The organism is Streptomyces sp. NPDC001902, assembly GCF_042891295.1.
Lineage (GTDB): Bacteria > Actinomycetota > Actinomycetes > Streptomycetales > Streptomycetaceae > Actinacidiphila.
On the sequence record NZ_JBIATA010000005.1, the window covers coordinates 55,463 to 112,738 of the forward strand.

Annotated in this window: 54 protein-coding genes (2 of these 54 only partly in view); 38 read left to right on the forward strand and 16 right to left on the reverse strand. The window is 71.9% G+C overall.

Features of this window, described 5'->3' with window-relative positions; genetic code table 11:
- Both ACFYYN_RS11155 and ACFYYN_RS11160 read right to left on the reverse strand, forming a co-directional pair.
- Positions 1-266, reverse strand: partial view of an AAA family ATPase gene (locus tag ACFYYN_RS11155; protein WP_500545531.1) — the 5' end (the start) only. 712 nt of this gene lie to the left of the window's left edge; only the first 266 of its 978 coding nucleotides appear in the window; its start codon is at positions 264-266; the stop codon falls past the left edge of the window.
- Between the two features lie 108 nt (positions 267-374).
- Positions 375-917 carry a beta-class carbonic anhydrase gene (locus ACFYYN_RS11160; protein WP_499511367.1) on the reverse strand — a complete coding sequence of 181 codons (543 nt, stop codon included), beginning with the start codon at positions 915-917 and terminating at the stop codon, positions 375-377.
- Positions 918-1,111: 194 nt separating this feature from the next.
- Here ACFYYN_RS11160 and mraZ point away from each other — a divergent pair, with 194 nt between their 5' ends.
- From mraZ to ACFYYN_RS11245, 17 genes are all read left to right on the forward strand, one after another.
- The gene (gene mraZ / locus ACFYYN_RS11165) at positions 1,112-1,585 is read left to right on the forward strand and encodes a division/cell wall cluster transcriptional repressor MraZ (RefSeq protein WP_500329851.1); all 474 of its coding nucleotides are present in this window, start codon (positions 1,112-1,114) and stop codon (positions 1,583-1,585) included.
- Positions 1,586-1,741: 156 nt separating this feature from the next.
- Positions 1,742-2,710, forward strand: coding sequence for a 16S rRNA (cytosine(1402)-N(4))-methyltransferase RsmH (gene rsmH / locus ACFYYN_RS11170; protein ID WP_500329850.1), 969 nt, complete (start codon positions 1,742-1,744; stop codon positions 2,708-2,710).
- Positions 2,707-3,150, forward strand: a complete 444-nt coding sequence (gene ftsL / locus ACFYYN_RS11175) for a cell division protein FtsL (RefSeq protein WP_500545533.1) — start codon at positions 2,707-2,709, stop codon at positions 3,148-3,150. Before rsmH ends, ftsL begins: the two co-directional genes overlap by 4 nt.
- 73 nt (positions 3,151-3,223) lie before the next feature.
- A complete protein-coding gene (locus tag ACFYYN_RS11180; protein WP_500545534.1) occupies positions 3,224-5,608 on the forward strand; it encodes a peptidoglycan D,D-transpeptidase FtsI family protein in 2,385 nt (794 codons plus the stop codon).
- Between the two features lie 169 nt (positions 5,609-5,777).
- Positions 5,778-7,373 carry a UDP-N-acetylmuramoyl-L-alanyl-D-glutamate--2,6-diaminopimelate ligase gene (locus ACFYYN_RS11185; protein ID WP_500545535.1) on the forward strand — a complete coding sequence of 532 codons (1,596 nt, stop codon included), beginning with the start codon at positions 5,778-5,780 and terminating at the stop codon, positions 7,371-7,373.
- On the forward strand, positions 7,370-8,794 hold the full coding sequence (locus ACFYYN_RS11190; protein WP_500330486.1) for a UDP-N-acetylmuramoyl-tripeptide--D-alanyl-D-alanine ligase: 1,425 nt from the start codon (positions 7,370-7,372) through the stop codon (positions 8,792-8,794). Before ACFYYN_RS11185 ends, ACFYYN_RS11190 begins: the two co-directional genes overlap by 4 nt.
- A complete protein-coding gene (mraY, locus tag ACFYYN_RS11195) occupies positions 8,794-9,858 on the forward strand; it encodes a phospho-N-acetylmuramoyl-pentapeptide-transferase (protein ID WP_499511361.1) in 1,065 nt (354 codons plus the stop codon). The genes ACFYYN_RS11190 and mraY overlap by 1 nt, the downstream gene beginning before the upstream one ends.
- A gap of 80 nt (positions 9,859-9,938) precedes the next feature.
- The gene (murD, locus tag ACFYYN_RS11200; RefSeq protein ID WP_500545717.1) at positions 9,939-11,348 is read left to right on the forward strand and encodes a UDP-N-acetylmuramoyl-L-alanine--D-glutamate ligase; all 1,410 of its coding nucleotides are present in this window, start codon (positions 9,939-9,941) and stop codon (positions 11,346-11,348) included.
- A gap of 40 nt (positions 11,349-11,388) precedes the next feature.
- Positions 11,389-12,789 carry a putative lipid II flippase FtsW gene (gene ftsW, locus ACFYYN_RS11205; RefSeq protein ID WP_500545537.1) on the forward strand — a complete coding sequence of 467 codons (1,401 nt, stop codon included), beginning with the start codon at positions 11,389-11,391 and terminating at the stop codon, positions 12,787-12,789.
- A 6-nt stretch (positions 12,790-12,795) separates the two neighbouring features.
- The gene (murG, locus tag ACFYYN_RS11210) at positions 12,796-13,887 is read left to right on the forward strand and encodes an undecaprenyldiphospho-muramoylpentapeptide beta-N-acetylglucosaminyltransferase (RefSeq protein WP_500532888.1); all 1,092 of its coding nucleotides are present in this window, start codon (positions 12,796-12,798) and stop codon (positions 13,885-13,887) included.
- A 184-nt stretch (positions 13,888-14,071) separates the two neighbouring features.
- Entirely contained in the window at positions 14,072-14,845 is a 774-nt protein-coding gene (locus ACFYYN_RS11215; protein WP_500545538.1) for a cell division protein FtsQ/DivIB, read from the forward strand.
- Between the two features lie 246 nt (positions 14,846-15,091).
- Complete coding sequence (ftsZ, locus tag ACFYYN_RS11220; protein WP_500545539.1) at positions 15,092-16,312, forward strand: cell division protein FtsZ; 1,221 nt, start codon at positions 15,092-15,094, stop codon at positions 16,310-16,312.
- A 15-nt stretch (positions 16,313-16,327) separates the two neighbouring features.
- Positions 16,328-17,068, forward strand: coding sequence for a peptidoglycan editing factor PgeF (gene pgeF / locus ACFYYN_RS11225; protein WP_500545718.1), 741 nt, complete (start codon positions 16,328-16,330; stop codon positions 17,066-17,068).
- The gene (locus tag ACFYYN_RS11230; RefSeq protein WP_500545541.1) at positions 17,040-17,801 is read left to right on the forward strand and encodes a YggS family pyridoxal phosphate-dependent enzyme; all 762 of its coding nucleotides are present in this window, start codon (positions 17,040-17,042) and stop codon (positions 17,799-17,801) included. The genes pgeF and ACFYYN_RS11230 overlap by 29 nt, the downstream gene beginning before the upstream one ends.
- Before the next feature lie 63 nt (positions 17,802-17,864).
- Positions 17,865-18,446 (forward strand): cell division protein SepF, encoded by a 582-nt coding sequence (locus ACFYYN_RS11235; RefSeq protein ID WP_018557119.1) that lies wholly within the window; start codon positions 17,865-17,867, stop codon positions 18,444-18,446.
- Positions 18,447-18,508: 62 nt separating this feature from the next.
- Entirely contained in the window at positions 18,509-18,799 is a 291-nt protein-coding gene (locus ACFYYN_RS11240) for a YggT family protein (protein WP_018557120.1), read from the forward strand.
- A gap of 46 nt (positions 18,800-18,845) precedes the next feature.
- On the forward strand, positions 18,846-20,069 hold the full coding sequence (locus ACFYYN_RS11245; protein ID WP_500330496.1) for a DivIVA domain-containing protein: 1,224 nt from the start codon (positions 18,846-18,848) through the stop codon (positions 20,067-20,069).
- Between the two features lie 471 nt (positions 20,070-20,540).
- On the opposite strand, the gene ileS is transcribed toward ACFYYN_RS11245, so the two are convergent.
- Both ileS and ACFYYN_RS11255 read right to left on the reverse strand, forming a co-directional pair.
- Positions 20,541-23,669, reverse strand: a complete 3,129-nt coding sequence (gene ileS, locus ACFYYN_RS11250; protein WP_500545542.1) for an isoleucine--tRNA ligase — start codon at positions 23,667-23,669, stop codon at positions 20,541-20,543.
- A 377-nt stretch (positions 23,670-24,046) separates the two neighbouring features.
- Positions 24,047-24,949: a hypothetical protein gene (locus tag ACFYYN_RS11255; RefSeq protein WP_500545543.1), complete on the reverse strand. Its 903-nt coding sequence runs from the start codon at positions 24,947-24,949 to the stop codon at positions 24,047-24,049.
- A 4-nt stretch (positions 24,950-24,953) separates the two neighbouring features.
- Between ACFYYN_RS11255 and ACFYYN_RS11260 the strand changes: the two genes are divergently transcribed.
- The 5 genes from ACFYYN_RS11260 (at position 24,954) to ACFYYN_RS11280 (ending at position 29,184) form a co-directional block, all read left to right on the forward strand.
- Positions 24,954-25,448 carry a TraR/DksA family transcriptional regulator gene (locus tag ACFYYN_RS11260; RefSeq protein ID WP_499511352.1) on the forward strand — a complete coding sequence of 165 codons (495 nt, stop codon included), beginning with the start codon at positions 24,954-24,956 and terminating at the stop codon, positions 25,446-25,448.
- 119 nt (positions 25,449-25,567) lie between these two features.
- Positions 25,568-26,128, forward strand: coding sequence for a signal peptidase II (gene lspA, locus ACFYYN_RS11265; protein WP_500330501.1), 561 nt, complete (start codon positions 25,568-25,570; stop codon positions 26,126-26,128).
- A 58-nt stretch (positions 26,129-26,186) separates the two neighbouring features.
- The gene (locus tag ACFYYN_RS11270; protein WP_499516802.1) at positions 26,187-27,122 is read left to right on the forward strand and encodes an RluA family pseudouridine synthase; all 936 of its coding nucleotides are present in this window, start codon (positions 26,187-26,189) and stop codon (positions 27,120-27,122) included.
- Positions 27,115-27,552 (forward strand): GNAT family N-acetyltransferase, encoded by a 438-nt coding sequence (locus ACFYYN_RS11275; RefSeq protein WP_500545544.1) that lies wholly within the window; start codon positions 27,115-27,117, stop codon positions 27,550-27,552. The genes ACFYYN_RS11270 and ACFYYN_RS11275 overlap by 8 nt, the downstream gene beginning before the upstream one ends.
- A gap of 36 nt (positions 27,553-27,588) precedes the next feature.
- A complete protein-coding gene (locus ACFYYN_RS11280; protein WP_499511349.1) occupies positions 27,589-29,184 on the forward strand; it encodes a cation:proton antiporter in 1,596 nt (531 codons plus the stop codon).
- Between the two features lie 17 nt (positions 29,185-29,201).
- Here ACFYYN_RS11280 and ACFYYN_RS11285 read toward each other — a convergent pair whose 3' ends face one another.
- On the reverse strand, positions 29,202-30,305 hold the full coding sequence (locus tag ACFYYN_RS11285) for a mechanosensitive ion channel family protein (protein WP_500545545.1): 1,104 nt from the start codon (positions 30,303-30,305) through the stop codon (positions 29,202-29,204).
- Positions 30,306-30,384: 79 nt separating this feature from the next.
- Between ACFYYN_RS11285 and ACFYYN_RS11290 the strand changes: the two genes are divergently transcribed.
- Both ACFYYN_RS11290 and ACFYYN_RS11295 read left to right on the forward strand, forming a co-directional pair.
- The gene (locus tag ACFYYN_RS11290) at positions 30,385-31,008 is read left to right on the forward strand and encodes a dienelactone hydrolase family protein (protein WP_500545546.1); all 624 of its coding nucleotides are present in this window, start codon (positions 30,385-30,387) and stop codon (positions 31,006-31,008) included.
- A 51-nt stretch (positions 31,009-31,059) separates the two neighbouring features.
- The gene (locus ACFYYN_RS11295) at positions 31,060-31,548 is read left to right on the forward strand and encodes a hypothetical protein (RefSeq protein ID WP_500330508.1); all 489 of its coding nucleotides are present in this window, start codon (positions 31,060-31,062) and stop codon (positions 31,546-31,548) included.
- Here the strand turns inward: ACFYYN_RS11295 and ACFYYN_RS11300 are convergent.
- On the reverse strand, positions 31,527-31,883 hold the full coding sequence (locus tag ACFYYN_RS11300; RefSeq protein WP_500330509.1) for a hypothetical protein: 357 nt from the start codon (positions 31,881-31,883) through the stop codon (positions 31,527-31,529). The genes ACFYYN_RS11295 and ACFYYN_RS11300 overlap by 22 nt on opposite strands.
- A 65-nt stretch (positions 31,884-31,948) precedes the next feature.
- Positions 31,949-32,599, reverse strand: coding sequence for a hypothetical protein (locus tag ACFYYN_RS11305; RefSeq protein WP_500545547.1), 651 nt, complete (start codon positions 32,597-32,599; stop codon positions 31,949-31,951).
- Between the two features lie 204 nt (positions 32,600-32,803).
- Between ACFYYN_RS11305 and ACFYYN_RS11310 the strand changes: the two genes are divergently transcribed.
- Together ACFYYN_RS11310 and ACFYYN_RS11315 are read left to right on the forward strand one after the other, a co-directional pair.
- Positions 32,804-33,409: a helix-turn-helix domain-containing protein gene (locus tag ACFYYN_RS11310; protein ID WP_500545548.1), complete on the forward strand. Its 606-nt coding sequence runs from the start codon at positions 32,804-32,806 to the stop codon at positions 33,407-33,409.
- An 80-nt stretch (positions 33,410-33,489) separates the two neighbouring features.
- Complete coding sequence (locus ACFYYN_RS11315) at positions 33,490-34,617, forward strand: tetratricopeptide repeat protein (RefSeq protein WP_500545549.1); 1,128 nt, start codon at positions 33,490-33,492, stop codon at positions 34,615-34,617.
- A 4-nt stretch (positions 34,618-34,621) separates the two neighbouring features.
- Here the strand turns inward: ACFYYN_RS11315 and ACFYYN_RS11320 are convergent, their stop codons facing one another.
- The 4 genes from ACFYYN_RS11320 to ACFYYN_RS11335 form a co-directional block, all read right to left on the reverse strand.
- Positions 34,622-35,053 carry an SMI1/KNR4 family protein gene (locus ACFYYN_RS11320; RefSeq protein ID WP_500545550.1) on the reverse strand — a complete coding sequence of 144 codons (432 nt, stop codon included), beginning with the start codon at positions 35,051-35,053 and terminating at the stop codon, positions 34,622-34,624.
- 33 nt (positions 35,054-35,086) lie between these two features.
- Positions 35,087-35,824: a GNAT family N-acetyltransferase gene (locus tag ACFYYN_RS11325; protein WP_500545551.1), complete on the reverse strand. Its 738-nt coding sequence runs from the start codon at positions 35,822-35,824 to the stop codon at positions 35,087-35,089.
- Between the two features lie 1,440 nt (positions 35,825-37,264).
- Complete coding sequence (locus tag ACFYYN_RS11330) at positions 37,265-37,684, reverse strand: DUF5958 family protein (RefSeq protein ID WP_500545552.1); 420 nt, start codon at positions 37,682-37,684, stop codon at positions 37,265-37,267.
- Positions 37,685-37,959: 275 nt separating this feature from the next.
- Positions 37,960-38,496: a VldE C-terminal domain-containing protein gene (locus ACFYYN_RS11335; protein WP_500330520.1), complete on the reverse strand. Its 537-nt coding sequence runs from the start codon at positions 38,494-38,496 to the stop codon at positions 37,960-37,962.
- Positions 38,497-38,655: 159 nt separating this feature from the next.
- On the opposite strand from ACFYYN_RS11335, the gene ACFYYN_RS11340 reads away from it, so the two are divergent.
- The 6 genes from ACFYYN_RS11340 to dnaE all read left to right on the forward strand — a co-directional run bounded on the left by ACFYYN_RS11340 (position 38,656) and on the right by dnaE (position 48,303).
- The gene (locus ACFYYN_RS11340; RefSeq protein WP_500545553.1) at positions 38,656-39,972 is read left to right on the forward strand and encodes a DUF2252 domain-containing protein; all 1,317 of its coding nucleotides are present in this window, start codon (positions 38,656-38,658) and stop codon (positions 39,970-39,972) included.
- Between the two features lie 63 nt (positions 39,973-40,035).
- The gene (locus ACFYYN_RS11345) at positions 40,036-40,683 is read left to right on the forward strand and encodes a hypothetical protein (protein ID WP_500330523.1); all 648 of its coding nucleotides are present in this window, start codon (positions 40,036-40,038) and stop codon (positions 40,681-40,683) included.
- Positions 40,684-40,736: 53 nt separating this feature from the next.
- Positions 40,737-41,543, forward strand: a complete 807-nt coding sequence (locus ACFYYN_RS11350) for a thioredoxin domain-containing protein (RefSeq protein ID WP_499511336.1) — start codon at positions 40,737-40,739, stop codon at positions 41,541-41,543.
- A gap of 127 nt (positions 41,544-41,670) precedes the next feature.
- Complete coding sequence (locus ACFYYN_RS11355; protein WP_500545554.1) at positions 41,671-43,335, forward strand: alkaline phosphatase D family protein; 1,665 nt, start codon at positions 41,671-41,673, stop codon at positions 43,333-43,335.
- Between the two features lie 289 nt (positions 43,336-43,624).
- Positions 43,625-44,599 carry a zinc metalloprotease gene (locus ACFYYN_RS11360; RefSeq protein WP_500545555.1) on the forward strand — a complete coding sequence of 325 codons (975 nt, stop codon included), beginning with the start codon at positions 43,625-43,627 and terminating at the stop codon, positions 44,597-44,599.
- Positions 44,600-44,724: 125 nt separating this feature from the next.
- Positions 44,725-48,303 carry a DNA polymerase III subunit alpha gene (dnaE, locus tag ACFYYN_RS11365; protein ID WP_500545556.1) on the forward strand — a complete coding sequence of 1,193 codons (3,579 nt, stop codon included), beginning with the start codon at positions 44,725-44,727 and terminating at the stop codon, positions 48,301-48,303.
- A 92-nt stretch (positions 48,304-48,395) separates the two neighbouring features.
- On the opposite strand, the gene ACFYYN_RS11370 is transcribed toward dnaE, so the two are convergent.
- A complete protein-coding gene (locus ACFYYN_RS11370; RefSeq protein WP_499511332.1) occupies positions 48,396-48,569 on the reverse strand; it encodes a hypothetical protein in 174 nt (57 codons plus the stop codon).
- Between the two features lie 204 nt (positions 48,570-48,773).
- On the opposite strand from ACFYYN_RS11370, the gene ACFYYN_RS11375 reads away from it, so the two are divergent.
- The 4 genes from ACFYYN_RS11375 (at position 48,774) to ACFYYN_RS11390 (ending at position 52,691) form a co-directional block, all read left to right on the forward strand.
- Positions 48,774-50,021: an NYN domain-containing protein gene (locus ACFYYN_RS11375; protein WP_500545557.1), complete on the forward strand. Its 1,248-nt coding sequence runs from the start codon at positions 48,774-48,776 to the stop codon at positions 50,019-50,021.
- Between the two features lie 55 nt (positions 50,022-50,076).
- Positions 50,077-51,096, forward strand: coding sequence for an ABC transporter ATP-binding protein (locus tag ACFYYN_RS11380; protein WP_500545558.1), 1,020 nt, complete (start codon positions 50,077-50,079; stop codon positions 51,094-51,096).
- 202 nt (positions 51,097-51,298) lie between these two features.
- On the forward strand, positions 51,299-52,015 hold the full coding sequence (locus ACFYYN_RS11385) for an ABC transporter permease (RefSeq protein WP_500330585.1): 717 nt from the start codon (positions 51,299-51,301) through the stop codon (positions 52,013-52,015).
- A 67-nt stretch (positions 52,016-52,082) separates the two neighbouring features.
- Entirely contained in the window at positions 52,083-52,691 is a 609-nt protein-coding gene (locus tag ACFYYN_RS11390) for an ABC transporter permease (protein WP_500330532.1), read from the forward strand.
- A gap of 15 nt (positions 52,692-52,706) precedes the next feature.
- Here the strand turns inward: ACFYYN_RS11390 and ACFYYN_RS11395 are convergent, their stop codons facing one another.
- The 4 genes from ACFYYN_RS11395 to ACFYYN_RS11410 all read right to left on the reverse strand — a co-directional run bounded on the left by ACFYYN_RS11395 (position 52,707) and on the right by ACFYYN_RS11410 (position 55,789).
- Complete coding sequence (locus tag ACFYYN_RS11395; RefSeq protein WP_488180945.1) at positions 52,707-52,781, reverse strand: 50S ribosomal protein bL37; 75 nt, start codon at positions 52,779-52,781, stop codon at positions 52,707-52,709.
- A gap of 66 nt (positions 52,782-52,847) precedes the next feature.
- Positions 52,848-53,348, reverse strand: a complete 501-nt coding sequence (gene ybaK / locus ACFYYN_RS11400) for a Cys-tRNA(Pro) deacylase (protein ID WP_500330533.1) — start codon at positions 53,346-53,348, stop codon at positions 52,848-52,850.
- Between the two features lie 17 nt (positions 53,349-53,365).
- Positions 53,366-54,073, reverse strand: coding sequence for an LON peptidase substrate-binding domain-containing protein (locus ACFYYN_RS11405; RefSeq protein ID WP_500330535.1), 708 nt, complete (start codon positions 54,071-54,073; stop codon positions 53,366-53,368).
- A 144-nt stretch (positions 54,074-54,217) separates the two neighbouring features.
- Positions 54,218-55,789 (reverse strand): oxidoreductase, encoded by a 1,572-nt coding sequence (locus tag ACFYYN_RS11410; RefSeq protein ID WP_500330536.1) that lies wholly within the window; start codon positions 55,787-55,789, stop codon positions 54,218-54,220.
- 130 nt (positions 55,790-55,919) lie between these two features.
- Between ACFYYN_RS11410 and hisD the strand changes: the two genes are divergently transcribed.
- Together hisD and ACFYYN_RS11420 are read left to right on the forward strand one after the other, a co-directional pair.
- Positions 55,920-57,242: a histidinol dehydrogenase gene (hisD, locus tag ACFYYN_RS11415; protein ID WP_500545560.1), complete on the forward strand. Its 1,323-nt coding sequence runs from the start codon at positions 55,920-55,922 to the stop codon at positions 57,240-57,242.
- Positions 57,239-57,276, forward strand: the 5' portion of a protein-coding gene (locus ACFYYN_RS11420) for a histidinol-phosphate transaminase (protein ID WP_500545561.1). The gene runs 1,063 nt beyond the window's last position; the window shows 38 of its 1,101 coding nt (coding positions 1-38); it begins with the start codon at positions 57,239-57,241; its stop codon lies beyond the right edge, outside the window. The genes hisD and ACFYYN_RS11420 overlap by 4 nt, the downstream gene beginning before the upstream one ends.

Sequence of the window (57,276 nt, forward strand, 5' to 3'; positions counted from 1 at the left end):
CCGGTGATGTCCGACGGCAGGAGGTCCGGCGTGAACTGGATGCGCCGGACCGAGCAGTCGATCGACCGGGCCAGCGCCTTGGAAAGCATCGTCTTGCCGACGCCGGGGACATCCTCGATGAGCAGATGTCCCTCGGCGAGCAGCACCGTCAGCGCAGTCCGTACGACCTCGGGCTTGCCCTCGATCACGTTCTCCACCGACCGGCGTACGCGGTCCGCCGTGGCAGTCAGATCGCTGAGGCTCGCTCGCGCGTCATAGGTCGTCACCCGGTTCTCCTCGGCCCGTTCCTGGGGACACGGTCATCCCTGGACCGGCCCTCCCCGTTATACGAAGCATTCTCCCCTTCAACTATGCTCCGCGTCACTCCGCTTCCGTTACTCGTTTGTGATTTCGCGCAGCAGGCCGGTGTGCACGTCGAACACAAACCCCCGCACATCGCCCGTGTGGGTCAGGAAGGGGGACGTCCGGACCCGCTGCATCGACTGCCGCACGTCCTGGTCGACGTCACGGAAGGACTCCACCGCCCAGGTCGGACGCTGGCCCACCTCCTCCTCCAGCTCCGTGCGGAACTCCTCGGTCAGCGACTCCAGGCCGCAGCCGGTGTGGTGGATCAGCACGACCGAGCGGGTGCCCAGGGCGCGCTGGCTGATGGTCAGCGAGCGGATGGTGTCGTCGGTGACCACACCGCCGGCGTTGCGGATGGTGTGGCAGTCGCCGAGCTCCAGGCCCAGCGCCTTGTGCAGGTCGAGGCGGGCGTCCATGCAGGCGACCACGGCCACCTGCAGAACGGGGCGGGCGTCCATGCCGGGGTCGCGGAACTGCTCCGCGTAGCGCCGGTTCGCCTCGACCAGCCGGTCGGTGACGGACGCCGTGCCGGTGCCGGCGGGAACCGCGGACTCATGCGCGTTTATCGACATGACACGACCGTAGAGGGCACGGTCTCTTCCGACCTGCTGGAGGGTCCGGCAAATCTCGGTCAAACCGGTGCACTGTGAGGTAACCCACAGGCGTCGCGCGCGCTCGCCCGTGCGGGTGATTCGGGCGCGGACGCCCACCAGGGCGCCCGTGCCAGGGCAGGCTTCTCGTTGACCGTGGGGGCCGGTGGAGTAAAGTGGCGCGAAGTGGGTCGACCAACCTGGTGCGGGAGGTGCGGATGTTCCTCGGGACGTACGCGCCACGGCTGGACGACAAGAGCCGGCTGGTCCTCCCCGCGAAGTTCCGCGAACAGTTCGCGGACGGCCTGGTCATCACCAAGGGCCAGGAGCGCTGCCTGTACGTATGGCCGGTCGAGGGCTTCCGCGCCCTCACCGAGGAGCTGCGCAGCGCCCCCCTCACCTCCAGGGCGGCACGCGACTACATGCGCGTGCTCTTCGCCGGCGCCCATGACGAGGTCCCCGACAAGCAGGGCCGCGTCACCCTCCCGCAGCCCCTGCGCGACTACGCCGGACTGCGCCGCGACTGCGCGGTGATCGGCGCCAACACCCGGGTCGAGGTGTGGGACGCGGCGGCCTGGGAGGACTATCTGGCGGGTCAGGAAGACGCCTTTTCGGCGTTGTCCCAGGAGGTGCCTCCCGGCTTACTGTGACCTCGCCCGTAGCCTGATGGCTCACGTACGAGTACGTGACGCTCGGCCTCCTCCCGCTCCCCGGTCCGCTGGCACTCCTTCCCCGGTGCCAGAAGGCCGCCCACGAGCGGGCGGGGACCCAGTGGTACGTCCCCGCGAGCAGATGAGAAGGGCTTCATGAGCACCACCCCGTCCGAGCCACGCCACGTCCCGGTCATGCTGGACCGCTGCCTGGACATGCTGGCGCCCGCCGTCGAAGCGCCGGGCGCGGTGGTCGTGGACGCCACCCTCGGCCTCGGCGGGCACAGCGAGGCACTGCTGCGGCGGTTCCCCGAGGTCCGGCTGGTCGCCGTCGACCGCGACCCCGCCGCGCTCAAGCTCGCCGGTGAGCGGCTCGCCCCGTACGGCGACCGGGCCACCCTCGTGCACGCCGTCTACGACGAGATCCCCGAGGTGCTGGAGCGGCTCGGCGTCCCGAAGGTGCAGGGCGTCCTGTTCGACCTGGGCGTCTCCTCCATGCAGCTGGACGAGGCCGACCGCGGCTTCGCCTACGCCCAGGACGCGCCGCTGGACATGCGCATGAACCAGACCGCGGGCATCAGCGCCGCCGAGGTCCTCAACACCTACCCGCCGGGCGAGCTGGTGCGGGTGCTGCGCGACTACGGCGAGGAGAAGTTCGCCCGCAAGATCGTGGAGGCGGTCGTCCGCGAGCGGGCACGCGAGCCCTTCACCACCAGCGCCCGGCTGGTCGAGCTGATCCGCGAGGCGCTGCCGCAGGCCGCCAAGCGGACCGGAGGCAACCCGGCCAAGCGCACCTTCCAGGCGCTGCGCATCGAGGTCAACGGGGAGCTGACGGTGCTGGAGCGCGCCATCCCCGCGGCCGTCGCCACGCTCGCCGTGGGCGGCCGGATCGTCGTGCTGTCCTACCACTCCCTGGAGGACCGCCTCGTCAAGGGCGTCCTCGCCGCCGGCGCGGCCATCACGGCGCCGCCCGGGCTGCCCGTGGTGCCGGAGCAGTACCAGCCGCGGCTCAAGCTGCTCACCCGCGGCGCCGAGCTGCCCACGGAGGACGAGATCGCCGCCAACCGCCGGGCCGCCCCGGCGCGGCTGCGCGGCGCCCAGCGGATCCGCGAGGCCCTGGCGTGAGGCGGCGCACCTCGGCGGCGCGCTCGCCCTTCGTCCTGCTGATCGTGCTGCTGCTGGGCGGCGGCCTGATCACCCTGCTGCTGCTCAACTCGGCGGTGAACCGGGACTCCTTCAAGCTCAGCGAGCTGCAGAAGAAGACCACCCAGTACACCGACGAGGAGCAGGCGCTGCAGCAGGAGGTCGACCAGTACTCGGCGCCGGACGCACTGGACGAGCAGGCCCGCGACCTGGGCATGGTCCCCGGTGGCAACCCGGCCTTCCTCGCCCCCGACGGCAGGGTCCTGGGCAGACCCGGCGCCGCGCCGTACGTGCCGGCCCCCAGCCCGAGCACGGCGCCCGCCACCGTCGCTCCCAGCGGCTCCGCGGCCGCCTCCCTGGGCCCGACGCCGTCCGCCTCCGCCTCCGCCAAGCCCAGCACGAGCCCCAAGGAGACCCCGTGACCGCTGCTCCGGGGCCCCGCGCCCTCCACCCGCCCCGATCCGCCCGTCCGGCCGGCCGGGAAGGTGCCGGGGCGTGGTGACCCGCGACGGGGAGCCGCCGCGCGAGCGGGGCGACCGCGGCGAGCGGGGCGAACGGCGTGACCGGGCCGGCCGGGAGAACGGCGCCGGCCGCCCGGGGCCCGACGCCCGGGGCCGTGGCGGCCGCGGTGACGGCGGCGGAGCCGCCCCCCGGCGCCGGCAGGTGCCCCGGGGACGCGACGGCGACGCCGGAACGCCCGCACGCGGCGGCGAGACCGGCGAACCCCGCCGGAGGACCGCACCCGGGCAGCAGGCGGGGGCACGCCAGCCCGCCGCACGCGGGGCGCGGCCACGTGACGACGGCGGCCGGACCGCCCGCGAGGCGGGCCGCGACCCGCGGGCCCGCAGGCCCACCCCCCGCCGCGAGGGATCCGGCGCGTCCGGCACGTCCGGCAGCGCCGGCACCTCCGGCGTGCCGCACGGACGCACTCCCGGGGCCCGCAGGCCGGCCGTCGGCGGACGCGACGCCAGGGGCGCCCGGGACCGGGCCGGCCGCGGGGCCGTACCGCCGCGGCGCAGGCCCCCGCGCCCGGTCACGCCGGCCGGTGCGCCGCTGCTGCGGCTGGGCCGGCCACGGCCGCGCCTGCGGCTGGTCAGCTTCGCGCTGACGCTGGTGATGCTCACCTTCGTGATCCGGCTCTTCCAGGTGCAGGCCGTGGACGCCGCGACCTACGCCGCGAAGGCCGAGGTCAACCGCAACGTCAAGGTGACCCTCGCCGCCGAGCGCGGGACGATCACCGACCGCAACGGGGTCGACCTGGCCACCACCGTCGACGCGTACGACATCACGGCCGACCCGATGCTCTTCACCCCCAAGTACGCCGAGGTGAAGGACGCGCCGGCGCGCGCCGCGGAACTGCTCGCGCCGATCGTCGACGGCGACCAGAAGGAGATCGCGAAGCAGCTCGCCAATTACCCGGGATCGCGCAACGAGATCATCGCCCGGCAGCAGTCGCCGCAGGTCTGGAACCAGATCAAGGACCTGCAGAGCGCGCTCGCCGACCGCGCCGAGAAGGGCGACGGCGTCAACTACCTCGCCGGGGTCTTCCGGCTCCGGCACGCCAAGCGCGTCTACCCCGCGAGTAACCTCGCGGCGGGCGTGATCGGCTGGGTGAACGCCTCCGGCGCGGGCGGCGGCGGTCTGGAGAGCCGCCTCGACAAGGCACTGGCGGGCAAGGACGGCACCGTCACCTACGCCCAGTCCGGCGGCCGCCGGGTGCCCACGGCCAGCGTGCAGGAGCGCGCCGCCGAGCCCGGCACCGACGTGGAGCTGACCCTGGACCGGGACATCCAGTGGGCCGCCCAGCGGGCGATCACCCAGCAGGTGAGGGCGTCCGACGCCGACCGCGGCTACGTGATCGTCCAGGACACCCGCACCGGGCAGGTGCTGGCCATGGCCAACGCCCCCGGCTTTGACCCCAACGACCTGACCCGGGCCGACCCCACCGCCCTCGGCAACGCCGCGCTGCAGGACGCGTACGAGCCCGGCAGCGTCAGCAAGCTGATGTCCATGGCCGCGGTCCTCGACGAGGGCGTGGCCACCCCGGACACCCACGTCACGGTGCCCGGCACCCTGCCGCGCGCCGACCGCGTCTTCCACGACGACGTGGACCACGGCACCTGGCACCTGACCCTGAACGGCGTGCTCGCCAAGTCCAGCAACATCGGCACGATCCTGGCCGCCGAGCAACTCGGCAAGAACCAGAAGCAGGCCAACCGCGTCCTCTACTCGTACCTGAGGAAATTCGGCATCGGGCGGCCCACGGGGGTCGGTTTCCCCGGCGAGACGCCCGGCATCCTGGCGAGGCCGGACCAGTGGAACGCGTCCCAGCAGTACACCATCCCCTTCGGGCAGGGCCTGTCGCTGAACGCGCTGCAGGCCACCTCGGTGTACTCGACGATCGCCAACGGCGGTGTACGGGTCGAGCCCAGCCTGGTGCGCGGCACGACCGGCCCGGACGGCCGCTTCGTCCCGTCCCCGCAGGCGCCGCGGACCCGGGTGGTCAGCGCGAAGACGGCCAAGACGCTCACCACCATGCTGGAGTCCGTGGTCGGCGACGAGCAGGGCACCGGCACCAGGGCCCGCATCGCGGGGTACCGCGTCGCGGGCAAGACCGGCACGGCCAACCGGGTGGACCCGGAAACGGGCACCTACAGCGGCTACACGGCCTCGTTCATGGGATTCGCCCCCGCCGACGACCCGCGGCTGACCGTGTCCTGCGTGATCCAGAACCCGACCCGCGGCAGTTATTTCGGTGGTCAGATCTGCGGCCCGGTGTTCAAGCGGGTCATGGAGTTCGCCCTGAAGTCCCTGCAGGCGGCGCCCAGCGGAACCAAGGCCCCGAACCTGCCGGTCGAGTGGGACCCCTCGAAGCCGTGACCGGCGAGCAGGGGAGGAAGGAACGGCGGCCGTGAACGGACACGACCCCACAGCGGAAGGTACGGGCGGTAGCCCCGCGCACGCGGACCGTACCGGAGGAAGCAGCAGGCCGGAAGCCCGGCGAGGGGCTTTTGGCCCGGAGCCCGGCCCGGCGGGTACTCTCACGGCCGTGTCACACGCTGATCAGTCCCCCCGCCCCGAACCGACGCAGCCGGGCGCGCCCCGCCCCACCCGGGTCCGGCCCGTACCGACCGCGGAACTGGCCGCGCGGCTGGGCGCGGAACCGCCCGCGCCGAGCGCCGCCCCGGTCACCGGGATCACGCACGACTCGCGGGCCGTCCGCCCCGGCGACCTGTACGCCGCGCTGCCCGGTGCCCGCTTCCACGGTGCCGACTTCGCCCCGCAGGCGGCCGAACTGGGGGCCGCGGCGATCCTCACCGACCCGGCGGGCGCCGAGCGTGCGGCGGCGACCGGCCTGCCGGTGCTGACGGTCCAGGACCCCCGGTCGCGGATGGGCGAGCTGGCCGCCGAGATCTACGGCCGGCCGGGTGAGGACCTGCTGCAGATCGGGATCACCGGCACCTCCGGCAAGACCACCACCGCCTACCTCATCGAGGGCGGCCTGCGCGCGGTGCACGGCGGCGGGACGGGACTGATCGGCACGGTCGAGTCCCGGATCGGCGACGAGCGGATCAAGAGCGAGCGCACCACCCCCGAGGCCACGGACCTGCAGGCACTCTTCGCGGTGATGCGCGAGCGCGGGATCGAGTCCCTGGTCATGGAGGTCTCCAGCCACGCCCTGGTGCTGGGACGGGTGGACGGGGCGGTCTTCGACGTCGCCGTCTTCAACAACCTCAGCCCCGAGCACATGGAGTTCCACTCGGGCATGGAGGACTACTTCCAGGCCAAGGCGCAGTTGTTCACCCCGCGCCGCAGCAAGGCCGGCGTGGTCAACATCGACGACGAGTACGGCCGCCGCCTGGTCCGCGAGTCGCAGGTGCCGATCACCACCTTCTCCGCCGACGGCCACCCCGACGCCGACTGGCGCGCCGAGCACGTCGTGACCGGGCCGCTGCGCTCCACCTTCACCGTCGTCGGCCCGGGCGGCGTGCGCATCGAGGCCGCCTCGCCCCTTCCCGGCCCCTTCAACGTCGCCAACGCCCTCGCCGCGATCGCCGCCCTGGCGGTGGCCGGGATCGACCCGCAGACGGCCGCCCAGGGCGTCGCCGCCGTCCCGGGCGTGCCGGGCCGGCTGGAGCGCGTCGACGCGGGCCAGCCGTACCTCGCGGTCGTCGACTACGCCCACAAGACCGACGCCGTCGAATCGGTGCTGCGGGCCCTGCGCAAGGTCACCAAGGGCAACCTGCACATCGTCCTCGGCTGCGGCGGGGACCGCGACGAGACCAAACGCGGCCCGATGGGCGCCGCCGCGGCACGGCTGGCCGACACGGCCGTGCTGACCTCGGACAACCCCCGCTCCGAGGATCCGCTCGCGATCCTCACCGCGATGCTGGCCGGAGCGGCCGGGGTGCCCGCGCACGAGCGGGGCCATGTCGTCGTCGAACCCGACCGGGCGGCGGCCATCGCGACCGCCGTCGCCCTGGCCCGGCCGGACGACACCGTACTGGTGGCCGGCAAGGGCCATGAGCAGGGCCAGGACATCGCCGGAGTGGTACGCCCCTTCGACGACCGAGAAGTGCTGCGCGCGGCCATCGAACGGGCCGCCGGCACACCAGCGCAGGAGAAGGACCAGGACCAGCTGTGATCCCACTCACCCTCGCCGAGGTCGCACACGCGGTCGGCGGGAGCACGTACGACATACCGGACCCTACGGTGCCCGTCACCGGGTCCGTGGAGATCGACTCCCGCAAGGTGACGCCGGGCGGCCTCTTCGTCGCCTTCCAGGGCGAGCACGTGGACGGTCACGACTACGCGGAGCGGGCCGTGGCGGCCGGAGCGGTCGCCGTTCTGGCGGCCCGGCCGGTCGGCGTGCCCGCGATCGTCGTGGACGACGTCCAGCTCGCCCTGGGCGCACTGGCCAGGCACGTCATCGAACGGCTCGGCGCGACCCTCGTGGCGCTGACCGGATCGGCGGGCAAGACCAGCACCAAGGACCTCACCGCACAGGTGCTGCAGCGGCTCGCCCCGACCGTCTGGACGCCCGGCTCGCTCAACAACGAGATCGGGCTGCCGCTGACCGCGCTGCGCGCCGACGACACCACCCGGCACCTGGTGCTGGAGATGGGCGCCCGCGGCATCGGCCACATCCACTACCTCACCGAGCTGACCCCGCCGCGGATCGGCGTGGTCCTCAACGTCGGCACCGCCCACATCGGCGAGTTCGGCGGCCGAGAGCAGATCGCCCAGGCCAAGGGCGAGTTGGTCGAGGCGCTGCCGGAGGCCGCCGACGGCGGCGTCGCCGTGCTCAATGCGGACGATCCCCTCGTACGCGCCATGTCCTCCCGCACCAAGGCGCGCGTCGTGCTGTTCGGCGAGTCCGCCGACGCAGACGTCCGCGCCGAGAACGTCCGCCTCAACGACCGAGGTCAGGCCGTCTTCACGCTCACAACGCCTACCGGGTGCAGCGAAGTGACCTTGCGCCTGTACGGTGAGCACCACGTGTCGAACGCGCTTGCCGCGGCCGCCGTAGCCCGTGAACTCGGCATGCCCGTCGACGAGATCGCCACCGCGCTCTCCGAGGCGGGGACGCTGTCCCGCTGGCGCATGGAGGTCGTCGAACGGCCGGACGGCGTGACGGTCGTGAACGACGCCTACAACGCGAACCCCGAATCCATGCGAGCCGCCCTGCGCGCGCTCGCGGCCATGGGCCGTGCCGCCGAGGCACGCGGGGGACGCACGTGGGCGGTGCTGGGCGAGATGGCGGAGCTCGGCGGGGAGGCCCTCGCGGAGCACGACGCTGTCGGACGGCTGGCCGTCCGGCTCAACGTCAGCAAGCTCGTGGCAGTCGGCGGCCAGGCGGCCGCCTGGGTGCAAATGGGCGCCTACAACGAGGGTTCGTGGGGTGAGGAGTCGGTGCACGTGTCCGACGCTGAGGCGGCGATCGACCTGTTGCGCAGTGAACTGCGTCCGGGGGACGTCGTGCTGGTGAAGGCATCGAGGGCGGTCGGCCTGGAGCGGGTCGCACTCGCGCTGCTCGACGGCGTCGAGGGCGGGGGCGCTGAGTAATGAACCAGATCCTGGTCTCGGGTGTTCTCGGTCTGTTCCTGTCCCTCGTCGGTACCCCGATGCTGATCAAGCTGCTGGCCCGCAAGGGCTACGGCCAGTTCATCCGCGACGACGGGCCCAAGGAACACCACAGCAAGCGCGGTACGCCCACCATGGGCGGCATCGCCTTCATCCTGGCCACGCTCGTCGCGTACGCGCTCACCAAGGTCATCACCTCGGAGCGCCCGACGATCTCCGGCGTGCTGGTGCTCTTCCTCTTCACGGGACTGGGCGTCGTCGGCTTCCTCGACGACTACATCAAGATCGTCAAGCAGCGCAGCCTGGGCCTGCGGGCCAAGGCGAAGATGGCGGGCCAGCTGATCGTCGGCATCACCTTCGCGGTGCTGTCGCTGCAGTTCTCCGACGCCCGCGGCGTCACCCCGGCCTCCACCCGGCTGTCCTTCACACAGGACTTCGGCTGGTCCCTCGGCCCGGTGATCTTCGTGATCTGGGCGCTGTTCATGATCCTCGCGATGTCGAACGGCGTGAACCTCACCGACGGCCTCGACGGCCTGGCCACCGGCGCCTCGGTGATGGTCTTCGCCTCCTACACCGTCATCGGCGTGTGGCAGTACGGCCAGTCCTGCTCCAACGTCATCACCGCGGGGCCCGGCTGCTACGACGTACCGCACCCGCTCGACCTCGCGGTCGTCGCCGCGGCGCTGATGGGCGCCTGTTTCGGCTTCCTGTGGTGGAACACCTCGCCGGCCAAGATCTTCATGGGTGACACCGGCTCGCTCGCGCTCGGCGGCGCCCTGGCCGGTCTGGCCATCTGCTCCCGCACCGAGCTGCTGCTGGCGATCCTGGGCGGCCTCTTCGTCCTGATCACCCTCTCCGTGGTCATCCAGGTCGGCTCCTTCCGCCTGACCGGCAAGCGGGTCTTCCGCATGGCACCGCTGCAGCACCACTTCGAGCTCAAGGGCTGGAGCGAGGTCCTGGTCGTCGTCCGCTTCTGGATCATCCAGGGCATGTGCATGGCCGTCGGCCTCGGTCTCTTCTACGCGGGCTGGGTGGCCGCGCAGTGACCTCGGCCCCCGGGCAGGAGCCCGGCTCGCGTCAGGACGGACTTCCGCCGGCCGCCGTCGAGGCGGCCGGGCGGCTCGGACTGCCGGGCCGCCGGGTCACCGTCGCGGGCCTCGGCGTCTCGGGCGTGCCCGCCGCCAAGGTGCTGCACGCCCTCGGCGCCCGCGTGACGGTCGTCAACGACGGCGACGACGAGCCGGCCCGGGCCCAGGCCGCCGAGCTGGAGGCGCTGGGCGTCACCGTGCGGCTCGGGGACGGCCGGACCCTGCCCGAGGGCACCGAACTGATCGTCACCTCGCCCGGGTGGAAGCCCACCAGCCCGCTCTTCACGGCCGCCGGGGCCGCGGGCGTGCCCGTGTGGGGCGACGTGGAGCTGGCCTGGCGGCTGCGCGGCCCCGGGGCGGCGCCCTGGCTCGCCGTCACCGGCACCAACGGCAAGACCACCACCGTGCAGATGCTCGCCTCCATCCTGCGCGCTGCGGGCCTGCGCACAGCGGCGGTCGGCAACATCGGCACGCCGATCCTGGACGTCGTCCTGTCCGGGCATGAGCACGACGTCCTGGCCGTGGAGCTGTCCAGCTACCAGCTGCACTGGGCCCCCTCGGTGCGCCCGCACTCGGCCGCCGTCCTGAACCTCGCCCCGGACCACCTCGACTGGCACGGCTCGATGGAGGCCTACGCCGCCGACAAGGGCCGCATCTACGAGGGCAACAAGGTCGCCTGCGTCTACAACCTCGCGGACCCCGCCACCGAGGCGCTGGTGCGCGAGGCCGACGTCGAGGAGGGCTGCCGCGCGATCGGCTTCGGCCTCGGCAGCCCCCGGCCCTCGGAGTTCGGGGTCGTCGAGGGCATCCTGGTCGACCGGGCCTTCGCGCCCGAGCGGCACAAGAACGCCCAGGAGCTGGCCGAGGTCTCCGACGTGCACCCGCCGGCCCCGCACAACATCGCCAACGCCCTGGCCGCGGCCGCCCTCGCCCGTGCGTTCGGGGCCTCGCCGACCGCCGTCCGGGACGGACTGCGCGCCTTCCGGCCGGACGCCCACCGCATCGCCCACGTGGACCGGATCGACGACGTGGACTACGTCGACGACTCCAAGGCGACCAACACCCACGCCGCCGAGGCCTCCCTCGCCGCCTACGAGCACATCGTCTGGATCGGCGGCGGCCTCGCCAAGGGCGCCACCTTCGACGAGCTCGTCAAGGGCGCGGCCAAGCGGCTGCGCGGCGCCGTGCTGATGGGGGCCGACCGCGCCCTCGTCCGTGAAGCGCTCGCGCGACACGCCCCCGAGGTCCCGGTCGTCGACCTCGACCGCACCGACACTGGGGCGATGGCGGCGGCCGTCCACGCCGCGCGGGACCTCGCCCACCCGGGGGACACGGTGCTGCTGGCACCGGCCTGCGCCTCGATGGACATGTTCGCGGACTACAAGGCTCGCGGAAACGCCTTCGCGCAGGCCGTACGGGATCTGCGGGCGCCCGGCGCCGGGCAGTAGCCGGGGCCGCTCCGGCACGCACCGCGACCTAGGAGGGGACATGACGGCAGCCGACCACGGTGACGCCTCCGGTTCTCGTTCCCGCAACGCCCTGAAGGCGCCCGCCCGCCCCCCGCGGGCGGCGCCGCCACGGCGCGGGGCGGCCGCCTCCGGGGCGCGCACCCCCGGCGGGAAGGCGTCGCGGGGCAGCGCGCTGCGGGGCGCCAGGGTCGTCCTGGACCGCGCCATGCGGACCTGGGACCGCCCGCTGACCGCGTACTACGTCATCCTCGGCAGCAGCCTGCTGATCACCGTGCTCGGCCTGGTGATGGTCTTCTCCGCCTCGCAGATCAAGGCGCTGGAGTACGGGCTGCCGTCCACGTACTACTTCCGCAAGCAGCTGTTCGCCGCCGTGCTCGGCACCGGCCTGCTCGTCGCGGCCTCGCGGGTGCCGGTGCGGCTGCACCGGGCGCTGTCCTACCCGCTGCTCGTCGGCTCGGTCTTCCTCATGGCCCTGGTCCAGGTGCCGGGGATAGGGCAGTCCGTCAACGGCAACCAGAACTGGCTCTACCTCGGCGGCCCGTTCCAGCTGCAGCCCAGTGAGTTCGGCAAGCTCGCGCTCGTCCTGTGGGGCGCGGACCTGCTGGCCCGCAAGGAGGACCTCAAGCTCCTCGTCCAGTGGAAGCACCTGCTGATCCCGTTGGTGCCGGTCGCCTTCCTGCTGCTCGGCCTGATCATGCTCGGCGGTGACATGGGTACCGCGATCATCCTCACCGCGATCCTGTTCGGCCTGCTGTGGATCGCCGGCGCCCCCACCCGCCTGTTCGCGGGCGTCCTGGGGGTCGCGGGGATGATCGGCTTTCTGCTGATCAAGACCAGCGGCAACCGCATGGACCGGCTCGCCTGCATCGGGGCCACCGACGTCACTCCCGGTGGCGGCTGCTGGCAGGCCGTGCACGGGATCTACGCCCTCGCCTCGGGCGGATGGTTCGGTTCCGGACTCGGCGCGAGCGTGGAAAAATGGGGTCAACTGCCCGAGCCGCACACCGACTTCATCTTCGCCGTGACCGGGGAGGAACTGGGGCTGACGGGGACGCTGTCGGTGCTCGTCCTCTTCGCGGCTCTAGGCTATGCGGGTATCCGCGTGGCCGGTCGTACGGAGGAGCCCTTCGTCAGGTTTGCCGCGGGAGGCGTGACGACGTGGATCACGGCGCAGTTCGTGGTCAACATCGGTGCGGTGCTCGGCCTGCTGCCGATCGCCGGTGTCCCGCTCCCGCTGTTCTCCTACGGAGGCTCGGCCCTCCTGCCGACCATGTTCGCGATCGGGCTGCTCATCTCCTTCGCGAGGAGCGAGCCCGCCGCGCGAGCGGCACTCAACGCGCGGGGGCCCGGCTACTGGCCGGGGGCAATGACACGGACGATGAGGCGGTTCGTCAGACGGCGACCGTCCGGAGAGCGGTGAATTTCGGTGCATGTCGTACTCGCCGGTGGGGGGACCGCCGGCCACATCGAGCCCGCGCTCGCGCTCGCCGACGCCCTGCGCAGGCAGGACCCGACCGTGGGGATCACGGCACTCGGCACCGAGCGGGGTCTGGAGACCCGGCTGGTGCCGGAACGCGGCTACGATCTGGCGCTCATCCCGGCCGTCCCGCTGCCGCGCAAGCCCACCCCCGAGCTGATCACCGTCCCAGGGCGGCTGCGCGGCACCATCAAGGCCGCCGAGCAGATCCTGGAGCGGACCAAGGCCGACGCGCTCGTCGGCTTCGGCGGCTACGTCGCCCTGCCCGGATACCTGGCCGCCAAGCGGCTCGGCGTGCCGATCGTGGTGCACGAGGCCAACGCCCGCCCGGGCCTCGCCAACAAGATCGGCTCCCGTTACACCGGCTACGTGGCCGTGAGCACCCCGGACAGCAAGCTCCGGCACTCCCGCTACGTCGGCATCCCGCTGCGCCGGTCCATCGCGACCCTCGACCGGGCCGCGGTCCGCGCGGAGGCGCGTGCCGCCTTCGGCCTCGACCAGAACCTGCCGACCCTGCTGGTCTCCGGCGGTTCCCAGGGCGCCCGGCGGCTCAACGAGGTGATCGCCTCCGTCGCCCCGCGCCTGCAGCAGTCCGGCGTCCAGATCCTGCACGCGGTCGGCCCGAAGAACGAGCTCCCGCACGCCGACAACATGCCCGGCATGCCGCAGTACGTCCCGGTCCCCTACCTGGACCGGATGGACCTCGCCTACGCCGCCGCCGACATGATGCTCTGCCGGGCCGGCGCCATGACCGTCGCCGAGCTCTCCGCCGTGGGCCTGCCGGCCGCGTACGTCCCGCTGCCGATCGGCAACGGCGAGCAGCGGCTGAACGCGCAGCCGGTCGTCAAGGCGGGCGGCGGCGTCATCGTCGACGACGCGGACCTCAGCGCTGAGTGGGTGCTCGGCAACGTGCTGCCCGTCCTGACCGATCCGCACCGTCTGTACGAAATGTCGCGCGCCGCGGCCGAGTTCGGCCGCCCGCACGCCGACGAGCTGCTCGTCGGCATGGTCTACGAGGCGATCGCCGCCCGCCGCGGCTGAACCCCGGTGCCGGCCGGGCACCTCCGGCACCCCCGGCGGGCGACGCCGGGGGTCCCCCGTGCTCCGTTGGGGTCACGGGGGAGGAGGCCCGGCCCGCCGGGCGGCGCGCGGCCGCCCGGGCACCCAGCACGACGACTAGCCTGCCCGGAAGCGCAAGGCAGTTCCGACGACCCCGGAGGCGAACGTGGCCGTACCGACGACCGCCCCGGCGGCCGGCGAGCAGGACGGCGGGACCGAGCGCCCGCCGCGGCGGAGCCGGCGCCTCATCGTCCTGACGGCGCTCGCCGCGGCCACCGTGCTGGGCGGCACGGGCACCTGGCTGTTGTACGGCTCCGCCTGGCTGCGCGCGACGCAGGTCCGCGTGACGGGCACGGAGGTGCTCTACCCCGACCAGGTGCGCGACGCCGCGCAGGTGCCCCTCAACGGGCCGCTGGTTTCCGTGGACACGGACGTGATCGCCCGCCGGCTGAAGGCGCGGTTGCCGCGCATCTCCGCCGTGGAAGTGGAGCGTTCGTGGCCGCACGCGATCACACTGAAAGTGACGGAGCGAACTCCCGCCGCCCTTGTGAAAGGTGACGGGTACTTCGTCGAAGTCGACGCGGACGGCTTCCGGTTCGACGAGCGGGACACTCCCCTCAAGGGTGTGCCCATCATCGAATTGAGGCCTGACCGCAACTCCGCGAGCTATCGTCTTTTTGGGACAAAACGACTATTGGCGGCGGCGGTTCAGGTCGCGGCGGACCTGCCGAAGGTCGCATACCGGGACGCACAGCTCATCGATGTGCGCTCATATGACGACATTACGGTCGAACTGACCGGTGGGCGCGCGGTGATGTGGGGGAGCGCGGATCGAGGGGCGGAGAAAGCGGTTGCCCTCGCGGCGCTGATGAAAGTCGAGCACGATGCCGAGTTCTTCGACGTGAGCGCCCCAACATCCCCTGCTGCGTCGGACAGTTGACGTCCCAGCCTTCTGTTCGACACCCTGGTTGGTCCGGCTCTGGCGTGATCACATAGGGTCAAAAGAAAAACGGGAGGTTCGGCGTGTTCGTTGAACGCGAACCGCTTGTCGATTTAGTGTCCTGTCCCAAAGACAGTGCGGGACAGACATACTGGTAACCCTAAACCTCAGGGTTAGGGTTCGGATCGGCCGGCCTTCCCGACGGTCCCCACAGGTATACGTAACTCGAGGCGAGAGGCCTTCGACGTGGCAGCACCGCAGAACTACCTCGCAGTCATCAAGGTCGTCGGCATCGGCGGCGGTGGCGTGAACGCCATCAACAGGATGATCGAGGTCGGTCTCAAGGGCGTCGAGTTCATCGCGATCAACACCGATGCACAGGCCCTGCTGATGAGCGACGCCGACGTCAAGCTGGACGTCGGCCGTGAACTCACGCGTGGACTCGGCGCCGGGGCCAACCCGGACGTCGGCCGGAAGGCCGCCGAGGACCACCGCGAGGAGATCGAAGAGGTGCTCAAGGGCGCCGACATGGTCTTCGTCACCGCGGGCGAGGGCGGCGGCACCGGTACCGGCGGCGCGCCCGTCGTGGCCAACATCGCCCGCACGCTGGGCGCCCTCACCATCGGTGTGGTCACCCGGCCGTTCACCTTCGAGGGACGCCGCCGGGCCAACCAGGCCGAGGACGGCATCGCCGGGCTGCGCGACGAGGTCGACACCCTCATCGTGATCCCGAACGACCGGCTGCTGTCCATCTCGGACCGCCAGGTGAGCGTGCTGGACGCCTTCCGCTCCGCGGACCAGGTGTTGCTCTCCGGTGTACAGGGCATCACCGACCTGATCACCACCCCCGGTCTGATCAACCTCGACTTCGCCGACGTGAAGTCCGTGATGTCCGAGGCGGGTTCAGCCCTCATGGGCATCGGCTCGGCCCGCGGGGACGACCGCGCGGTCGCCGCGGCGGAGATGGCCATCTCCTCGCCGCTGCTGGAGGCGTCCATCGACGGCGCCCGGGGCGTACTGCTCTCCATCTCCGGTGGCTCGGACCTCGGCCTGTTCGAGATCAACGAGTCGGCCCAGCTGGTCAGCGAGGCCGCCCATCCCGAGGCCAACATCATCTTCGGTGCGGTCATCGACGACGCCCTGGGCGACGAGGTCCGGGTCACCGTCATCGCGGCCGGCTTCGACGGCGGGCAGCCGCCGACCCGCAACCGCGACAAGGTGCTCGGCTCGTACTCCTCCCGCGAGGAGAACTCCTCCTCGTCGCCGGCCCGTCCGGCCGCCCCGGCCACCGAGCCGGCCCGCCCGGCCTTCAGCGGCCTGGGCAGTGTCACCCAGCGTGAGGAGGGGCCGAAGCCCGAGCCGGTCGCCGAGGTGCCGGCCCAGCCGATCGCCCCGCAGGTTCCCCCGGCGCGTCCGTACCAGGACACCGCCGCCGAGGAACTCGACGTACCCGACTTCCTGAAGTAAGCACAGTCACACGTGATAACGCTCAACCACGCACGTCCGGGCGGCGCCCACTTCGCCTTCACCGACAGGTGGGGAGGGGTGAGCGCCGCTCCGTACGACAGCCTCAACCTCGGCGGCGCGGTCGGTGACGACCCGGCCGCCGTCCTTTCCAACCGTGACCTCGCCGCACGCGGGCTGGGCCTCGACCCCGCCCGGGTGGTGTGGATGAACCAGGTGCACGGCAACGACGTCGCCGTGGTCGCCGCCCCCTGGGCCGACGGCCGGGTCCCGGAGGTGGACGCCGTCGTCACCACCCGGCCCGGACTCGCCCTCGCGGTCCTGACCGCCGACTGCGTCCCGGTCCTGATGGCCGACGCGCACGCCGGGGTGGTGGCCGCGGCCCACGCCGGCCGCCCGGGTCTGCTGGCCGGGGTCGTCCCGGCGGCGGTCGAGGCCATGGTCGGCCTCGGCGCCCGCGCGGAACGGATCACCGCGATGACCGGCCCCTCGGTCTGCGGCGCCTGCTACGAGGTGCCCGAGGCGATGCGCGACGAGGTCGCCGCCGCCGTCCCCGAGGCCCGTGCCACCACCAGCTGGGGCACCCCCTCCCTGGACATCGCCACCGGAGTGCACGCCCAACTTGCCCGACTGGGTGTCCCGATGGGTGAGAAATCCCATATTTGTACGATGGAGTCCGGAGACCACTTCTCCTACCGCCGTGAGCGGACCACCGGACGACTCGCGGGATATGTCTGGCTGGACGGCCCGAGTGACTGACCGTACGCAAGAGCGAAGGGCCGAGCTGGCCGGGAACCTGGCCGCGGTCGAGGAGCGCATCGCGGCGGCCTGCGCGGCGGCCGGCCGGGCGCGGGACGAGGTGACCTTGATCGTGGTCACCAAGACCTACCCGGCGAGCGACGTGCGGATCCTGTCGGAGCTCGGCGTCCGCCAGGTCGCGGAGAACCGCGACCAGGACGCCGCCCCCAAGGCGGAGGCCTGTGCGGACCTACCGCTGACCTGGCACTTCGTGGGCCAGCTGCAGACGAACAAGGTGCGCTCGGTGGTCCGCTACGCGGACCTCGTGCACTCGGTCGACCGCCTCCGGCTGGTCGACGCGCTCTCCGCGGCCGTCATGAAGTCCGAGCGGGCCGACCGCGAGCTCGGCTGCCTGGTCCAGGTCGCGCTCGACGCCGAGGCCGGGGCGCAGGGCGCCCGCGGCGGAATCGCACCCGATGCCGTCGAAGGGATCGCCGAAACCGTCGCGGCCGCCCCCGGGCTGCGCCTTGACGGACTGATGACGGTCGCACCGCTGGCGGGGCCGTACGCGGGTCAACCCCGCGCCGCCTTCGATCGGCTGGCGGAAATCGCATCCTGCCTGCGCGCGTCGCATCCGGCTGCAAACATGGTCTCGGCAGGGATGAGCGCGGACCTCGAAGAGGCCGTCGCCGCCGGTGCGACACACGTACGCATCGGTAGCGCGGTACTCGGAGTCCGGACCGGGCTCGGGTAACGTCACCAAACAAGTCGGACCACACAAAAAATATGGTCTTTCCCCGCTGAGAGGACGCAGAGCATGGCCGGCGCGATGCGCAAGATGGCGGTCTACCTCGGCCTCGTGGAGGACGACGGGTACGACGGCCCGGGCTTCGACCCCGACGACGAGTTCGAACCGGAACCCGAGCCGGAGCGCTCCCGCCGACCGCACCAGTCCCACCAGCCACCACATCAGACACAACCGGAGGAACCGGCACGCATCGTGCACGCCCCGGCCCCCCGGGAACCACGGATCGCCGCAGTGGCATCCATCACACAAGAACGCCATAGCCTGGAGAAGAACGCGCCGGTGATCATGCCTAAGGTCGTGTCGGAACGAGAGCCGTACCGGATCACGACACTCCACCCCCGGACGTACAACGAAGCCCGTACGATCGGGGAACACTTCCGCGAGGGCACGCCGGTGATCATGAATCTGACGGAGATGGACGACACGGACGCGAAGCGACTTGTCGACTTTGCCGCCGGGCTGGTCTTCGGGCTGCACGGCAGCATCGAGCGGGTGACGCAGAAGGTGTTTCTGCTGTCGCCTGCTAACGTCGATGTCACGGCGGAGGACAAGGCCCGCATCGCCGAGGGCGGGTTCTTCAATCAGAGCTGAGATACGCAACCGTACGAAACCGGCCGTGAGGGCCATGGACGAGCAAGGGAGAGGGAAGCGCGATGGACATCGCACTCCAGGTGCTGTGGATCGCGCTGATGTGTTTCCTGCTCGTCCTGATCTTCCGGTTGGTGATGGACTATGTTTTCCAGTTCGCTCGATCGTGGCAGCCCGGGAAGCCCATGGTGGTCGTCCTGGAGGCCACCTACACTGTCACCGATCCGCCACTCAAGCTTCTGCGGCGGTTCATCCCGCCGCTGCGTCTCGGGGGCGTGGCGCTCGACCTGTCCTTCTTCGTATTGATGATCATCGTGTACATCCTGCTCACCGTCGTAGGGGGCTTGCGAGGATGACCGATGCGGGCTCCCGATATGTCGACGATCACGTTGAGGTGAAGAGATGCCACTGACCCCCGAGGATGTGCGGAACAAGCAGTTCACGACCGTCCGCCTCCGAGAAGGCTATGACGAGGACGAGGTGGACGCCTTCCTCGACGAGGTCGAGGCGGAACTGACCCGACTGCTCCGCGAGAACGAGGACCTGCGCGCCAAGCTGGCCGCGGCGACCCGTGCCGCCGCCCAGAACCAGCAGCAGGGCATGCGCAAGCCCGAGCCGCAGGACGGCCGCGGTCCCGGGGCCCCCGTGCCCGCCGCCATATCGGGACCGCAGCCGGTGCCGCCCCAGCAGATGGGCGGCCCCGGTCCCCAGGGACCCGGCAGTGGCCTCGCCCTGCCCGCCGGGCCCAGTGCACAGCAGGGCCCCGGTCCGATGGGCCAGGGTCCGATGCAGGGCGGTCCCATGGGTCCCGGCCCGATGGGCCAAGGCCCCATGGGTCAGGGCCACATGGGCCAAGGCCCCATGGGTCAGGGCCCGATGGGCCAGGGCCCGATGCAGGGCGGTCCCATGGGTCCCGGCCCGATGGGCCAGCAGCACGGCCAGCACCCCATGGGTGGTCCCGGTCACCCGATGCAGCAGCAGGGCCCCGGTGGCGACAGCGCCGCCCGTGTGCTCTCGCTCGCCCAGCAGACGGCCGACCAGGCGATCGCCGAGGCGCGCGCCGAAGCGAACAAGATCGTCGGCGAGGCCCGCAGCCGTGCCGAGGGCCTCGAGCGTGACGCCCGCGCCAAGGCCGACGCCCTTGAGCGGGACGCGCAGGAGAAGCACCGCGTGGCCATGGGCTCCCTGGAGTCCGCCCGCGCCACGCTGGAGCGGAAGGTCGAGGACCTGCGCGGCTTCGAGCGCGAGTACCGCACGCGCCTGAAGTCGTACCTGGAGAGCCAGCTGCGTCAGCTGGAGAACCAGGCCGACGACTCGCTCGCCCCGCCGCGCACCCCCGCGGCCGCGTCCCTGTCCTCCGGTTCCGGCGGGATGGGCGGCACGATGGGCGGCGGCACCATGGGCGGCATGGCCACGGCCGGCGCCGGCACCATGGGCGGCAACCAGGGCTACGGCGGGCAGGGCATGGGCGGCGTCGGCGGGCAGAACCCGACGTACGGCGGCCAGCAGCAGATGTCTCCCGCCATGACGCAGCCGATGGCACCGGTGCGGCCGCAGGGGCCGGCGCCGCTGCAGCAGGCGCCGACGCCGATGCGTGGGTTCCTGATCGACGAGGACGACAACTAGTCGCCGGCGCGACCGCAGCACCACACAGGGCCGGGCCCCCAGGGAATCGCTTCCCTCGGGGCCCGGCCCTTTGGCGTGCCTCTTGCGGCCCGGTTGTTTGTGTGCGGGTTGTTTGCGCCTGCGGCGGGCGTCCACCCGCCCTCCCGCCCTCCCCCAGCCTTCGGCCGGGGGGACCCCATGGGCGCACCCCGCCACACCCCCTCCCGTGTGTTGGGGCGCATGACGGCCGGTGGGGGTGAGTAAGGCATCTGCGGCGACCCCGGACCGCGCTCCGAACCCCCACCGGCCGTTGGCCGCCGCACGATAGGGAGGGGGCGGGGGAGTTGGGGGGCACCCCCGGCCGAAGGCTGGGGGAGGGCGGGCGGGCGAGAAGCCCCAAGAGCAACCACAAACGACCCGCAGACGACGACGCCCTCCGCCCACAGGGAACGTGGGCGGAGGGCGGCGCGTGGGGTGCGGCCCCGCGGGGGGTTACCGCTTGCGGAGGTGGAAGGTGAGGCCGAGGGCCTCGTCGGTGAAGGCGGGGCCGTAGCCCTCCTCCGGGGCGCCGGAGGCGAAGTCCGTCGCGAGGACCTCGTCCGCGACGAGCCGCGCGTGCTCCGCGAGGGCCTCCGCCAGTTCCGCGTCCGCCGCGGCCCAGCGCAGCGCGATGCGGTCCGCGACGTCCAGGCCGCTGTTCTTGCGGGCCTCCTGGACGAGCCGGATGACGTCACGGGCCAGGCCCGCGCGGCGCAGCTCCGGGGTGATCTCGAGGTCGAGCGCCACGGTCGCGCCGGAGTCGGACGCCACGGACCAGCCCTCCCGCGGGGTCTCCGTGATGATCACTTCCTCCGCCGACAGGGCGACCGGCTCGCCGTCCACGAGGACCGACGCGTTGCCCTCGCGCAGCGCCAGCGACAGCGCCGCCGCGTCGCACTCGGCGACGGCCTTGGCGACGGCCTGGACGCCCTTGCCGAAGCGCTTGCCGAGAGCGCGGAAGTTGGCCTTGGCCGTGGTGTCGACCAGGGAGCCGCCGACCTCGCTCAGGGACGCCAGGGAGGCGACGTTGAGCTCCTCGGCGATCTGCGCCCGCAGTTCGTCACCCAGTGCCTCGAAGCCCGAGGCGGCCACCAGGGCCCGCGAGAGGGGCTGGCGGGTCTTGACCCCGGACTCGGCACGCGTGGCGCGGCCCAGCTCCACCAGGCGGCGTACGAGGGCCATCTGGTCGGACAGGACGGGGTCGACCAGCGCCTCGTCCACCGTGGGCCAGCCGGCCAGGTGCACGGACCCGGGGGCGCCCGGGGTGACCGGGACGACCAGGTCCTGCCAGACGCGCTCGGTGATGAACGGCACCAGCGGCGCCATCAGCCGGGTCACCGTCTCGACGACGTCGTGCAGGGTGCGCAGCGCCGCCTTGTCGCCCTGCCAGAAGCGGCGCCGGGAGCGGCGCACGTACCAGTTGGACAGGTCGTCGACGAAGGACGAGAGCAGCTTGCCCGCGCGCTGGGTGTCGTACGACTCCAGGGCGTCGGTGACGTCCCGCACGAGCGCGCCCAGCTCGCCCAGCAGCCAGCGGTCCAGCAGCGGGCGGTCGGCCGGGGCCGGGTCGGCCTCGCCCGGGGCCCAGCCGGAGGTGCGGGCGTACAGGGCCTGGAAGGCGACCGTGTTCCAGTACGTCAGGAGGGTCTTGCGGACGACCTCCTGGATCGTGCCGTGGCCGACCCGGCGGGCCGCCCAGGGCGAGCCGCCGGCCGCCATGAACCAGCGCACGGCGTCGGCGCCGTGCTGGTCCATGAGCGGGATGGGCTGCAGGATGTTGCCCAGGTGCTTGGACATCTTCCGGCCGTCCTCGGCGAGGATGTGGCCCAGGCAGACCACGTTCTCGTAGGCGTTCCGGTCGAAGACCAGGGTGCCGACCGCCATCAGCGTGTAGAACCAGCCGCGGGTCTGGTCGATCGCCTCGGAGATGAACTGCGCCGGATAGGTGCCCTCGAAGAGCTCCTTGTTCCGGTACGGGTAGCCCCACTGCGCGAACGGCATGGAGCCCGAGTCGTACCAGGCGTCGATGACCTCTGGCACGCGCACGGCCTCGGCGGAGCACTGCGGGCACGCGAAGGTGACGTCGTCGATGAAGGGCCGGTGCGGGTCGAGGCCGGTCTGGTCGGTGCCGGTCAGCTCCGACAGCTCGGACAGCGAGCCGACGCAGGTGAGGTGGCCCTCCTCGCACCGCCAGATGGGCAGCGGCGTGCCCCAGTAGCGGTTGCGGGACAGCGCCCAGTCGATGTTGTTGTTGAGCCAGTCGCCGAAGCGGCCGTGCTTGACCGCCTCCGGGTACCAGTTGGTGCGCTCGTTCTCGCGGAGCAGGGCGTCCTTGACCGCGGTCGTGCGGATGTACCAGGACGGCTGCGCGTAGTAGAGCAGCGCGGTGTGGCAGCGCCAGCAGTGCGGGTAGCTGTGCTCGTACGGCAGGTGCCGGAAGAGGAGCCCGCGCGCCTGCAGGTCGTCGACGAGGGCCTCGTCGGCCTTCTTGAAGAACTGGCCGCCGACGAGCTCCAGGTCCTCCTCGAAGGTGCCGTCGGGGCGCACCGGGTTGACCACGGGCAGGCCGTAGGCGCGGCAGGTCTTGAGGTCGTCCTCGCCGAAGGCGGGCGCCTGGTGGACCAGGCCGGTGCCGTCCTCGGTCGTCACGTACTCGGCGTTGACGACGAAGTGCGCGCCCTCCATCTCCACCAGGTCGAAGGGCCGGTCGTACGTCCAGCGCTCCATCTCGCGGCCGGTGAAGCGCTGCCCGGTGGCCTCCCAGCCCTCGCCGAGCGCCTTGCCGAGCAGCGGCTCGGCGACGACCAGCTTCTCCCGGCCGTCGGTGGCGACGACGTAGGTGACGTCGGGGTGGGCAGCGACCGCGGTGTTGGAGACCAGCGTCCAGGGGGTGGTCGTCCACACCAGGAGCGCGGCCTCGCCCGCGAGCGGGCCGGAGGTGAGCGGGAAGCGCACGTAGACCGAGGGGTCGACCACGGTCTCGTAGCCCTGCGCCAGCTCGTGGTCGGACAGGCCGGTGCCGCAGCGCGGGCACCAGGGCGCGACGCGGTGGTCCTGGACCAGCAGGCCCTTGTCGAAGATCTGCTTCAGCGACCACCAGACGGACTCGATGTACCCCGGGTCCATCGTCCGGTAGGCGTCGTCGAGGTCCACCCAGTACCCCATGCGGGTGGTCAGCTCGGCGAAGGCGTCGGTGTGCCGGGTCACGGACTCGCGGCACTTGGCGTTGAACTCGGCGATGCCGTACGCCTCGATGTCCTTCTTGCCGGAGAAGCCCAGCTCCTTCTCGACGGCGAGCTCGACCGGCAGGCCGTGGCAGTCCCAGCCGGCCTTGCGGGTCACGTGGTGGCCCTGCATCGTCTTGAAGCGCGGGAAGACGTCCTTGAAGACGCGGGCCTCGATGTGATGCGCGCCGGGCATGCCGTTGGCGGTGGGCGGGCCCTCGTAGAAGACCCATTCGGGCTTGCCCTCGGTCTGCTCGAGGGAGCGGGCGAAGACCTTGTTCTCCTGCCAGAACGCGAGCACCTCGTGCTCGAGCGCGGGCAGGTCGACCTGGGCGGGGACCTGGCGGTACTGCGTCATCGGATTCTGCCTCCGGCGGACACGTCGCGTGCGTATTCCGTCGGAGGGACGAGAGCACGTGCTGTGACTGCTCCCGCGGTACCACCCTCCTTGGCTGCGGACGGGCCCTCGCGGGCTCGCTCCGCAACCCCCTCATTGGGGTCGCGCTACCGGGTCTACTCGCCCTCGCGGGCTTTCTTCCGGCGGCTCCGGGGTGATCTTCACGTCGCGCACACCCCCGGGCTTCCACCGTCCCCGGGTCGCTATGGGCTGCGTACGGCGCTACTCGTCCCCTTCCACGCCTTTCGCTCCGCCCAGTGTAAGGGGCTGCGGGGTGCCGTGTCGGCCGGGTTTCCGCGGGGAGCCGGTGTGACCCGAATGGCCCGGTCCGCACCCTGTTACCCGTTGGTACCGGAATACCTCGTGGAGAGCTGGGCACAACCGATGCAGACCTGCCTCCCGACCCGGTGCGGCAGGCGGATCAGGCGGCGTGCCCCGTTGCCGCGGGTCCGGAGTCGATTTATCGTTCCGGCACGATTCGCGAGCAAGATCACAATATGTGAAGGGGCCTCGGCCATGGTGGGGAAGAAGACCACCGTCACGAAGAAGACGACGGCGAAGAAGACGGCACCGGCGGCCGCCTCCGCGGCCCGCAGGAGTGCCGCGCCCACCGCGCGGAAGGCGGCGGCCAAGCGCCCCACCAGGGCTGCGTCCCCCGCTCGCAGTGCCACCGCCACGGCCGGCGAAGGAGCGGCCGAGGGGAAGCGGACCCCCGCGAAGCGGGCGGTCCCCCGTACGTCCGCGCCGCCGGAGAAGGCGGCGCCGGCCACCAGGACGACCGCGAAGAAGGCCGCGGCCGGGAAGAAGGCGCCCGCGAAGAAGGCTGTCGTACGCAAGGCGGCACCCGCCGCGAAGAAGGCCGCGGCGCCCGCCGCGGGGAAGACCGCGGCCGAGGCCGCAGGAAAGAAGGCGGCCGTGGCGGAGGAGACGACGACCAAGGCGGCGTCCACACGGAAGACCGCGGCACGCACCGCGAGGAAGACCGCGCCTCCCGCCAAGAAGGCGGTCACGGCGGCGGAGAAGCCCGCGAAGGCGCCGGCCGCGGCGAAGAAGGCCGCACCGGCGAAGAAGGCCGCGCCCGCGGGGAAGGCCGCGAAGACGTCCAAGACCGCCAAGACCGCCAAGACCGCCGGTACGGCCGCGACGGCCGCACCCGCGAGGACCGCCAAGACCGGCACGACCCCCGCCCGAGCGGCGGCGAGGACCACGAGGGCCACGAAGGCCACGAAGACGGGAGCCAAGACGGTGGCAGCGAAGAAGACGGCGGCCGGTACGGCCGCGGCAGGGGCGTCCGCCTCCGCGGTCCCCACGGCCCGCATCGCCGAGGCGGCGGGCGTCGTCGCCGCGGGCGACCTGGCCGTACGGCCCGACGAGGAGCCGTGGTCCGAGGAGGAGGTGGACGCGGCGCGCGCCGAACTGCTGGCCGAGATGGACCGGCTGCGGTCCGAGATCTCCACCTCGGAGGACGCCATCACCGGGCTGCTGCGCGACTCGGGCGACGGTGCCGGCGACGACCAGGCCGACACCGGAACCAAGAACATCACGCGCGAGCACGAGATGGCGCTGACCGCCAACGCCCGCGAGATGCTCGCGCAGACCGAGCACGCGCTGGAGCGGCTGGACTCCGGCACGTACGGGCTCTGCGAGTCCTGCGGCAAGCCGATCGGCAAGGCGCGGATGCAGGCCTTCCCCCGTGCGACGCTCTGCGTGGACTGCAAGCAGCGCCAGGAACGCCACTGACCGCGGACACGGGGAATCGCGGGGCCCGAACCCCCGCAGCCCCGCTGTTCGGACGTATGTGCCGTAACCTCGTCTGCGTCAGGATCCGGACTGGCGCAGATCAGGGCTGAAGGACTCACATGGCGAAGGCACAGGAGACCGCGGCGGACACGGCCGAGGAGCCGACCGGCGGTACGGACGAGGTCACCGGCAAGGGGCCGCGGCGGATCGCCGTGCTGCTCGGCGTCGCGGCGCTCGCGTACGTCCTCGACCTCCTCTCCAAGATCTGGGTGGTGACCAGCCTGGAGGGGCACGAGCCCATCGACGTGTTCGGCAGCTACCTGCGCCTGGAGGCGGTGCGCAACGCCGGCGCGGCCTTCGGCTTCGGCCAGGGCATGACCATCGTCTTCACGGTGATCGCGGTCACGGTGATCGTGGTGATCGCCAGGATCGCCCGCAAACTGCACAGCGTGCCGTGGGCGATCGCGCTGGGACTGCTGCTCGGGGGTGCCTTCGGCAACCTCACGGACCGGGTGTTCCGCGCGCCGGGCTTCCTGCAGGGGCACGTGGTCGACTTCATCGCGCCGACCCACTTCGCGGTCTTCAACCTGGCCGACTCGGCGATCGTCTGCGGCGGCATCCTGATCGTCCTGCTGTCCTTCCGCGGTCTCGACCCGGACGGAACCGTCCACAAGGACTGAGCCGGGATCGGGGCGGCGGAGGACGCCCCGCGGATCCGGCATACTCGATCAGGTGAGTATGCCTGCCGAAGTTCGATCCCTTCCCGTCCCCGATGGCCTCGAGGGCGAGCGCGTCGACGCCGCCATCGCCCGCATGTTCGGTTTCTCGCGGACCAAGGCGGCCGAGCTGGCCGCCGCCGGGAAGGTGACGATCGACGGCAGCGAGGCCGCCAAGTCCGACCGGGTGTCGGGCGGTGCCTGGCTCGAGGTCGAGATGCCCGCGCCGCCGCGCCCGGTGGAGGTCGTCGCCGAGCCGGTGCCCGGCATGCGGATCGTCCACGACGACGAGCACGTGGTCGTGATCGACAAGCCCGTGGGCGTGGCCGCGCACCCCAGCCCCGGCTGGACCGGCACCACGGTCATCGGCGGCCTGGCCGCCGCCGGCTACCGGATCTCCACCTCCGGCGCCGCCGAGCGCCAGGGCATCGTCCACCGGCTCGACGTCGGCACCTCGGGGCTGATGGCCGTCGCCAAGTCGGAGATCGCGTACAGCGACCTCAAGCAGCAGTTCCGGGAGCGCACGGTCGACAAGCGCTACCACGCGCTGGTCCAGGGCCATCCGGACCCGCTCAGCGGCACCATCGACGCGCCGATCGGCCGCCACCCCAACCACGACTACAAGTGGGCCGTGACCGCCGACGGCAAGCCCAGCGTCACGCACTACGACCTCGTCGAGGCGTTCCGCGCGGCCTCCCTGCTCGACATCAAGCTGGAGACCGGCCGCACCCACCAGATCCGGGTCCACATGGCCGCCCACCGCCACCCCTGCGTCGGCGACCTGACCTACGGGGCCGACCCCACCCTCGCCAAACGGCTGAAGATCACCCGCCAGTGGCTGCACGCCGTCCGCCTGGGCTTCTCCCACCCCGAGGACGGCCGCTGGGTGGAGTTCGAGAGCTCCTACCCCGACGACCTGCAGTACGCCCTCGACGCCGTACGAGCCGACAGTGCCTGAGACCTACGAGGTCCGGGTCGCCACCGACCCGGACGACCTGAAGGCGTACTACGCGGTGCGGCACGAGGTCTTCGTCGTCGAGCAGAAGGTCCCCGCCGAGCTGGAGTACGACGCCCACGACGCCGACGCCGTGCACGTCCTGGCCACCGGCCCCGGGGGCGGCCTCGGCGCGGGCCGGCTGCTCCTCGGCGAGGACGGCACCGGCATCCTCGGCCGGCTCGCCGTGTCCGGCGCGTCCCGCGGGCTGGGCATCGGCGTGGCCCTGGTGCGCGCCATCGAGGACGAGGCCCGGCGGCACGGCCTGTCCGCCGTCGAGCTGCACGCCCAGTCCCACGCCGTCGGCTTCTACGAGCGCCTGGGCTACACGTCCTTCGGCGAGGAGTACGAGGAGGCGGGCATCCCGCACCTGTCGATGAGGCGCGTGCTCTGACCGGGGCGGAGGCGGCCGACATGCCACGCTAGGGGTGTGGATCAACTCGCGCTGTTCTTCGCCCTGATGCTCGCGGCCATCGTCATGGTGCCGCTGGGCGACCGGATGGGGCTGCCGTCGCCCGTGCTGATGACACTGCTCGGGGTCGTGCTGGCCCTCCTGCCGTTCGTGCCGAACGTCGAGATCAACCCCGAGCTCATCCTGCCGCTCGTGCTGCCGCCGCTGCTCTACGCCTCCGTACAGCGCACGTCCTGGCGGCAGTTCGCCGTCAACAAGAAGGCCATCTTCCTGCTGGCCGTCGCACTGGTGCTGATCACCACCGCGGCGGTGGGCGCCATCGCCAACGCCGTCGTCCCCGGCATCTCGCTGGCCGCCGCCCTCGCGCTCGGCGCGCTGGTCGCCCCACCGGACCCGGTGGCCGCGACCGCCGTCGCCGGGCGCCTCGGCCTGCCGCGCCGCATGGTGTCGACCCTGGAGGGCGAGGGGCTGTTCAACGACGTCACCGCGATCGTCGTCTACAACGTCGCCGTCGCCGCGGCCGTGACCGGCTCCTTCTCCTGGCCCGAGGCGCTCGGCGAACTGCTGCTGTCGGCGGTGGTCGCGGTCGGCGTCGGCGTCGTGCTCGGCTGGACCGCCTCCAAGCTGATGGGCGTCGTGGGGGACCCGACCCTGCAGATCGGGCTCTCGCTGCTCGTCCCGTTCGCCTCGTACGCGATCGCCGACGAGGCGCACGGCTCCGGCGTCCTCGCGGTGCTCACCACCGCGCTGTTCCTCGCCGAACACGCCCGCGACGCCGACGACGTGACCGGGCGACTGGTCGGCGCCACCTTCTGGGAGGTCGTCGACACGCTCGTCACCGGCGTCGCCTTCGGCCTGATCGGCCTGGAGCTGCACAACGTCTTCGGCGTCGGCGCCGGCCGCTGGGGCACGATGCTGAGCCACGCGGCGATCGTCGTCGGCGCCGTCGTCCTCGTACGGCTGGCCTACCTGATGCCGGCGGCAGCGGTGACCAGACGGCTGCACAAGCGGCGCGACCTCGACGAGGACATCCCGATGTCCTGGCGGGAGACCGTCGTCATGTGGTGGGCCGGCATGCGCGGTGTGGCGTCCGTCGCCCTGGCGCTGGCCATCCCGCACACCACGGAGGCCGGCGAGGCCTTCCCGGCGCGTGACGAGATCCTCTTCATCGCCTTCTCCGTCGTCCTCACCACCCTCGTGCTGCAGGGCCTCACCCTTCCGCAGGTCGTCAAACGGCTCGGGGTCAGCAGCGACACCCAGGTGGAGCACGACATGGAGATGCTGCTCGCGCTGCGCGCCATGGCCGCCGCCAAGCAGCGGCTGAAGGAGGTCGAGGCGACCGAGGACTTCTCCGAGGAGGTCTCCGAACTCCTGCACCGCCGCGCCTTCGACGTCGGGGCCCGGATCTGCCCCGACATCGTCGACGACGAGAAGCGCGAGCGGCACACCGCCCGCGTGCGCCGCATCAGGACCGTCGAGCGCGTCCAGCGCGACATGCTCTCCGCCGCCCGGCACGAGGTCCTCGCGGCCCGCAGCGAGCCCGGCTACGACCCCGAGATCGTCGACCGGGTGCTGCGCCAGCTCGACGTGCGCAGCCTGCGCGTGTCCCGGTAACCGGCCCGGCGCGTTGCCTAGCGGGATCCGGGGCCGGGACCGATGTCCTCGGCCCCGGGTGTGGCCTGCTCCCGGTCCGGGGCCTCGGCCAGGCCGGGGGCGGTGGCGGTGTTGATGCGCGGCAGCGCGTACGGGTGCTCGCGGCGCAGCCAGTCGATCATCTGCTCCCGCACCACGCAGCGCACCGTCCAGATGTCGTCCGCGTCCTTCGCCGTGGCCAGCGCCCGCACCTCGATCGTGGACGGGGTGGTGTCCGTCACCACCAGGCCCCAGGCCCGGCCGTCCCACTGCTCGCACTCCTTGAGGACGTCGTGGAGGCGTCCGCGCATCAGGTCGACGGGCGTGGCGTGGTCCAGGTGGAAGTAGACGGTGCCGGTCATCCGGGCGTTGCCGCGGGACCAGTTCTCGAAGGGCTTGCTGGTGAAGTACGAGACCGGCATGGTGATCCGCCGCTCGTCCCAGGTGCGGACCACCAGGTAGGTGAGGGTGATCTCCTCCACCGTCCCCCACTCGCCCTCCACAACCACCGCGTCGCCGATCCGGACCATGTCGCCGAAGGCGATCTGCAGCCCCGCGAAGAGGTTGCCCAGCGTCGACTGGGCGGCTATGCCGGCGACGATGCCGATCAGCCCCGCGGAGGCCAGCATCGAGGCGCCGAAGCCGCGCATCGCGGGGAAGGTCAGCAGCATGGCCGCGATCGCCACCACGCCGACGACCGCGGTGACCACCCGCTGGATCAGGCTCACCTGCGTCCGCACCCGCCGCACCCGCGCCGCGTCCTGGGCGGCGGAGGCGTAGCGCGAGTAGGAGGCCTCCACGACGGCCGCCGCGCCCCTGACGACCAGCCAGGCACAGGCCCCGATCAGCACCAGCGTCAGCACCTGCCCGATCCCGCGGGTGTGGCCGCGGGCCAGGTGCGCCTGTTCGTACGAGCCGCGCAGCAGCGAACTGCAGATCACCAGCTGGAGCGCCAGCCGGGCGCGGCGCAGCAGGTTCCACAGCGGGGTCTCCGGGTGCCGGGCGTCCGCCCGGCGCAGCGCATGGTCCACGGCCCAGCCCACGGCGAGCGTGACGACGAGGGAGCCGCCCACCACGCCGAGCGGTCGTATGACGGAATCCATGTCTTCGACGGTAACGGGCATGATGGAGCCCGTACCCGACCGTGCGCCGATCATGGGAAGTGAAATTGTGAGCTCGGGCATGACCATCGTGCTGTTCCACTCGGCCTACGGACTCCGTCCCGCCGTGCACGCCGCTGCCGACCGGCTGCGCGCGGCCGGCCACGAGGTGCACGTGCCCGACCTCTACGAGGGCCGCACCGCGGACACCGTCGAGGAGGGCATGGCCATCAAGGACGAGATCGGCCGCGACGAACTGCTGATGCGCGCCGTCACCGTCTCCGGCCCGCTCTCCGGCCGCGGCCTGGTCTACGCCGGGTTCTCGCTGGGCGGTTCCATCGCGCAGAACCTCGCCCTCGCCGACGACAGGGCCCGCGGCCTCCTGCTGCTGCACGGCACCTCCGACATCGCCGACGACGCGGCCACCGACCTCCCCGTCCAGCTGCACGTCGCCGAGCCCGACCCCTTCGAGCCCGACGACTGGCTGAACGCCTGGTACCTGCGCATGCGCAAGGCGGGCGCCGACGTGGAGATCCACCGCTACCGGGGCGCCGGACACCTCTTCACCGACCCGGACCTCGACGACTACGACGCGGAGGCGGCCGAGCAGACCTGGGCGGTCGCCCTGGACTTCCTCGCCGACCTCGCGGCGGAGGCCGGGACGGCGGGGGAGCCGGGGGAGACCGGGACGGCGGGGGAGGCGTAACGCCGTTGCGGACGGGGGCCGTTGTCAGTGCCCGCTGAGATCATCGGGGACATGGGTGTTCTCTACGGGTACTACTCCGCCGCCGACGACAAGGACGCCGCACGCGCCGTGGTCCGGGAGTTCCGTGAGCTGTGCGAGTTCCGGGGGCCTCGCGAGCTCCGCGAGGCCGACGGCGACGGTCGCGACGAGCACGTGACCCAGGGCATAGACCCGGTCGTGGAGTTGCTCCCCGCGGAGGTGCTCATCACCGGCCGCGCCCCCGAGGACGTGCGCTCCGACCCGCGCCGCGGCGCCCTGGTGGGCGTGGCCGGCGAGGGCAGGGTGGTCGCCGTCTCCCTCACCGACAGTTTCCGCGACGCCCTCGCCGCCTTCGACGCGGACCTGCTGGACGACGTCGCCATGGGGTGGTCCCGCACCTCCGGGGGGCTCCACGGCGTCCACGGCCCGGACGTCCTCGGGCTGTTCCTCAAGGAACTCGCCGGGCTGGCCGGCCGCGCGGCGGCGGGCGGACGGCGCCTCTACTGCTGGATCCGCCCCTGAGCGAAGGCGGCCCCGCGCGGCCCGGCGGCCGCGGCGAGCAGCAGGAGCGCGGCCGAGGGCAGGAACACGTACATCGCCGGCACCGCGCCGATGACGGACCAGGTGACCAGCGCCAGCGCGATGACGACGCAGGCCTGGGCGAACACCCTGGGGAACCGCCCCAGGAGCGGTGGCAGCGCCAGCGGCACCACGGTCAGCACGAAGAAGCCTCCGTAGTAGCTGTCCAGCCCGAAGAGCAGCCCGGGCACGGCCGCGGCCAACGCCCCCACCGCGAGCACCCACTGCCGCCGCCCGATCCCCGCCCGCGCTTCCGGCCGCCCCACCTCAGCCCTCATGGCCGCCCCTTCCCCCTGGCGAACAGCACTTTGAACGCGTTCAACCTAGCGGATCGAGGCCCGGCTCAGTACCAGCGGCTGAACGCGGCGGCACCGAGGCCGGACCGGGCGGCGTGACGCAGCACACGCACGGGGGCGTCGAGCAGCTCGGCCCCGTCGAACTCCGGGGCGTCGCCCATGCCGCGCATCCAGCCGGCCACGCGGGAAAGGACCTCGTCCCGCCGGGCGCCGGAGACGTCCAGGGCCCGCACGACCCGGGGGAGTGCCGCCACCACCTCGTCATGGCTCAGCAGGAACTCGCCGAACCTGCCGGGCAGCAGGGCCGAAGCCTCCGCGCCGAGACCGTGCAGCAGCGCCGCGACCGGGCTCGCCTTACGGGCGACGGCGGCGAACGGGCCGTCGCCCCCGGTCGTCGGCATGAGCTCCATGAGCTCGTCCTGAAGGGTCAGCGCGGGCTCGTCGTCGGGGGCGGTGTTGCAGTGCACGAGTTCGGCGAACCGCAGCGCGGCCGGGGTGGGGGACGCGCCACCCGAGCCGTCCGCGGTGCCATCGAAGAAGCGCTCCGCGTCACCGCCGCCCGACCACCAGGCGAGCGCCTGCGCGTGCACCGGTGGCAGGTCCTCGTCTCCGGTGCCCCGCCGGGCCGCGTGCCGGGCCAACGCCCGTGCCTCGTCGTCGGGGACGGCCCCGACCACCCAGACGCCCATCACGCTCACGGCCCCCACCTCCCGGTTCGATCCCGACCGTATCCAAGGGGGCCGGAGGGAGCGTCGCGGGGGCGTCACGTCGTGGATGACGGTCGGCACGGCGCCTGGGCCTGCCGCCGCCACCGCCGATCGCCACGACGGCCTACGCGTGCTCGTTCCGCGCGACGGCAACGTTCGTTGCCGTTCCGGGGACGGCCGGGGTGGAATGGGCGGATGGAAGACCTGTCCTCGATCGCCGCCGCCCTGGCGGAGGTCGGCCCCCGCCTCAAACGCCTGCGCACGCAGCGGGGCGTCACGCTGGCCGCGCTGTCCGAGTCCACGGGCATCTCCACGAGCACCCTGTCCCGCCTGGAGACCGGCGGGCGCCGCCCCAGCCTCGAACTCCTCCTCCCGATCGCCCGGGCGCACCGCGTACCGCTGGACGAACTGGTCGGCGACCCCGAGTCCGGCGACCCCCGGGTACGCCTCAAGCCCCGCCGCGTGAACGGCCGTACCGTCCTGCCGCTGACCCGGCAGCCGGGTTCCCCGCAGGCATGGAAGGTCGTCGTCCCGGCGGGCCAGTGCGAGCCCGACCTCCGTGTCCACGAGGGCTACGAGTGGCTGTACGTGCTCTCCGGACGCCTCCGCCTCCTGCTGGGCGACCGCGAGGTCGTCCTCGGCGTCGGAGAGGCCGCCGAGTTCGACACCCGGATGCCGCACTGGTTCGGCAGCGCCGGTGACCAACCCGTCGAGATCCTCAGCCTCTTCGGCCGCCAGGGCGAGCGCATGCACGTCCGGGCCAGGCCCAGCCGGGGGAAGGGGAGCGGCGGTGACGGCTGAGGACGAGCTGGCTGATCGCGCTTTCCCCGTCGCAGTAACGCAGTAACCTCCGTCCGGAACGGGGGAGACGGGTGGGGACGGTGGGGGAAGTCCAGGGGCCGCTCGCGTCGGCGGAGGCCCTCAGACGCGACGGCAAGTACGAGGACGCGCGGAAGGCACTGGACGCCGCCGTCGCCCAGGCGGCGCCGGACGACGTGGAATTGTGGTGCGGCGCGGGCGCGCTGTACCTGGCGATCGGGCCGGAACGCTTGGCGCTGGCCGCGGCTGAACGCGCCGTCGCCGCGGCGCCCGAGAGCTGGCGCGCCCAGGTCCTGGTGTCACGGGCGCGGCGCCGGCTCGGTGACTTCGCCGAGAGCGTGCACGCCGCGCGTCACGCCGTGCTGCTCGCCCCGCTCGAGGCCGAGGCCCACGATGCCCTGGGCCACGCCCTGTACGCATGCGGGCAACGCGGCTTCTCGCTTCTGCCGCTCGGGACCGGCGGGGAGGCCAGGCGAGCGCTGCGCCGCGCCGCCGAACTCCGTGGCCCCGTGTCACCGGCGGCGGCGACACGGCGCAGGGTGAAGTTGCTGCTGGGCCTGACCCTCCTCGTCCTCGGGAGTTCGGCACTCTGGTGCCTCTGGGGTGCCCGTATCGCCGGGAACGTTCTTGTGGCGCTCAAGGCGGTGCCTGCCGCGATCGTGGGCATCGGTGCCCTCGTCACGGGCGAGTGGCGCCACAACCGGGGCCGCATCCGCGGCAAGCTCCGCGCGGATCCGGGGGAGGCCCGCCTCCACGTCCTGCACAGGGTCGCGCCGCTGACGATGCTCGGGTTGATCGCGACCGGCACGTGGGATGACGAGAGCGTCCACGTACACCCTTCGAGCGGACGGGTGACGCTCGTCGCCGCCGTCGCCACGCTGGTGATTCTCGGCTGGCTGGCCGTGTTGCGCTGGTGGTACGGGCGCGAGGTGTGGCGTACGGCCTTCGGCAGCTTCGTTGTCGGGGCGCACGTGGCGATCACGCTCCTGTTCGCCGTCGCACCGGCGGTGTTCGTCCGGACAGGGATGCTCCGCGAATCGGACGTGGCCCTCAAAGGGGCGCTCGTCTGGGTCACGGTGGGGTTCGCCGGAACCTGGATCGTGGTCGCCGTCCGGCGCCGGCGCCGTCTGCGCGCGGCCATCGCACAGCCGCCCGCACTCGCCGGTCGGCCACAAGGCCCCTTCGCCTGACCGGCTACCGGTACCAGTCGCCGCCATCGGCGAGGGCCCGCCGCAGATAATCGTCCAGCTCCCGCGCAGCCCACAGCCGACTGTCGTCCTCGTGGTCCCACACGAAGATGTCCGGACGCTTGGGCGTCTGCACGAAGGCGAACTGGTCACCCCCGCCGTTGTCACCGAAGAACAGCAGGGCGTCGAAGGGCATGTACAGGCCAGGGAACGCATCGGGGGACCAGAACAGCAGATTCTGTTCCACGATCCGATGCAGGGACCAGACGACGTCCTTGCCGTAGGGGCCGACCATCCCGTCGGCCTCCAGCAGCAGGGCGGCCAACTGCGCGGGCAGGGCCCGCCCCAGACGCTGCTCGGCGTCGGCGAGGGCCGCCCGGTCAACCGGTGGTCGAAATGCGACGTCGGGCAGGACCTCGGCAGCGGTTTCTTTCCACATCAGCGCAGCATATGCGGCGGGCTGGTCAACCGGTCAGCTTCCGGATACGCCGGCGCCGGCCTCGAGACGAAAGCTCAACTGGGCCCCCACCTCCCGGAAACCGAGCGCGCCCGCAACCCTTCGGGACGGCTCGGGCCGAGCTCTCCACTGAGGTAGGAGACCCGCATCGAGAGCATGAGCCACTGCTGCGGAGGCCACGGTCTTCGCCAACCCACGACCGCGGCGCTGCGGTGCTGTGAGTACCGACACATGAGCAGTACTCCCGGGCCACAGCCGATATCCCGCTGCGGCCACGACCTCGCCGCCGTCGAGGACGACGAACGCAGGCGAAGAGATCTCATCCAGGCCGCTTTCGCCGGCGTCTTCGTGCCCCACTGCCCCGAGCAAGGCCAGCAGGTCAGGGTGTTCCGCGGGCAGGCGCACCACAGCCCGGTCCGTGGGCGCAGGACGGAACTCCACGTCGGACACGTAAGCGAGGGTGGCCGGACCGAGTATCTCGGCGACGGGCAGTACCGTCCGGAGCGCGTCCGTCCGGACGAGGGCGTCCGGAGGAATCCCAGCGGTGGCTTTGCACAGCAGGCCGGCGACCTCGGCTGTCGGAACCGTGACGATCCCTGCTCCGCCCAGCACCACGACCCCACACCACGAAGGGGGACACAACCCCGACCCCGGTGAGACGACCATCTGGGCCGCGGAGCGTCCGAATTCGGCAGGTACGCCGGCCAGTTCCCGCCACAGGGCATGAGCACGAGCCGTCAGGTCGTCAGGCATGCGTGGATCCTGCCATTGGAGTGCCCAGTGCGAGGCGGCGTGAGCACAGGAGCTGGCCCGATCAGCGGCCGGTGTACGAGCCCAGGTCTCTTGCGACCTCCGGCGCGACGTTGGCGGGGGTCGGTCCGACGCGGCCGCTACGATCACCCCATGTTCCGCCGCCACGGCGGCGGCGGGCAGCGATCCCAGCGGCACTCTATGAACCCGTGTATGTCCGTCCCCACGCCCGGAATTGTCCTCCGTCGCGCTGAGAGGTGTGACGAGATTTCTGGCTTGTCAGCCAGCTCCGAGCGTTCCAGGCGACCCTGCGCGTGCTGGGAACGACGGCACGACGTCGACCGCGGCGCCGAACTCGGTGGACGTCGTGTGGACGGCGGGCCGGCGTACCGGATCCGACCACTGGCCCGGCGGGCAGACTGTGCAAATGCAGCCACCTGCCGAAGCCGTTGCGTCCACCGTGCTGATTGAGGTCGTGAAGATCTCCGCCCTCCCAGTCAAACGCGGTGCTCCGTACCCGGGCAGAGCGGTCGCGCACTGGGCCGGGAGCGAGGTTGCCAAGGCCCTGACCTTGATCGAGGACCTGCCCGGCAGTGAACAGCACCGCTGCGGCTTCTCGCCAGGCTGGAGTGTGCGGGCGTACGAGGACTCCCTCGACGTTGTGATATTCGAGGCGGCATTCTGTTTCGGGTGCCACGAGGTCCGGATGCACGGCTGGGCGGTACCAACCACGCTGGCCACGCAGTTCTTCGACGCGGATGCGCCGCCAGCCCGCGCCCTTTCGGCCCTCTTCCGCGCGGCATCTTACGGCTCCCTGATCATGCACGGCCCCAGCCCAGGCAGGCCACCGGCGAAACCCGGTGGGGCAGGGTCCGCAGCCTCAGTCTTCCAAGCTGGAGCCCTGCGAAGATTTGGGCGCAGCCGGGCTCCAGGTGCCCTTGACTCGGTGGACGAGCTCCAGCGCAGTCGCCACTAGGCGTGGGCTAGTGTGCGCCCTGTCAGGGGGTAGGAGTGGCGGAAAAACCGAAATGGCAGAACCATCCGGCCTGGTACCTGGTGATCATGGTGCCGCAGCTACTGTTTGTGATGTCGGAGGACGACGCCATCAGCCGTTTCCTCGAGGCGTCGGGTCTTGTGCTGTGGGGATTCCTTTGCGGGCGCGAGTCGGCGAAGCGGGCCGCGTGGCGGAGGAGTGCCGCTGAGGGAGGCGCCGCAGCGGATAAGAGACGCCAATGGCGCGAAGGCCGCCGCACCACGTAGCCCGCAACCCGCGGTTCTGCAGCCGTGCTGCTGACATCCAACGATGACATCAACGGCCATGAACGGTCCCGGATCAGGTCGGCTGCTGGGAACCCAACTCCACCATGGACCGGGCGGTTTCTGCAGGTGTACCGGGACCCCGATCGAACTACTAAAGCGGGTGTCGCAGGTGAGCGAGCTCCGTCACAGGGCCGTCGCCCGGCTGACGGTCAGATGATGCCAGTGGTGGCTGCAGCTGTGGACACGGCATCGTGCCCTGCGTCTGCCGTCCGCGACGGCCAGCAGGGCGATCAGCAGACGGAAGGCCTTCATTCGCTCGTGCTGCGGGGCCAGCCCGGCGATCCTCCCCACCTGGTCCTCGATTCGTCCTCGAACGAGCATGACCGCAGGAGTGTGGGTCGGCCGGAGACCGGAACGCCGGATGCTCTCCAGGGCTTCCTCGGCGGTGGGATGGGCCTGAAAGCAGAACCCCGCCAGCAGGCACAGCGTCCCAGTCTGCTCGTCCTCGGAGAGAGACGCGAACCACGTGATCCCCTCGTCGAGCGGGCGCAGGTCCTGGGCGAGTTCGTTCAGGTACTCCCCGGTGCCCGGTCGGTATCGCACGGCTTTCCCTCTCTCCTGGGGTCGTGATCCGCCGGAGGCCACCGCCGGATGCCCCTATTGCGGACCCTCAGCCAGCAGGGCGACGCGCCCCCTGGAGGAGGCCGTCCCTTTTTTCATCCTTCGTTCTGGTGGCGCGATCGCAGGTTCGCGAGTCCTGCGGCACTACGCGCTGAGGATGTGAGCAGCGGGGCACGAAAGCCCGGGGCCGTCCCTGGGCCGTGGAAGGTGGACCAGCGCTGACCAACGTTGACAACCAGCGGCGGCGTCACCTCTGCTCAGTAGACCGATATGTGCACGTGGTCGAAGTGGTTCTGCGTGATGGACCCGCGGTCCTCCATCAACTTCCACCCCTGTTGCGGGAGTCGGCTCGACCAGATGTGCTGCTCGTAGATGACGTACCAGATGCCGTATTCGTCCGCATGCTCCCGCACCCAGGCCACGATGGCCTCGCCCAGGGCGTCGGACTTGCCGGTGGCCTTCTTGCCGGCGGGCATGAGCATGAAGTCGCAGGCGCGGCCGAGGGGGTGTTCGCCGCCGCCGGCGATGCCGCCTTCCTCGCGGTAGCAGCCGGGGGCGCCCTCGAGGCCGCGGGGGCCGAACTCCTTGACGACGGCCTCGCGGACGGCCTCCATGCGGGCGGTGATGTGCTGCGGCCCGCGGGGTTGCTCCTTCGGCCAGTTGGCCGCGCGGACCTGTGCGGAGAGTGTGGGCCACGCCACGGCGGCCAGTACGAGGCCGCCGATCAGCAGCAGCCCGAATATGGTGCGCCGCCGGCCGCGGCGCGCGGTGTCCCGCCCCCTGGTGGTGTTCATCGCAAGCCAGAACGCGCGACCGTGGCCGGAAGTGCCCGGTTGAACGCGGTGCGACGGTGACGCGAATAACGCCCCGCCGGGGGTCGTCCCCGGGCACGCGAGCGTACGCTCCTGCGTTGGACGCGGCAGACACGGACCAGCCCAGGAGGCACAGCACCGATGGCCACAGGCATGACGACGGACGAAGAGCGCGGCGAGCGGATCCTCGAGGTCTTCGGCACCGCGTTCGGGGAGCTGCTGGCCGCCGATCCGGCCGCGTTCCGGGTCAAGTTCCGCAAGATGGCGGCGTCGGCGTTCGCCTTCTACCGGGGCACCGCGTGCCTCTACTATGCGGACCTGGCCGACACCAAGGACGGCAGCCCGTTCCTGGACGAGCGCACGTCCCGGGTGTGGATCCACGGCGACCTGCACGCCGAGAACTTCGGCACCTACCTGGACGCCAACGGCCGCCTGATCTTCAACGTCAACGACTTCGACGAGGCCTACGTCGGCCCCTTCACCTGGGACCTCCAGCGGTTCGCCGCCTCCATAGCGCTGATCGGCTACAGCAAGGCCCTGGCCGACGACGTGATCTCCGGCCTGGTGCGCAGCTACGCCACCGCCTACCGCGAGCGCGTGCGCGCCCTCGCCCACGGCGAGGCCGTCCCCGCGCTGACGCTGGACTCGGCGCAGGGCCCGCTGCTGGACGCGCTGCGCCACGCCCGCTCGCAGACCCGGTTCGGGCTGCTGGACTCGATGACCGAGATCCGCGCCTGGGACCGCCGCTTCGGCGCGGGGGGCGGCGCCGTGGAACTGGACGGCGGCACCCGCGAGAAGGTGCTGCGGGCGTTCGAGGCGTACCTGGACACGCTGCCGGAGACCAGCCGGATCAACCCGGAGAGCCACCGCGTCAAGGACGTCGTGGGCCGCCGCGGCGTGGGAATCGGCAGTGCGGGCCTGCCCTCGTACAACATCCTCCTCGAGGGCCACACCGACGCCCTGGAGAACGACGTCGTGATCTACATGAAGCAGGGGCAGACCCCGGCGGTCTCCCGGCACATCACCGACCCGGCGGTGCGTGACTACTTCCGCCACGAGGGCCACCGCACCGTGATCTCGCAGCGCGCGCTGCAGGCGCACGCCGACCCGTACCTGGGCTGGACCGAGCTGGACGGCGTCGGCCAGCTGGTCGCCGAGGTGTCGCCGTACGCGGTGGACCTGGACTGGTCGGACATCGACGACCCGGAGCAGATCGAGGCCGTCGTCGCTGACCTCGGCCGGGCCACCGCCGGCATGCACGCGGCCGCCGACGACGAGAGCGGGCACTCGCTGGTGCCGTTCTCCACGGAGGACGCCATCGACGCGGCCATCGCCCGGGACGAGGACGGCTTCACGGAGTCCCTGGTGGAGTTCGCCCACTCCTACGGCGCCCGGGCCCGCGCGGACCACCAGATCTTCGTGGACCTGTTCCGCAACGGGCGCATCCCGGGGCTCTGATCCCGGGCGCCTTGTTCGGGGGTTTAGGCATTGCTTACACACCGGCATGGCACACTCTGCGCCATGGAAGGGACCGGACCCCGGCTGAGGGCACTGCGCGCGGGATGCTTCGCCGCGCTGTGCGTGACGCTGTCCGCGACCGCCCACATCATGCTCTCGCGGGAGCCCCTGCCGATGACGACCACGGCGGGGGCCTTCGCGGGCGTCTTCGCGGTCGCGTACGCGCTCGGCCGCCGGGAGCGCGGCTACTGGCCGATCGCCGGGCTGCTCGTCCCGCTGGAACTGGCCCTCGACACGCTGTTCACCGCGGGCCAGCACACCTGTTACGGCCCCGGGGGCGGTCCCGTCACCGGCTCGTGGCGCTCGATCAACGAGGCGCTGGCCTGCCACGGCGGCGACGTCGGCGGCTCGCTCGCCACGGGGCAGGGGATGTCCGGCGCAGGCACCTCGCCATGGCTGCTGCTCCTGGCGCACGTCTGCGTCGGCCTGGTCGCCGCCGGGTGGCTGCGGTGCGGTGAGGACGCCCTACACCGCCTGCTGCGTGCCGCCTTCCGGCCGCTGCTCGTCGCGGTGGCCGTCTTCCGGACGGCCGGACCGCGCGGTACCGCGCGCGCCGGCGCGGCCGGGCCCGTGGCCGCCGCCCCGGCCCTGCCCCTGCTCCTGCACTCCGTCGTACGGCGAGGGCCACCCGCCCGTCTCGGCTTCCGCTGAGCACGGCGCCCCACCCCTCACCCGCGTACGCACGAGTCGGAGATCACACCACCATGAGCAAGCGAAACAGCCAGGCCGCCAAGAACGCCGCCCGTGAGCGGCTGCGCGTCGAGCGCGAGCGGCAGGCGAAGCGGGACAAGCTGCGGCGGCAGCTCGTCGTCGGCGGCAGCGTCCTGGGCGTGCTGGCGCTCGGCGCCGGCATAGCCGTGGCCGTCGTCAAGATGAACGCGCCCACCTACTGGGAGAAGGCCGCGGACAAGCCGCTGGTGAAGCCGGCCAACTCCTCGGGCAAGAACGGCACGTCGATCGTCATCGGCGACGAGAACGCCAAGCACACGCTGAAGGTGTACGAGGACCTGCGCTGCCCGGTGTGCGCGCAGTTCGAGCAGACCTCGGGCGAGACCGTCCAGAAGGACGCCAAGGACGGCAAGTACAAGATCTCGTACACCATGGGTGCCTTCCTCGACGACCGCCTCGCCCAGGGCCAGGGTTCGAAGAACGCGCTGAGCGCGCTGGGCGCCGCCCTGAACGTCAGCAAGGACGCGTTCGTCCAGTACCACACGCTGCTGTACTCCAAGGACGTCCACCCCGAGGAGACCAAGGACGACTTCGGCAGCGACGACAAGCTGATCGAACTGGCGCAGAAGGTCGACGCGCTCAAGGGCAACAAGACCTTCGAGAACGCGGTCCGCAACGGCACCTACGACAAGTGGGCGCTGACCATGGACCAGCAGTTCACCGACGACGGCATCACGGGCACGCCGACCGTGAAGCTCGACGACAAGACCATCGACAGCGTGCAGGCGATGACCGCCGACCAGTACACGGCCGCGGTCGACCAGATCATCGGCAAGGGGTAGCACCGGCCCGTGGCCGGTTCCGCCCTCCGGTCCCCGGCGTCACGCCGGGGACCGGAGGGCGAAGTCCTCCCGAACTCTTGTGCATTCGGTCCCGGAAAGGGGTTACCGGCGCGTAATCTGACGCCCCGTGACCGATACCTCTGCACCCTCACAGACCTCATCGAGAACACCGAGCCGTCGTTCGGTCGTCAAGGCCGGCGCCGTCGTGACCGGCGCCGCGCTGATACCGCTGGCGGCCTACGCCGCCCCCGCCTCCGCCGCCCCGGCCCCCGCCTTCCTGCACGGCGTGGCCTCCGGGGACCCGCTGCCCGACGGCGTGCTGCTGTGGACGCGCGTGACTCCCCTGCCCGAGGCGGTCCCGGGCTCCGGGCTCGGCCCCGCGACCGAGGTGAGCTGGACCGTCGCCACGGACAAGGCGTTCGCCTCCGTCGTGGCTACGGGCACGGCGACCACCACCGCCACCTCCGACCACACCGTCAAGGCAGACGTGCGCGGACTGCAGCCCGCCACGGACTACTGGTACCGCTTCACGGCCGGCGGTGTGACCTCGCCGGCCGGCCGCACCCGTACCGCGCCCGCCGAGAACGCCGCCGCCGACCGGCTGCGCTTCGGGGTGGTCTCCTGCGCCAACTGGGAGGCCGGGTACTTCTCCTCCTACCGGCACCTGGCCGCCCGCGGGGACCTGGACGCCTGGCTGCACCTGGGCGACTACATCTACGAGTACGGCACCGGGGGCTACGCCGCCCGCGGCACCGTCGTCCGCCCGCACGCGCCCGCCCACGAGATCGTCACGCTGGCCGACTACCGCACCCGGCACGGGCGCTACAAGACCGACACCGACCTGCAGGCGCTGCACGCCGTGGCCCCGGTCGTGGCGATCTGGGACGACCACGAGTTCGCCAACGACGCCTGGTCCGGCGGCGCCGAGAACCACACCGAGGGCGCGGAGGGCGCCTGGACGGCCCGGGTGGCCGCCGCCAAGCAGGCCTACTTCGAGTGGATGCCGGTGCGTCCCTCGGTGGCCGGCACCACCTACCGGCGGCTGCGCTTCGGCAAGCTCGCCGACCTGTCCCTGCTCGACCTGCGCTCCTTCCGCTCCCAGCAGGCCTCGATCGGCAGCGGCTCGGTGGACGACCCGGACCGGACGATCACCGGCCGGGCCCAGTTGGACTGGCTGAAGGCCGGTCTGAAGGCCTCGGACACCACCTGGCGGCTGATCGGCAACTCGGTGATGATCTCGCCGGTCGCCTTCGGCGCGCTGCCGGACCACCTGCTGGCGCCGCTGGCGAAGCTGCTCGGCCTGCCCGCAGAAGGCCTGGCGGTCAACGTCGACCAGTGGGACGGCTACACCGACGACCGCCGCGAGATCCTGGCCCACCTGCGGGACAACGGCATCCGCAACACGGTGTTCCTGACCGGCGACATCCACATGGCGTGGGCGAACGACGTCCCGGTGAAGGCGGCGACCTACCCGCTGTCGGCCTCGGCCGCGACCGAGTTCGTGGTCACCTCGGTCACCTCCGACAACCTGGACGACATCCTCAAGGTCGCCCCGGACACCGTCTCCACGGTCGCCGAGGCCGCCGTGAAGGCCGCCAACCGGCATGTGAAGTGGCTGGACATGGACTCCCACGGCTACGGCGTGCTGGACATCACCGGCGAGCGGGCGCAGATGGACTACTACGCGCTCTCCGACCGCACCGACCCGAACGCCTCGTCGACCTGGGAGCGTTCGTACCGCACCCTGTCGGGCACGCAGAAGGTCGAGCGGGTCTACTCGCCGGTACGCTGAGCCTCCCGAATGTCGATTTCCGGCCAACCCCCCGTGCCGTGCGGGGACCGGCCGGCGCGGGGCGGGCGGCGGGGAGCCCCCGGGTCCGAATCCGGACACACCGCCCGCCCCGCGTTCCGTGGGTGTTACGCCGGCCGGCACGGACCCTCAAGGGTCCTTCGTTGTCTAGGGATTACCCTCTGTCCGCCAATGGGCCGGAAGGGGGCTGCACCGCTTCTGGCATGGACACATAACCTCCGGGCGGCGAGGAGGAAATTCCTCCCGTACGTCCCACGAGGAGTGCCCCCACATGTCACGCACCCCCCGTTCCCGCCGTCTCGTCGGTCTCGCCGCCGTGGCCGGAACCCTGGCCCTGCTCCCCCTCACCGGCGCGACGGCCACCGTGAGCAGCGCCTCCGCGCACGCGAGGACCCCCGCGGAGCAGTGCGCGGACGGCGGCGACGCCGCGGCCCGCAAGATGAAGGGCTCCACCGCCCACGAGCCCAACGCCATCAGTGACGCCACCGCCAAGGCGATGGACGCGGACCTGAGGAAGCGCGTCGCGAACATCAAGGCCGAGGGCAAGGGCTCCCGGGTCGCCGCCGCCGCGACGACGACCATCCCGGTCTACTGGCACGTCATCCACAGCGGCAGCACCGGCAAGCTCAGCGCCGCCGCCGTCGCCGGCCAGATAGCGGTGCTCAACGCGGCCTACGCCGGCCAGGGCACCGGCAACGTCGACTCCGGCTACCGGTTCTCGCTGGTCGCGACGGACTACACCGACAAGGCCGCCTGGTACAACCTGACCGAGGGCTCCTCGGCCGAGACCTCGATGAAGACCAGCCTCCGCAAGGGCGGCGCGAGCGCGCTCAACATCTACTCGGCCAACCTCCAGGACGACCTGCTCGGCTGGGCCACCTTCCCGAGCTGGTACGCCGGCGACCCCGAGGACGACGGCGTGGTCATCCTCGACGCGTCCGTCCCCGGCGGCTCCGCCACCAACTACAACCAGGGCGACACCGCCACCCACGAGGTCGGCCACTGGATGGGCCTGTACCACACCTTCCAGGGCGGCTGCGGCGCCAACGGCGACTACGTCTCCGACACGCCCGCCGAGAAGACCGCCGCCAGCGCCTGCCCGACCGGCCGTGACACCTGCACGGCCGGCGGGGTGGACCCCATCCACAACTTCATGGACTACACCTACGACTCCTGCATGTACCAGTTCACCGCAGGCCAGGTGAGCCGCATGAAGAGCTCGTGGGCCGCCTACCGGGCGGGCTGACGCCACCGTCCGCGTCCGGCCGGTCACGGGGCCGGCCGGCCGCGGCGGCGAGGGCGGGGAGGGCGGGAATGGCATCGGCTGTCGGACCCCCGGCGTAGGATTCCAACGCCGCCAGATGACGACCGATGCCGGAGGTGTCGCTTCCCGTGACCACGCCGTTCACCCACCTTCACGTCCACACCCAGTACTCCCTGCTGGACGGAGCGGCGCGGCTCAAGGACATGTTCAAGGCGTGCGGTGAGATGGGCATGACGCACATCGCCATGACCGACCACGGCAACCTGCACGGGGCGTACGACTTCTTCCACCAGGCCAAGGGCGCCGGGATCACGCCGATCATCGGGATCGAGGCGTACGTCGCCCCCGAGTCGCGGCGGAACAAGCGCAAGGTCACCTGGGGCCAGCCGCACCAGAAGCGGGACGACGTCTCGGCCTCCGGTTCGTACCTGCACAAGACGATCTGGGCGGCGAACGCGACGGGTCTGCACAACCTCTTCCGGCTCTCCTCCGACGCCTACGCCGAGGGCTGGCTCACCAAGTACCCGCGCATGGACAAGGAGACCATCGCCCAGTGGTCGGAGGGCCTGATGGCCTCCACCGGCTGCCCCTCGGGCGAGGTGCAGACCAGGCTCCGCCTCGGCCAGTTCGACGAGGCGGTGAAGGCCGCCGCCGAGTACCAGGACATCTTCGGCAAGGAGCGGTACTTCCTGGAGCTGATGGACCACGGCATCGAGATCGAGCGCCGGGTCCGCGACGGGCTGCTGGAGATCGGCAAGAAGCTCGGCATCCCGCCGGTCGTCACCAACGACTCGCACTACACCTACGCGAGCGAGGCCGACGCCCACGACGCGCTGCTGTGCATCCAGACCGGCAAGAACGTCTCCGACCCGGACCGCTTCCGCTTCGACGGCACGGGCTACTACCTGAAGACGACGGACGAGATGTTCGCCATCGACTCCTCCGACGCCTGGCAGGAGGGCTGCCGCAATACCACGCTGCTGGTCGCGCAGCAGGTCGAGACCGAGGGCATGTTCGAGGCGCGGAACCTGATGCCCCGCTTCGACGTCCCCGAGGGGTACACCGAGGTGACCTGGTTCCGCGAGGAGACCATGCGCGGCATGCAGCGCCGCTACCCCGGAGGCATCCCGGACGACCGGATCAAGCAGGTCGAGTACGAGATGGACACCATCATCCAGATGGGGTTCCCCGGCTACTTCCTCGTCGTCGCCGACTTCATCATGTGGGCCAAGAACAACGGCATCGCCGTGGGCCCCGGCCGCGGTTCGGCGGCCGGCTCGATCGTCGCGTACGCGATGGGCATCACCGACCTCGACCCGATCGACCACGGCCTGATCTTCGAGCGCTTCCTCAACCCCGAGCGCGTCTCCATGCCCGATGTCGACATCGACTTCGACGAGCGCCGGCGCGCCGAGGTGATCCGGTACGTCACCGAGAAGTACGGCGCCGACAAGGTCGCCATGATCGGCACCTACGGCACGATCAAGGCCAAGAACGCGATCAAGGACTCGGCCCGCGTCCTGGGCTACCCGTACGCCGTCGGCGACCGCCTCACCAAGGCGATGCCCGCCGACGTCCTCGGCAAGGGCATCCCGCTCTCCGGCATCACCGACTCCTCGCACCCGCGCTACAGCGAGGCCGGCGAGATCCGCTCGATGTACGAGAACGAGCCCGACGCCAAGAAGGTCATCGACCTCGCCCGCGGCGTCGAGGGCCTGGTCCGGCAGATGGGCGTGCACGCCGCCGGTGTGATCATGTCCAGCGAGCCGATCGTGGACCACGCCCCGGTCTGGGTGCGGCACTCCGACGGCGTCACCATCACGCAGTGGGACTACCCGAGCTGCGAATCGCTCGGCCTGCTGAAGATGGACTTCCTCGGCCTGCGCAACCTCACGATCATGGACGACGCCGTCAAGCTCGTGAAGACCAACAAGGGCGTCGACATCGAATTGCTGGCCCTGCCCTTCGACGACCCCAAGACCTTCGACCTGCTCGCCCGCGGCGACACCCTCGGTGTCTTCCAGTTCGACGGCGGCCCCATGCGCTCCCTGCTGCGCATGATGAAGCCCGACAACTTCGAGGACATCTCCGCCGTCTCGGCCCTCTACCGGCCGGGCCCGATGGGCATGAACTCGCACATCAACTACGCCCTGCGGAAGAACAAGCAGCAGGAGATCACCCCGATCCACCCGGAGCTCGAGGCCCCCCTCAAGGAGGTCCTCGACGTCACCTACGGCCTGATCGTGTACCAGGAGCAGGTGCAGAAGGCCGCCCAGATCATCGCCGGGTACTCCCTGGGCGAGGCCGACATCCTCCGCCGCGTCATGGGCAAGAAGAAGCCCGAGGAGCTGGCGAAGAACTTCACCATCTTCCAGGAGGGCGCCCGGAAGAACGGCTACAGCGACCAGTCGATCCAGGCGCTGTGGGACGTCCTGGTGCCGTTCGCCGGCTACGCCTTCAACAAGGCGCACTCCGCCGCCTACGGCCTGGTCTCGTACTGGACGGCCTACCTCAAGGCCAACTACCCGGCCGAGTACATGGCCGCGCTGCTCACCTCCGTGCGCGACGACAAGGACAAGTCGGCGATCTACCTCAACGAGTGCCGCCGCATGGGCATCAAGGTGCTCCCGCCGAACGTGAACGAGTCGGACGCGAACTTCACCGCGCAGGGCGACGACGTCATCCTGTTCGGCCTCACCGCCGTCCGCAACGTCGGCCAGAACGTGGTGGACTCGATCATCCGCTGCCGCAAGTCCAAGGGGAAGTACACCTCCTTCCCCGACTTCCTCGACAAGGTCGAGGCCGTGGTCTGCAACAAGCGCACCGTGGAGTCCCTGATCAAGGCCGGCGCGTACGACGAGATGGGCCACACCCGCAAGGGCCTCACCGAGCACTACGAGCCGATGATCGACAACGTGGTCGCGGTCAAGCGCAAGGAGGCCGAGGGCCAGTTCGACCTCTTCGGCGGCATGGGTGACGACGCCGGGGGCGACGAACCGGGCTTCGGGCTCGACGTCACCTTCTCCGACGTGGAGTGGGACAAGACGTACCTCCTCGCGCAGGAGCGCGAGATGCTCGGCCTGTACGTCTCCGACCACCCGCTCTTCGGCATCGAGCACGTCCTCAACGACAAGGCGGACGCCTCCGTCTCGGCCCTGGCCGGCGACTACGCCGACGGCGCGATCGTCACCATCGGCGGCATCATCTCCGGTCTGCAGCGCAAGATGACCAAGCAGGGCAACGCCTGGGCCATCGCCACCGTCGAGGACCTCGGCGGCTCCATCGACTGCATGTTCTTCCCGGCCACGTACCAGTTGATCTCGACCCAGCTCGTCGAGGACGCCGTCGTCTTCGTCAAGGGCCGGCTCGACAAGCGCGAGGACGTGCCGCGCCTGGTGGCCATGGAACTGATGGTCCCCGACCTCACCGACGCCGGGACCAACGCGCCGGTGACGATCTCCATCCCGACGGTGAAGGTGACCCCGCCGCTGATCGCCCGCCTCGGCGAGGTGCTCGCCAGCCACAAGGGGAGCACCGAGGTCCGGGTGCGGCTGCAGGGCGCCCGCAAGACGACGGTGCTGCGGCTCGACCGCCACCGCGTCACTCCCGACCCGGCACTCTTCGGCGACCTCAAGGCCCTCCTGGGCCCCTCCTGTCTCGCCACCGCCCAGCAGCAGGCGGGCTGATCACCTCCCGCGCGAGCGGGCGGACGTGCCGAGGGTGGCACCCCTTCCGGACGGGGTGCCACCCTCGGTCGTGAGTGTCCGGCGCTCGCGCGCTAGTTGTGGCCGAACTTCTTCTGCCGCTTCTGCGACACGTGCGGTTCGGCGCCCGGGACCGTCATCGCCATCTGCTCGCGTCCGCCTGCGCTCTTCGCGTGCTCTTCGGTGGTCGCGGCGCTGCGGTCGTGGTGCTGGCCGGTACGTTCGCCCCGGTTCTTGTTCTTGCCCACGATTCCTCCTTGGGGGAAATCTCGGATGATGGGCCGCACTCAGGCTTGCACGGGAGTACGAAGGTCGCATTTCGGGCAGTTGCAGAGTGTGGCGCGCCGGTGATCGCGTAACCGGTCACAACGCCCCGGTGTTCGGGCAGACTCGGGGCAACAGTGTTACCGGGGGGACGGACGGCAGGACTTTCGGAGAAGAGGGTGAGACCGATGGACCGCTGCGTCGTCCTCGTGGATGCCGGCTACCTGCTCGGGGCTGCCGCGAGCCTCCTCGCCGGAGAGCCCTCACGGTCCAGGATCACGGTCGACCACGCCGAGGTCGTCGCGGGCCTGCGGGAGCGCGCCGAGAAGGAGACGGGCCAGCCGCTGCTGCGGATCTACTGGTTCGACGGCGCCCCCGACCGCGTCCCCCAGCCGGAGCACCGCAGACTGCGCGTGATGCCCCGGGTGACGGTCCGCCTGGGCGCGCTGACCCGGACCGACGGCCGCTGGGCGCAGAAGGGCGTCGACGCGGCCATGCACGCCGAGCTGTCGGAGCTGGCCCGCAACCGCGCCTGCTCCGACGTCGTCCTGGTCACCGGCGACGGCGACCTCCTGCCCGGCATGATGTCGGCGAAGGAGCACGGCGTCGCCGTCCACCTGTGGGCCGTGCAGGCCGCGGACGGCGACTTCAACCAGTCCGAGGACCTGGTCGCCGAGGCCGACGAGCGGCGCGTCCTGGACCGGGAGTGGATCACCCGGGCCATCCACGTGCGCGAACCCGCCGGGGTCTGCGCGCCCCTCACCCCGCGGCCCGAGATCGCCGCGATCCTGTCCGCGCCGCTGCCCGAGACCACCCGCAGCGCCGAGCCGCAGCCCGCGCCGGACCAGCCCGCGGAGCCGGCCGCCGTCGCGCCCCAGGTCGTCACCGTCGAGCGCAACGGCACCCGCCCGAACCCGCAATCGCCCGGCGCCGCGACCGGCAAGGGCATGGTGCCCACCCCCAAGGACGTCGCCGGCATCGTCCACCGCGGGCACTCCTCCCCGCACCCCGCCTCCCCGTCCGCCACCGGGGCCACCCTGCGCTGGTCCTCCGACCGCGGGCTGGTCGGCGGCGCCGAGGCCGCCGACGCGGGCCTGCCCACGCTGGCCCAGCTCACCAGCCCTGAACAGCGCTGGGCGGACCGCGAGGAGGACATCACCGCCGTCAGCGGCGACCCGTACGAGGTCGGCCAGGTCTTCGCCCGCCGCTGGATCGGCCGGCTCACCGACACGTCCCACCTCCAGGTGCTCTCCGCCGAGTACCCGCGCGTCCCGCACCGCATCGACGGCGAGCTGCTGCGCTACGCCGCCCGGTTCGGGCTGCTGGCCCACAAGGACGACCAGATCGACGAACACGACCGCTACGCCATCCGGGCGGGCTTCTGGCGCGAGATCGACGCCCGCGCGGTCGTCGCGAGGGCCTCTCCGGGGGAGTGAGCGCGCCCGGACCCGACCCTGCGGCACGTCCCGGCCGGGATGCAGCGTAGGCTCGATGCTCGTGAGTACGGGCACGGGACAGGGCGCCACCACGCGGACGGCGATGGTGGTGACCGTGCGCGGGCTGGTGAAGAGCTATCCGGCCGGGCGGGGGCGGCGCGGCGCCGCGAGCCCCCCGGTGCGCGCCAACGACGGCATCGACCTGGACATCCGGGGCGGTGAGATCTTCGGGCTGCTCGGCCCCAACGGTGCCGGGAAGAGCACCCTGGTACGCCAGTTGACGGGGCTGCTGCGCCCCGACGCGGGCACCGTCCAGCTCCTCGGGCACGACCTCGTCCGGCACCCGGAGCGAGCGGCGCGGCTGGTCGGCTACCTCGGCCAGGAGTCGAGCGCGCTGGACGAGCTGACCGTCGCCCTGGCCGCCGAGACCACCGGACGGCTGCGCGGTCTGGACGCCAGGGCCGCGCGCGCCGAGCGGGACGCCGTCCTGGAGGAGCTGGACCTGACGGCCCTGGCCTCACGGCCGGTGAAGAGGCTGTCGGGCGGGGAGCGGCGGCTCGCCTGCTTCGCCGCCGCCCTGGTGGGCGAGCGGCCGGTGCTCGTGCTGGACGAGCCGACCACCGCCATGGACCCGGTCGCCCGGCGCGCGGTGTGGGCGGCGGTCGACCGGCGGCGCGCCGAACGCGGCACCACCGTGCTGCTGGTCACCCACAACGTGATCGAGGCGGAGACCGTACTGGACCGGGTCGCGGTCATCGACGACGGCCGGGTCATCGCCTGCGACACCCCGGCCGGGCTGAAGGCACTCGTCGCCGACGAGGTACGGCTGGACCTGGTGTGGCGGGACGCGCCCCCGCTGTCGGTGCCCGCCGTGGCGGCCCTGCGCGACGCCGCCCACGTCACCGGGCGCCGCTGGACGCTGCGGCTGCCGCAGCAGCGGGCCCGTTCCGTGGTCGCCGAGCTGACCGGCGGCCCGGCCTTCGGCGCGCTCGACGATTTCACCCTGACGGCGCCGAGCCTGGAGGATGTCTACCTGGCGCTCGGCGGCCGCCGGAAGGGACTGGTCAAGGCGTGAACGGCGGCAACGGCGAAGACGTGACCCTGGACGTGGACCGGAACGTGGACCTGGACGTGCGCGGCACCGCGCAGCGGGGCGGCGTGGAGTGACGATCATCTCCGCGGGAGCGGACACCCGGACGGCGGCACCGGCGGCGCCCGCCGCCCCCCTCGGCGAGGCGGCCGCGACGCTCGCCCCGCGCGCCCGGCTGCTGCCGGCGATGGCGGCGGTGTACCGGGCGCAGCTGTCCCGGGCGAAGGTCGCCCGGATCCCGCTGCTGTTCGTGGCGACCTTCCAGTCGGTCGGCATCATGATCATGATGCGTGGCGTCGTCGACGGCGGCCCGGCCGCGCGTGCGGTGGTCGCCGGGTCGAGCGTGCTGGTCGTCGCCTTCGTGGCGCTGAACCTGCTGGCCCAGTACTTCGGGCAGCTGCGCGCCTCCGGCGGGCTCGACCACTACGCCACCCTTCCGGTGCCACCGGCCGCCGTGGTGCTGGGCGTGGCGGGCGCGTACGCGTCCTTCACCGTGCCCGGGACGCTCGTGACGGCGGGCATCGGCTGTGCGCTGTTCCAGCTGCCGTTCGCCCACCTGTGGATCCTCGCCGCGGTCATCCCGCTGGCGGGGGCCGCGCTGTCCGGGCTGGGCGCGGCGCTCGGGCTGTTCGCGCCGCGCCAGGAACTGGCCACCCTCGCCGGTCAGCTCGGCATGTCCGCGGCGCTGCTGCTGGGAGTGCTGCCGGCCGGCAACCTCCCCCGGCCCATCGGCTACGTACGGGACCTGCTGCCCTCCACCTACGGCGTGGAGGCCTTCATCCGCAGCTTCGACGCCCACCCCGACTGGCTGGCGATCACCACCGACCTGTCGGTGTGCGCGGCCGTGGGCCTGGTGTCGCTGGCCGTGGCCACCTGGGCCTACCGCCGGGCGGCCTGCCGGTGACCCGTGGGTGTGGTGCCGGTGAGGTGCCGGTGCCGCGTGCCACGGAAGGACCTGGCACGATGGCAGGGTGACCGCACCCCTGACCCCCCATGATCAATGGCCGCCCGCGCCGCTGCCGCCGTTCCCGCAGCAGGAGAGCCGCATGGATCCCGTCCGGGAGCTCAAGAGCGGCGCGCTGACCGCGGTGCTCGTGGCCGTGGCGGGCGTGGTCCTCGGCCTGCTGTGGTTGTGGCTCGCGCCGCGGATCCCGCTGGTCTCCGACGGCAAGGCGGTCTACCTCAAGGACACCGAGGGGGAGCAGGCGATCGGCGCCGACGGCGTCTTCGTGCTGCTCGGGCTCGGCATCGGGGTGCTGACCGGGGCCGTCGTCTTCTGGCGCAACCGGCGCGGAGGCGTCGGCGTCGTCCTCGGCATGGCGGTGGGCGCGGTACTGGGCTCCCTGCTGGCCTGGCGGCTGGGCACCTGGCTCGGCCCCACCAGCGACCTGATCGCGCACGCCAGGGCGGTCGGCGCGAAGAAGGTGTTCGACGGCCCCCTCGCACTGCAGGCCAAGGGCGCGCTCCTGGCCTGGCCCGTAGGGGCCGTCCTCACCCATCTGCTGCTCACCACGGGTTTCGGCCCGCGCGACGAGCAGCCCCCCACCGTGCAGTGGACGCCGCCGCCCCCGGGCGCGTGACCCGCGGCCCGCAGGTCACGCCGGGCGCCTGCCGTGGTTGGCGTTGCGCTTCTTGATCCGCCACTTGCGCTTGCGGGTGCGCTTGGACATCGGGCCTCCCCTGGACCGGGTGTGCTTCCCGGCAGAGTGCGCCCGTACGGGCTCGCCGTCCAGGGGTCAGGCGCGACCGATCGGCGCGACGACCGCGTCCGTGAGCCGCACCAGGTCCTGCGGCGCCAGCTCGACCTCCAGGCCGCGCTTGCCCGCCGAGACGAAGACCGTGGGGTGCTCCAGCGCGGAGGCGTCCACGACGGTGCGCAGCCGCTTGCGCTGCCCCAGCGGGGAGATGCCGCCCCTGACGTATCCGGTGGTCCGCTCGGCGGCGGCCGGATCGGCCATACCGGCGCGCTTCCCGCCGGCCGCGGAGGCCAGCGCCTTGAGGTCCAGTGAGCCCGCGACGGGGACGACGGCGACGGTCAGCGCCCCGTCCACGTCGGCGACGAGGGTCTTGAACACCCGGTCGGGGGAGGTGCCCAGCGCCTGCGCGGCCTCCTCCCCGTAGCCGAGCTCCGAGGCGGGGTCATGGGCGTACGCGTGCACGGTGAAGGCGGCACCCGCCTTCTCCAGGGCGACGGTGGCGGGCGTGCCGCCGGAGGATGACTGCTTCTTCTTGGCCATGGCGCTGTGAGGATACGTCAGTTCGGGCTCGGGACCTGCCGGGTCAGGTCCACGGCGGGCAGGGTACCGAGCTTGTTGATGACGGCCGCCTCGCGGCGCAGCAGCCGCAGTTCCCGCTCCAGCCGGGCCGCGGTGTCCGGGGCCTCCAGCAGGGCCTGCTTCTCCGGGGTCTCGGCGACGGTCGCGGCCGCCACCAGGTACGACAGCACGGTCGGGTCGTCCGGCAGCTCCTGGCTCCCCGCCAGGCTCCGCTCCCGCGCCCCGGCCAGCCGCTTCTGGTAGGTGCGGAAGGCCCGCGCCACGTCGGCCGCCAGCGCCCCCGACCCGGTGCCGGGCTCCTCCGGGACCGCCTCGACCTCTCCGACCAGGTACGGCCCTGAGGCGTCCACCGACAGCAACCGGAAGCGCGTGGTACCGGTCGCCACGACGTCGAAGCCGCCGTCCTCGCGCTCCCCGATCGTCGCCGCGTCCGCGGTGCAGCCCAGCGCGTACAGCGCCCCGGACAGGTCCGGCGCGTACCCGGCGGCGGCCTCCTCCGCCCCGGCGGGGGCGACCTCGTGGCCGTCCCGGATCGCCACGACGCCGAAGGTGCGCGGCGCGTCCTCCGGCAGGGCCAGCAGGTCGCGGAAGAGCGCGCGGTAGCGCTCCTCGAAGACGTTCAGCGGCAGCACGAGCCCCGGGAAGAGGACGGAGCCGAGCGGGAAGAGCGGAAGGCGAGCGGTCACGGTCAGCAATCCTAGGGCCTGCGGCGTTCACCCCCATCGTCGTCCTCATCCCGCACCACCCGTTTTCGCCCCGGAAGACCCGTATGCGGCCATCGCCGCTCACCGGGCGCACCGGCTCGCCGGGCCCGCAGGCCCGCGGCGGCGTCAGCCGCGGCGCAGCAGGCGGGAGGCGCCGGCGGCGACCGTGGTGGCGAGGATCCAGCCGAGCATGCTGAGGACCGCGGCGGCCCATTGGGCGTTGCCGGTCAGGCGCCAGGCGTTGTCCTGCCCGAGGTTGATGACCGGCAGGAGCAGGTCGAGGGCGAACAGGGAGGGGTTCCAGTGGGGGAAGGCGCCGCCGTCGACGGGATCGGGCCTGCCGTGCGCGGTGAAGAAGACCGCGCCGAAGGCCCAGAGCAGCGCCATCCATATGGCGGCGCGGCCCGGGCGGTAGCCGTAGCCGACGGTCACGTCCTGCAGGTAGCCCCAGAGCTTGCCCGCCAGGGGGAGGGTCTCGCGGCGCCGGCGTTGCTTGGCCAGCAGCACCTCGCGGGCGTCGGCGTCCTCGCCGCTCGCGCGCAGGGCGGCCGACAGGTGCTCGTACGGCTCGGGGCTGTACTCAGGGGTGGCCGCGGCCAGCCAGGCGATCCGGGCGCGCAGCGGGAAGGCGCCCTCGGGGCTGAGGGAGCCGTAGGCGAAGCCGGTCAGGTCGAGACCGCCGGCGTCGGGCCAGCAGGTACGGCTGTCCGTGAGGTTGCCCACCCGCGCGCCGGCCAGCGAGATCGTCCCGGTCGGCGGCTGGTCGAGGGTGAGCCGCAGCTCGGGCGTCTGGATCCGGCGCAGTGACAGCTGCTGGCCGCCGGTGAGCCGGAACCGCGCCTGGTGGATGATCACCGCGTTGCCGAACCGGCCGTCGTCCAGCCGCACCCCGCCGTCCGAGCTGAAGCGCCGGGTGCGCACGCCCAGCGGCGGGGTGCCGCCGCCGGATCCGCCGGTGCCGACGTAGCCCGCGCTCAGGTAGAGGGTGTGCTCGACGGTGACCCGGGCCGCGTTGAGCGCGTAGCGCCCGTACGGGTTGTGCAGCCGGCTGCCGCGCAGGCTCAGCCGGCCGCCGATGCGGGCGCTGCGCAGGCTGATCTCGCCGGTCGCCTCGATCAGCTCGGCCTCGACGTCCTGGGCGACGCTGAGCCCGTCGGCCGCCAGCGCCCGGCCGTGCCGGTCCTTGCGCAGGGTGATCTGGTTGAGCAGCAGGTCCGTGCCGATGTGGGCGTCGGTGAGCCGTATCCCGCCCTCGATCGTGCACTGCGGCAGGTGCAGGTCCCCCGAAGTGTGCAGACGGGCCGCCTCCAGCCGCGGTATGGCGCAGCGCACCATGCGCAGGGTCGTGAAGCTGCACTCCGCGAGCAGCACCTGTTGCTCGAAGCGGCAGTCGTGCAGCTCCACGTACGGCACCACCGTGCCGCCCGAGAGGTTGAGCTGACCGCTGATCTGGGCCCCGGACAGCTTCACGCACGACACGCGCCCCGAGGCGGCCTGCGGCCCGTCGAGCAGCAGCTTGGCGATCACCTCGGCCCGCACCGTGCGGTCCGGTCCCCAGAAGCGGTCGGCGGCCGGGTCGTCCCGCTCCGGGATGCCGGTGCGCAGGTCGTACAGCTCTCCCCGGCGGAAGGCCTCCCACAGGCCCTGCTCCACAGCGCTCCAGTCGTGCGGCGGCGCGACGTCCGACGGCTCGGTCACCGGTTTCCCTCCCGTGGCTGGCGACGACGACGGAAACGCTAGCCGGGGAGATCATGGGACGGGGCCCGTACGCGTATCACGGACTGATACTCGACGAAGGCCGTGAGGGCGGTTCTCTACACTTGGGAGGGTGATCTCCCGAATCGATCTGCGCGGCGACGCCTTCCCGGCGGACGGCGTCGACCGCGACCTGCTGCCCCGTGCCGAGCTCGACGTCGAGGCCGCACTGGAGAAGGTGCGCCCGATCTGCGAGGACGTGAAGCATCGTGGCACCGCGGCACTGATCGACTACGCGGAGAAGTTCGACGGCGTCACCATCGACCAGGTGCGCGTTCCGGCCGAGGCGCTGACCCGGGCCCTGGCGGAGCTGGACCCGAAGGTGCGGGCCGCGCTGGAGGAGTCGGTCCGCCGTGCCCGGCTCGTCCACGGCGAGCAGCGCCGCACCGACCACACCACGCAGGTCGTGCCGGGCGGCACGGTCACCGAGCGCTGGGTGCCGGTGGAGCGCGTGGGCCTGTACGTGCCCGGCGGCCGCTCGGTCTACCCGTCCTCCGTGGTGATGAACGTGGTGCCCGCGCAGGAGGCGGAGGTCGGCTCGATGGCCGTCGCCTCGCCCCCGCAGAAGGAGTTCGGCGGGCTCCCGCACCCGACGATCCTCGCCGCGTGCGCGCTGCTCGGCGTGGACGAGGTGTACGCCGCGGGCGGCGCCCAGGCCGTCGCGATGTTCGCTTACGGCACCGAGGAGTGCCGTCCGGTGAACATGGTCACCGGCCCCGGCAACATCTGGGTCGCCGCCGCCAAGCGCCTGCTCAAGGGCCGCATCGGCATCGACGCGGAGGCCGGCCCGACCGAGATCGCCATCCTCGCCGACGCCACCGCCGACCCGGTGCACGTCGCCGCAGACCTGATCAGCCAGGCCGAGCACGACCCGCTGGCCGCCGCCGTCCTGGTCACCGACTCCGTGGACCTCGCCGAGGCGGTGGAGAAGGAGCTGGAGACCCAGGTCGCGGCGACCAAGCACGTCGAGGACCGGATCGCCCCCGCGCTGTCCGGCCGCCAGTCCGGCATCGTCCTGGTCGACGGGATCGAGCAGGGCCTGCAGGTGGTGGACGCCTACGCGGCCGAGCACCTGGAGATCCAGACCGCGGACGCCGCCGCCGTCGCCGCCCGGGTGCGCAACGCGGGCGCGGTCTTCGTCGGCGCGTACGCGCCCGTCTCGCTCGGCGACTACGCGGCCGGCTCCAACCACGTCCTGCCCACCGGCGGCTGCGCCTGCCACTCCTCGGGCCTGTCCGTGCAGTCCTTCCTGCGCGGCATCCACGTCGTGGACTACACCCGCGAGGCGCTCGCCGGGATCGCCGCGCACGTGGTGACCCTGGCCGACGCCGAGGACCTGCCCGCGCACGGCGCCGCGGTCCGCGCCCGATTCGATTGGACGGTACCGGGTCCGTGACCGGCATCGACGACCTGCCCATCCGGGACGAGCT

Coding starts and splice junctions, on each gene's coding strand:
- ACFYYN_RS11295 (WP_500330508.1), top strand. CDS start 31,060: ATGGGTGTTCTCTACGGGTACTACTCCGCCGCCGACGACAAGGACGCC.
- ACFYYN_RS11350 (WP_499511336.1), top strand. CDS start 40,737: ATGAGCAAGCGAAACAGCCAGGCCGCCAAGAACGCCGCCCGTGAGCGG.
- ACFYYN_RS11310 (WP_500545548.1), top strand. CDS start 32,804: ATGGAAGACCTGTCCTCGATCGCCGCCGCCCTGGCGGAGGTCGGCCCC.
- rsmH (WP_500329850.1), top strand. CDS start 1,742: ATGAGCACCACCCCGTCCGAGCCACGCCACGTCCCGGTCATGCTGGAC.
- ACFYYN_RS11245 (WP_500330496.1), top strand. CDS start 18,846: ATGCCACTGACCCCCGAGGATGTGCGGAACAAGCAGTTCACGACCGTC.
- ACFYYN_RS11300 (WP_500330509.1), bottom strand. CDS start 31,883: ATGAGGGCTGAGGTGGGGCGGCCGGAAGCGCGGGCGGGGATCGGGCGG.
- ACFYYN_RS11375 (WP_500545557.1), top strand. CDS start 48,774: ATGGACCGCTGCGTCGTCCTCGTGGATGCCGGCTACCTGCTCGGGGCT.
- ACFYYN_RS11230 (WP_500545541.1), top strand. CDS start 17,040: ATGTCTGGCTGGACGGCCCGAGTGACTGACCGTACGCAAGAGCGAAGG.
- ACFYYN_RS11360 (WP_500545555.1), top strand. CDS start 43,625: ATGTCACGCACCCCCCGTTCCCGCCGTCTCGTCGGTCTCGCCGCCGTG.
- ACFYYN_RS11340 (WP_500545553.1), top strand. CDS start 38,656: ATGGCCACAGGCATGACGACGGACGAAGAGCGCGGCGAGCGGATCCTC.
- ACFYYN_RS11235 (WP_018557119.1), top strand. CDS start 17,865: ATGGCCGGCGCGATGCGCAAGATGGCGGTCTACCTCGGCCTCGTGGAG.
- ACFYYN_RS11240 (WP_018557120.1), top strand. CDS start 18,509: ATGGACATCGCACTCCAGGTGCTGTGGATCGCGCTGATGTGTTTCCTG.
- ybaK (WP_500330533.1), bottom strand. CDS start 53,348: ATGGCCAAGAAGAAGCAGTCATCCTCCGGCGGCACGCCCGCCACCGTC.
- ACFYYN_RS11160 (WP_499511367.1), bottom strand. CDS start 917: ATGTCGATAAACGCGCATGAGTCCGCGGTTCCCGCCGGCACCGGCACG.
- ACFYYN_RS11325 (WP_500545551.1), bottom strand. CDS start 35,824: ATGCCTGACGACCTGACGGCTCGTGCTCATGCCCTGTGGCGGGAACTG.
- ileS (WP_500545542.1), bottom strand. CDS start 23,669: ATGACGCAGTACCGCCAGGTCCCCGCCCAGGTCGACCTGCCCGCGCTC.
- ACFYYN_RS11345 (WP_500330523.1), top strand. CDS start 40,036: ATGGAAGGGACCGGACCCCGGCTGAGGGCACTGCGCGCGGGATGCTTC.
- ACFYYN_RS11380 (WP_500545558.1), top strand. CDS start 50,077: ATGCTCGTGAGTACGGGCACGGGACAGGGCGCCACCACGCGGACGGCG.
- ACFYYN_RS11290 (WP_500545546.1), top strand. CDS start 30,385: ATGACCATCGTGCTGTTCCACTCGGCCTACGGACTCCGTCCCGCCGTG.
- ACFYYN_RS11385 (WP_500330585.1), top strand. CDS start 51,299: ATGGCGGCGGTGTACCGGGCGCAGCTGTCCCGGGCGAAGGTCGCCCGG.
- lspA (WP_500330501.1), top strand. CDS start 25,568: ATGGCGAAGGCACAGGAGACCGCGGCGGACACGGCCGAGGAGCCGACC.
- ACFYYN_RS11270 (WP_499516802.1), top strand. CDS start 26,187: ATGCCTGCCGAAGTTCGATCCCTTCCCGTCCCCGATGGCCTCGAGGGC.
- ACFYYN_RS11285 (WP_500545545.1), bottom strand. CDS start 30,305: ATGGATTCCGTCATACGACCGCTCGGCGTGGTGGGCGGCTCCCTCGTC.
- dnaE (WP_500545556.1), top strand. CDS start 44,725: ATGCCGGAGGTGTCGCTTCCCGTGACCACGCCGTTCACCCACCTTCAC.
- ftsW (WP_500545537.1), top strand. CDS start 11,389: ATGACGGCAGCCGACCACGGTGACGCCTCCGGTTCTCGTTCCCGCAAC.
- ACFYYN_RS11320 (WP_500545550.1), bottom strand. CDS start 35,053: ATGTGGAAAGAAACCGCTGCCGAGGTCCTGCCCGACGTCGCATTTCGA.
- mraY (WP_499511361.1), top strand. CDS start 8,794: ATGAACCAGATCCTGGTCTCGGGTGTTCTCGGTCTGTTCCTGTCCCTC.
- ACFYYN_RS11335 (WP_500330520.1), bottom strand. CDS start 38,496: ATGAACACCACCAGGGGGCGGGACACCGCGCGCCGCGGCCGGCGGCGC.